The following is a 56,350-nucleotide window of genomic DNA, read 5'->3' on the forward strand; positions in this document are numbered from 1 at the left end:
CGGCCGGCAGCAAGACGGCGGCCACGCCCGCGCCGGTCGTGCCGTGCCCGGCCAACCCGGCGTCCGGCGGCGACGCCGGCGCGACGGGCAAGTCCGGCGCGTAAGCGGGCAGCGCGCAGGCGAGCGCTCGAAGCGGCGCTCGCCTGCGTGGCGTATCCGAGAGCGATCGCCGGCCGTGACAGGCGGCATCGCGCCGCCACGACCTGCACCGCGCCTCATCTTCATCGGCCGGACGGCGACTTTGCATTGTTTGTCAAAGTCGGCCGGAACCGGCGCCACGCCACACGGTCGGCTTGCGTTTTCCGGCCCGATTGACGATCCTACGCACTTTCCGGCTCGCGCCGTTCGTCGTACGCGCCGGCCGGCGACGCCGGGCCGCGTTCGGTCCGACCGCCGTGACGCCCTGCGCCCGCACGCACACCGCGTGCACCGCAGTGGGGCAGCCGCATCGCGGGTCGCCGCGCATCGTCCGGCAACCGCCTCGTCTCATCCGTTCTCCCCGGCGCCGTGCCGTTTCCCCGGCAGGCTTCCCGAACCCGCCCGTCCAGGGCTTTCGCTATTCCGTTTATGTTTCGTTCCCTGACGACCCTGATCAAGAAGTGGCGCGCGTCGCGCAATGCCGGTCACCAGCTCGATGCGCTGCTCGCGCATGCCGACGCCGATGCGTCGTATGCCGAGCGCAGCGAATGGCTGATCGAGCTCGCGCACTGGCTGCACCGCAACGGCACGATGCAGGCCGCGCAGGACACCCCGGCCGATCGCGACGTCGACACGCGCGCGTATCCGGCTCATGCGCGGCTGCGCTACCTGTTCCACGTGCTCGACCGCAACCCCGCCTGGAAAGCGCATGCCGCGCGCATCCTGCGCGGCATCCTGCGCGAGTGCGACGGCATCTCGCTGCTGTGCGACGCCGGCATGCCCGTGCACTCGGGCTTCTTCGGCGCGCTGTTCGAGCGGATCGACTCGTCGCTGATCCCGCCCGCGCCGAACCGCCGCGAGCTGTCGGCGCTGTTCACGCTGATGTTCCCGGCGCCGGAAGACGCGAAGTGGATCGACGCGCTGCCCGACGACCTGCTCGCGCGCCTCGCCGAGCTGATTTCGTTCGACGTCACCGAGGAAGAGCGCCACGAACCCGGCTCGTTCTCGCGCGACCTGCTGGCCGCACTGCATAACCTGACCTGCCAGATCAGCTCGACCGGCCTGTCGCAGACGGTACGCAGCCGGCTGTCCGACGACGACGCGCGCAAGCCGCTCGAATCGCAGCCGTTCTACCGGCTCACGCGCGCGATGCTCGCGGTCGAGACCGCGCACGCGGCCGTCGAGGACGGCGGCGACCCGAGCAAGCTGCTGCACGAGGTGAACTATCTGCGCGTGCTGCTCGACGAATGCCGGATCGCCGTCGACGACGTGTTTTCGCACCTGTACCGCAACGGCGTGTCGGTCGACATCGTGTTCCAGGTCGAGCGGATGCGCATGCGCATCCTGCGTGCGGAAACACTGCTGAACGCGTGGATGGCGCGCGACGACCTGCGCGGGATGGCGCACCTGACGGCCGAACTCGTCGACGCGAACCAGAACAGCCAGAGCGTCACGCACCTCGTGCGCAGCAACTTCTCGCTGTTCGCGCGCAAGCTCGTCGAGACCAACGCGGACACCGGCGAGCACTACATCTCGCGCGGCCGCGCCGAGTACCTGAAGATGCTGCGGATGGCCGCGGGCGGCGGCCTCGTCACCGTCGCGACCGTGTGCGTGAAGTTCGCGATCACGGGCGCGCACCTGCAGTCGATGCTCGAAGGGCTGCTCGCCGGCGTCAACTACGCGGCCAGCTTCATGCTGATGCACTTCCTGCACTTCACGCTCGCGACCAAGCAGCCCGCGATGACCGCGCCGACGCTTGCGCGCGAGCTCGACGACACCGGCCACGAGGAAGGCGTGAAGGCGTTCGTGTCGTCGGTGATCGCGCTGATCCGCACCCAGGCTGCCGCGATTTCCGGCAACGTGCTCGTCGTGCTGCCCGTGTGCCTGCTCGTGCAGCTGTTCGCGGGCAACGTGCTGCACGCGAATCTGATCTCGCCCGACAAGGCGCACGCGACACTCCACTCGTTCTCGCTGCTCGGGCCGACGCCGCTCTACGCTGCGCTGACGGGCGTGCTGCTGTGGGCGTCGAGCCTGCTCGCGGGCTGGGCCGACAACTGGTTCGTGCTGCACCGGGTCGGCGACGCGCTCGCGTACAACCGCCGGCTGCGCCTCACGCTCGGCGCGGCCGGCGCCGCGAAGCTCGCGCACTTCTGCCGCTCGAACGTCGCCGGCGTGGTCGCGAACGTCGGCCTCGGCCTGATGCTCGGCCTCGTGCCGGCGATCGTCACCGTATTCATGTTCCCGTTCGAGGTGCGCCACGTGACGCTGTCGGCCGGCTCGATCGGGATCGCGCTCGGCGTGCTGGGCAAGGATGCGCTCACGACGCCCGAACTGTGGTGGGCCGGCGCCGGCGTGCTCAGCATGGCGATCCTCAACGTGCTGGTGAGCTTCGCGCTCGCGTTCACGATGGCCGTGCGCTCGCGCAGCCTGCGCCGCACCAAGGTGCGCGCGCTCGTCGCCGCGATCGTCCGCACGGTGCTGTCGAATCCGCTCGCGCTGTTCTGGCCGGCCGGCGGCCAGGCCGAACGCGCCGGTCAGACGGGCTCGCACTGAGCCCGCGGCAGTGCGGCGGCGCCCGGCCGGGTGTCGCCGCGCCTGCCTCCCGGCACGCGAAAGCAGCCGCCCTGCGGGCGCTGCCACACCGAAACGCCGGCCCCGGCCGCCCGCGCCGCGTACAATGGTGGACTTTTGCACGTCCTCACCCGCCTTATGTCCTCGCCCACCCTGTTCGAATTCTTCGCCCCCTGCCCGCGCGGCCTCGAAGCGGCGCTTGCCGCCGAGCTGGCCGAAATCGCCGGCCGCCACCTGAACGGCGCGCCGTTCACCGCGGGCGCGCAGGTGCCGGGCGGCGTCCATTTCAGCGGCGGCTGGGCCGCCGGCATGGCCGCGAACCTCCATTCGCGGATCGCGAGCCGGATCCTGCTGAAGATCGCGCACCGCGCGTACCGCAACGAGCAGGACGTCTACGCGCTCGCGCTCGAGCAGCCGTGGGAGCGCTGGTTCGCGGCCACGCAGACGCTGCGCGTCGACATCACCGCGATCAAGTCGCCGCTGAAGAGCCTCGAATTCGCGACGTTGCGCGTGAAGGACGCGATCTGCGACCGGATGCGCGACAAGACCGGCGCGCGCCCGAGCATCGACACCGGTGCGCCGGATGTGCGCGTGTTCGCGTTCCTGACCGCCAACGAGTGCACGCTGTACCTCGATACGTCGGGCGAGCCGCTGTTCAAGCGCGGCTGGCGTCTCGACAAGGGCGCGGCGCCGCTGCGCGAGAACCTCGCGGCCGGCATCCTGCGCCTGACGGGCTGGACGCCCGGCACCGCGCTGTACGACCCGATGTGCGGCAGCGGCACGTTCCTCGCGGAAGCCGCGCAGATCGCACTCGGCGTGGCGCCCGGCTGCGAACGCCGGTTCGGCTTCGAAAAGCTCAAGCAGTACGACATCACCGCGTGGCAGGGGCTGAAGGTCCCGGCGCTGGACGCGAAGCGCGCGGCGCGCGCCAAGCGCAACGACGCGCTCGGCGTGTACGGCAGCGACATTTCCGGCGACATGCTCGAGAAGGCCCGCGCGAACCTCGAGCGCGCGGGCGTGCCGTCGGTGTGGCTCAAGCAGGTCGACGCACGCGGGATGACGCCGCCGTGCGACGCGCCGGGCATCATCCTCGCGAACCCGCCGTACGGGGAGCGGATCGAAGTGCGCGGCCGCAGCGCGCGCGGCGAAGTGCGCGAAACCGGCCGCAACCGCGGCAACGACGACGCGTTCCGCCGCACGCACACCGACGCGCCGGACAGCGAGTTCTTCAACGTGCTCGGCGATGCGCTGAAGCAGCGCTTCACGGGCTGGCAGGCGTTCCTGCTGACGTCCGACCGTTCGCTGCCGGGCCTGCTGCGCCTGCGCGAATCGGCCAAGACGCCGCTGTTCAACGGCGCGCTCGAATGCCGGCTGTTCCGCTTCGACCTGATCGCCGGCAGCGTGAAGGCACGCCCGGCCGCGCCGGAAGGCGACGCATAAGCATCCGTCCGCTTCCACAAGCGACGACGTCTCAGGGGCCGCTATCGCGGCCCCTGTGCCATTTCGCAGCCGGTCAGTGCTTCGATTTCGACCAGCGCCCCATCGTGAACGGCAGCGCGTGCCCCGTCTCGAGCAGCGTCTTCAGGCTCGACAGCACGACCGGCCAGCCGCCGCGAATGCCGCGATCCATCTCCGAACCGGCCAGGAGCCCGTCGTGCGTGACGGTCAGCTTCACGACACCTTCATGCGGCTCGACGAGGTAGGTCACGCGCGATTCCTCGCCCTCCCCCGACGGCGTGCGCCACGTGACCACCAGCCGGTGCGGCGGATCGTTCTCCACCACTTCGCCGACGATGTCGACCCGCGACGGATCGTCGTAGTCCTGATGTTCCCAGCGCGAGCCCGGCCGCCAGTCGGGTGACGCATTGCGATGCCGCACCCAGTAGTCTTTCGTCAGCTCGGCGTTGGTCAACGCATCGAACACGCGCTCGGGCGTCGCTGCGATGAAGGTCACGTACACAAAGGCGGGATTACCCATCGTCGTCTCCTGTTTCGCCGGCCGCTTCGAGCCCGCGCTTGAGATCCGCCAGCGCCTGGAGGCGCTGACGCTCGAACTTGCCGATCCAGCGTTCCGCGATGTCGTGGATCGGCACCGGATTCAGGTAATGCAGCTTCTCCCTGCCGCGCCACGTCGTCGCGACGAGATTCGCGGCCTCGAGCAGCGCGAGATGCTTGCTCACGGCCTGCCGGCTCATCGCGAGCCCGTCGCACAGCTCGGACAGCGTCTGGCCGCTCTTTGCGTGCAGCAGGTCCAGCAACTGACGGCGCGTGGCATCGGCCAGCGCCCTGAAAACGAGATCCATGCCACTCCCGGGTCAATGGCTTCATTATGCAACCAAATGGTTGCATGTCAAGGGTGACAACTCTACTGACAATACGGTGTCAGCAGCCCGCGCTCACACTGCAATCCCGGCGCAATGCAGGCTGGTTTCCGCACCGAACCCGAATAACAACGCAACAAGGAGCTCGTCATGACGACCGCAACTGCCACCGCAACCCTGGAACGCGCAATCGCCTGGTTCGACATTCCGTCCCTCGATTTCGAACGGGCGATCCGCTTTTACGAAACCGTGCTGCAGACCACGTTGCGGCGCGAAATCTTCGGCGGCGTGCCGATGGCCACGTTCGATCGCGAGGCGTCGAGCACGGGCGGCAGCATCGTGTTCGATCCGCAGCAGATGAAGCCGAGCGCGAACGGCGTGCTCGTCTACCTGAACGCAGGCGAATCGGTCGTCGCGGCGCTCGAACGTGCGAAGCGCGCGGGCGGCGTCGTGCAGGGCACGGTCGTCGAGCTGCCGAACAACTACGGCTACGTCGGCTACCTGATCGACACCGAAGGCAACCGCGTCGGTCTGCACGCGCCGAAATGCCACTGAGCGCACCGGTCAGCGGGCGGGCGCGGCGCTATCATCGCGAAGTCCCCGTAACGGAAGGAATCGAGGTGCTGTCATGACCCGCCGTGCCGACCGCCTGTTCCAGATCGCCGAGCTGCTGCGCGGGCGTCGTCTCACGACCGCGCAGCAGCTGGCCGACTGGCTGTCGGTGTCACCGCGCACGGTCTATCGCGACGTGCGCGACCTGCAACTGTCAGGGGTGCCGATCGAAGGCGAGGCCGGCATCGGTTACCGGCTGAACCGCAACGCGAGCTTGCCGCCGCTCACGTTCACGGCCGAGGAGCTCTCGGCGCTCGCCACCGGCGCGCGCATGCTCGAGACCTGGGGCGGCGCGCGCTTCGCGAGTGGCGCGCGCTCGGCGCTCGCGAAGATCGCGTCGGCAATGCCGGCCGACAAGCGCACGGCGCTCGACCGCCTGCCGGTGTTCGCGCCGTCGTTCCACATCGACGAGACGTTCTGCGCAAAGGTCGACGCGATCCACCAGGCCATCGACACGCGCCACATCGTGAGCTTCGACTATCGCGACCGGCTCGGCGCGCATTCGCAACGCCGCGTATGGCCGCTCGGTCTCGTCTACTGGGGCGGGCGCTGGACGATCGGCGCGTGGTGCGAGCTGCGCGGCGATTTCCGCACCTTCGACATCGCGCGAATGGGTGACATCACCGTGCACGAGCAGTTTCCGGACATGGAAGGACGGCGGATCGCCGACTACATGCGGATCGCGGAAGCGCCGATGCGCTGACGCTCTGCGGCGGCGGGCGCGAAGCCGCGCGCCGCCGTCATTCGTTGCCCGACCGCCGTTCGGCGCCCGGCCATTCCCGCGTTATCCGCCGAACACCACCGGCCGCTTCGGCCGCTCGTCGACGTGCAGCGAAAACACGTCCGCCCGCGCGTAGTGGCCGACGACGTCGAAATCGTAGCGCGCCCGCACCAGCTCGTCGGTATCGATGCGCGCGGTCACGAGCCCGGCCTCGCCGATCAGCGGCTCCGTCAGCAGGTCGCCGAGCGGCCCGACGATCACGCTGCCGCCGCGGATCAGCGGCCGCTCGGGATCCCAGCCCGGCACGTCGATGCCGAGCGCACGCGGCGACGGCTGCACCTGGCACGCGCTCACGACGAAGCAACGCCCTTCATGCGCGATGTGGCGCATCGAGCTCTGCCACAGGTCGCGCTCGTCGACAGTCGGCGCACACCAGATCTGCACGCCTTTCGCGTACATCGCGCAGCGCAGCAGCGGCATGTGGTTCTCCCAGCAGATCGCGGCGCCCGCGCGGCCGGCTGCCGTTTCGACGACGGGCAGCGTCGAGCCGTCGCCCTGCCCCCAGATCAGCCGCTCGGTGCCGGTCGGCATCAGCTTGCGGTGCTTCGCGACGAGCCCGTCGCGCGGATCGAAGAACAGCGCCGTGCAGTACAGCGTGCTGCCGCCGCGCTCGATCACGCCGACCACGAGGCTCGCTCCCGTACGCTGCGACAGCGCGGCCAGCTCGTCGGTCTCGGGCCCCGGCACGTCGATCGCCTGCGCGGCATAGCGCGCATACGCGTCGCGGCCTTCGGGCAGCCGGTAGCCGAGCCGCGTGCCGAAGATTTCGCCTTTCGGATAGCCGCCGAGCACGGCCTCGGGCAGCACGACGAGCGACGCGCCGCTGTCGCGAATCGCGGTTTCGTAGCCGAGGATCGTGTCGAGCGTAGCGCGCGTGCCGGCGGGCGACGCGCCGATCTGCAAGGCGGCGATGACTGACGTGGACATGGTGGCGACTCCGGTGAATGGGATGCCGCCATCTTTATCGATAAGATGTCATCGATCAAATCGATAGAAAGATATCTGTCATGAATGTGGATGATATCGCCGGCCTCGACCTGAACCTGCTGAAGGTGTTCGAGGCGCTGTACGAGGAAGGCGGCGCGAGCCGGGCGGCGCTGCGGCTCGGCCTCACGCAGTCGGCCGTCAGCGCGGCACTCGCGCGGCTGCGCGTGATCTACGCCGATCCGCTGTTCGTGCGCACCGGCCGCGGGCTCGCGCCGACGCCGCGCGCGGACGAACTGAAGCCGATCCTGTCCGACGCGCTCGACCGCTGCCGCGAAAGCCTCGCGATCGCGGCCGACAGCGGCGAGCGCGTTGGCCGCACGATCTCGGTCGGGCTGTCCGACGACTTCGAGATCGCGCTCGGTCGCGCGCTGATCGATGCGGTCGCGCGCGAAGCCGCGGGCATCCGGCTGATCTTCCGGCAGACCCACAGCGGCATCGCCGGCGATGCGCTGCTGCGGCACGGTGTCGATCTCGCGATCGCGTCGGGCGGGTTCTCGGCGAACGGGCTCAGCCGGCGCGCGGTCGCGACGGGCGGCTATGCGTGCCTGATCGACCCGGGCGCCCGCGCTCAGCGGCCGCGCACGTTGACGCTCGCCGACTTCCTGCGGCGCGACCACCTGCTCGTGTCGTCGGGCGGCGTGATCGGGATCGTCGACGAGGCGCTGGCCGCGCTCGGCCACAAGCGGCGCGTCGCCGCGTCGACCACGCATTTCGCCGCGCTGCCGTACCTGCTCGCCGGCTCCGACGCGATCGCAACGATTCCCGCGCACGCAGCGCGCACGATCGCGCAATCGACGCCGCTGCGCGCGCTCGCGTGCCCGGTCGACCTGCCGCGCTATCCGGTCGAAATCGGCTGGCGCACGAGTACGCAGCGCGATCCGGCAATCGTGCGCGTGCGCGACACGATCGCCGCGTGCGTCACGCGCCTCGTCGCGCCATGAACGACGGCGCGTCAGCGCTGCCTGCCGCGCCGCCGGCGTGTGCCGAATCCGCACAACCGCATGGACGCCGCTTTTCACCCGGGACGACGGCCGTGCCGCCGTGTTCCGCACGATCGATCGTGCATGAACGCGGCGCGAACCGGACCCGTGCCGCAGCACATCGGCAGGATGCAGCGCTTACGGGGTCGGATTCGTCTAACGAGAGGGCCGGCAGCGTTCGGGCGCAACCGGTAAAATGCCGAACCATGAAACCCGAAATCTGGACCCCGCATGTGACGGTCGCCGCGCTCGTCGAGCACGCCGGCCGCTTTCTCGTGATCGAGGAAGAAACCTCGACGGGCCTGCGCATCAACCAGCCGGCCGGTCATCTCGAGGCCGGCGAAACGCTGGCCGACGCCGTGATCCGCGAAACGCTCGAGGAAACCGCGCACCCGTTCACGCCCGACGCGCTCGTCGGCGTCTATCTCGCGCACTACGACCGCCCCGGCACCGCCGGCGCGACCTACCTGCGCTTCACGTTCTGCGGCAGGGCCGGCGAACCGGTCGCGGGCCATGTGCTCGACGAAGGCATCGTCCGCACGCTGTGGATGACGGCCGACGAACTGCGCGCGTGCAGCGAGCGCCATCGCTCGCCCGCGGTGATGCGCTGCGTCGACGACTATCTCGCCGGGCGGCGCATTCCGCTCGATTTCGTGCATACGCATTCGGTCGCGCCGCGCCCCGAGGCATTCGAACGTCAGGCGGTCAACAAATGAGCAAGCGCCGTGTGGTGGTGGGCATGTCGGGCGGCGTCGATTCGTCGGTGACGGCATGGCTGCTGAAGGAACAGGGCTACGACGTGGTCGGCCTGTTCATGAAGAACTGGGAAGACGATGACGACGGAGAGTACTGCTCGACGCGCCAGGACTGGATCGACGTCGTGTCGGTGGCCGACCTGATCGGCATCGACGTGGAAGCCGTCAACTTCGCCGCGGAATACAAGGACCGCGTGTTCGCCGAGTTCCTGCGCGAATACTCGGCCGGCCGCACGCCGAACCCGGACGTGCTGTGCAACGCCGAGATCAAGTTCAAGGCGTTCCTCGACCACGCGATGTCGCTCGACGCGGAAATGATCGCGACCGGCCACTATGCGCGCGTGCGCGAACGCGACGGGCGTTTCGAACTGCTGAAGGCGTTCGATCATACGAAAGACCAGTCGTACTTCCTGCACCGGCTGAACCAGGCGCAACTGTCGAAGACGATGTTCCCGCTCGGCGAGATCCCGAAGACGAAGGTGCGCGAGATCGCCGCGCAGATCGGGCTGCCGAACGCGAAGAAGAAGGATTCGACCGGCATCTGCTTCATCGGCGAACGGCCGTTCCGCGATTTCCTGAACCGCTACCTGCCGACGAAGCCCGGCCCGATGAAGACGCCCGACGGCAAGGTGGTCGGCGAACACATCGGCCTCGCGTTCTACACGTTCGGCCAGCGCAAGGGCATCGGCCTCGGCGGCAGCAAGAGCGGCAGCGGCGAACCATGGTTCGTCGCCGCGAAGGACATCGCGTCGAACACGCTGTACGTCGTGCAGGGCCACGATCATCCGTGGCTGCTGTCGCGCCAGCTCGTCGCCGGCAACGTCAGCTGGGTCGCCGGCGAGCCGCCGGCCGACGGCTTCGCATGCGGCGCGAAGACGCGATACCGGCAGGCCGATGCGGCATGCGCATTCGGCGCCGCGCCCGCCGGCCCGGAAGGCGAAGCCCGCTTCTCGCTCGCATTCGACGACGCGCAGTGGGCCGTCACGCCCGGCCAGTCGGCCGTGCTGTACGACGGCGAGATCTGTCTCGGCGGCGGCATCATCGAACTCGCGACAACCGGCCAGCCCGGTCAGGCCACGCCCGCGGAAGGCCACGCGCCGGCACTCGCCGACGCACGCTGACACACCGGCGGCGCGCGAGCGCCGCCGCCCCTCGTTCAGCGCATGCTTTGCAACGCCGCATCGTAGCGCTCGCGTGCCGCGTCGAGCGCGGGGAAATGCCGCTCCGCCCACCGGTCGAGCGCCACCAGCGTCTGCACCAGCGATCCTGCCACCGGTGTCAGCCGGTATTCGACATGCACGCGCCGGGCGTCGATCTCGACACGCTCGATCAGCCCGTTGCGCACCAGCTCGCGCAGCGTTTGCGTGAGCACCTTCTGCGAAATCCCGCCGATGCGCCGCAGCAGCTCGCCGTTGCGCAACGGCCGCTCGGCCAGCGCCGGCAGGATCAGCAGCGTCCATTTGCCGGCGATCAGGGCCAGCGCGTCGCGCGCCGAGCAATCCGCCGCATAGACGTTGCCGGGAAATGCCATGGTTACCTCCGGGTACGTGATTGCGCCGCCCCGCCGCTGCGCGCCATCATCGTCTCACACTCACGGAGCCCGTCATGCAGGTGCTGATCGTCGTCGCCCATCCCGAACCGCGCTCGTTCAACGCCGCCCTCGCCTGCGCGGCGGCAAAGACGTGCCGCGCGGCAGGCCACATCGCGACGATCGCGGACCTGTACGCCGACGCGTTCGATCCGGGCGAGGCGCCGCGCCACTACGCGGACCGGCTCGATGCGTCGCGCTTCGATGCGCAACGCGAACAGCGCCATCACTGGGAGCGCGGCACGCTCGCACCGGAGGTCGAGCGTCACGTCGGCCTGCTGCGGCAGGCCGACGCGCTGATCCTGCAGTTCCCGCTCTGGTGGTTCGGCGCGCCCGCGATCCTGAAAGGCTGGATGGACCGCGTGTTCGTCTACGGGGGCCTGTACAGCAGCAGCCGGCGCCATGACCGCGGCGTGCTGCACGGCCGCCGCGCGCTGCTGAGCGTCACGACCGGCTCGTCGGCTGCCGCATGCGCGCCCGACGGCCGGGAGGGCGATACCCGCCTGCTGCTATGGCCGATCATGTACGCGCTACGCTATATCGGCTTCGACGTGCTTGAGCCGCACCTGATCCACGACGTTCGCGGCGATCTGGCCGGCGACGGCGCGCAGCAACGCGACGCGCGCCTCGCGCGGCAGCTTGCGGACTACTGCGCGCGGCTGGTCGAGTGGGATGCGTGGCCGTCGGTACCGTTCAACCGCGACAGGGATTTCGAAGCCGGCGGCAAGCTGAAGCCCGACGCGCCCGCCTACGGCCCGTTCATCCGCCACGCCGGCGCCGACTGCTGAGCGATCGCTCGGCAACGCTGGCTTCACGGGACCCGTAGTAGACTCTCGACCATCGCGGGCGCCGGCAGCGGCCGGGTACGGCACCGGCACCACGCCCGCCGGCCCGGCGCGACGCCGCCCGTGCCGGCCTGCCGGCCGCCGCGCGTCTCGCGCAGCGGCCATCATCCGAATAATGACGATGGAGTCCCCATGTTTTCCCGACGCTACCTGGCGATGTGGTGTGCCGTCCTGCTGCTCGTCGCGGCGGCCGCGCTCGCGTCGGCCCATATGCTTTCCTGGCTGTGGATCATCATCCCCGTCGCCCTCGTCGCGCTCGGCGTGTACGACCTGAAACAGGACCGTCACGCGATCCTGCGCAATTACCCGCTCTGGGGCCACTTCCGCTTCCTGTTCGAATTCATCCGACCTGAAATCCGTCAGTACTTCGTCGAGGACGACACCGACGAGAAGCCGTTCTCGCGTGCGCAGCGCAGCCTCGTCTACCAGCGCGCGAAGAACGTCGCCGACAACCGGCCGTACGGCACCGAGCTGAACGTGAAAGCCGTCGCGCACGAATGGATCAGCCACTCGCTCGCGCCGACGAAACTGCCGAACCACGATTTCCGCATCCGCGTCGGCGCGAATCGCGCGCAACCGTACGACATTTCGATCTTCAACATCTCGGCGATGAGCTTCGGCTCGCTGTCCGCGAACGCGATCCGCTCGCTGAACCTCGGCGCGAAGAAAGGCGGGTTCGCGCACGATACCGGCGAAGGCTCGCTGTCGAAGTACCACCGCGAGAACGGCGGCGACATCATCTGGGAAATCGCGTCCGGCTACTTCGGTTGCCGCAACGACGACGGCACGTTCAACCCCGACAAGTTCGCGAAGCAGGCTGCCGATCCGCAGGTCAAGATGATCGAGGTGAAGCTGTCGCAGGGCGCGAAGCCCGGCCACGGCGGCGTACTGCCGGCCGCGAAGATCACGCCGGAAATCGCCGAAACGCGCGGCGTGCCGATGGGCAAGGACTGCATCTCGCCCGCGACGCACTCGGAATTCTCGACGCCGCGCGGGCTGCTCGAATTCGTCGAGCGGCTGCGCACGCTGTCCGGCGGCAAGCCGACCGGCTTCAAGCTGTGCATCGGCCATCCGTGGGAATTCTTCGGCATTGCGAAGGCGATGATCGAGACCGGCATCGTGCCCGACTTCATCGTCGTCGACGGCGCGGAAGGCGGTACGGGCGCGGCGCCGCTCGAATTCACCGACCACGTCGGCGTGCCGCTGCAGGAAGGGCTGCTGCTCGTGCACAACACGCTCGTCGGGATCGGCGTGCGCGATCGCGTGAAGATCGGCGCGAGCGGCAAGATCATCACCGCGTTCGACATCGCGCGCACGCTCGCGATCGGCGCGGACTGGGTGAACTCGGCGCGCGGCTTCATGTTCGCGGTCGGCTGCATCCAGGCGCAGCACTGCCACACCGACCGCTGCCCGACCGGCGTCGCGACGCAGGACCCGGTGCGCCAGCGCGCACTCGTCGTGCCCGACAAGGCCGAGCGCGTGTTCAACTTCCACCGCAATACGCTGCATGCGCTGCAGGAACTCGTGCAGGCCGCCGGCCTCGGGCATCCGTCCGAGCTGCGCGCGCATCACATCGTGCAGCGGGTCGCGCCGCACGAGGTGCGGCTGATGTCGCAGTTGCTGAAGTACCTGAAGCCCGGTGCGCTGCTCGACGGCCAGACCTGCGGCTTCACGCTGTACGACAAGTGGTGGCCGATCGCGCGCAGCGATTCGTTCACGCTTGGCGAAGCCGTGTACGCGTCGATCGAGTGACGCGCTGCCGCCCCGCTCCGGCGGCGGCCTGCGCGACAAAAAGAAAAGCGCCCCGCGGGGCGCTTTTCTTTCGTCTGCCGAATGCGCGTACGCGCGGCCGGCAACCGCTCAGTTCTGCGGCAGCGTATCGGCGAACGATTGCCGCTGCTGGAGCTTCACGAAATGCTTGTCGAGGTTCGGGTGGCGATCGCGCCAGTTGAGCTCGGGCATCCGGAAGTCGAGATAGCCGAGCGCGCAACCGAGTGCGATGTCGGCGAGCGTGTAATGATTACCGACGCACCACGTCTTGCCGCCGAGACCCTGCGACATCGCGACGAGACCGTCGTCGATCTTGCGCTGCTGGCGCGCGATCCAGCTCGCGCTGCGCTGCGCCTCGTCGCGCATCGTGTGCTCGATGCGAATCGCGACCGCCGCGTCGAGGACGCCGTCGCCCAGCGCTTCCCAGCAACGGACCTCGACACGCTCGCGGCCCGACGGCGGAATCAGTTTGCCGACCGGCGACAGCGTGTCGACGTATTCGCAGATCACGCGGGAATCGAACACCGCGGCACCATCCTCCATCACGAGGCACGGGACCTTGCCGAGCGGATTCGATGCATGAATATCCGTCTCCGGCGCCCACACGTTCTCGAGCTCCAGCTTGTAGTCGATCTTCTTTTCAGCGAGCACGATCCGCGCCTTGCGGACGTACGGGCTGCCGAGCGAACCGATTAATTTCATCATCTGCCTTTTTTGGGGAACCGCCGAGAGTATACGTTGTCGTCGATCATAACCGGCCAGCGTCGCGTGACAGAAAATCGGCCGTCCGGCCTGTGGATGGTTTGCAACAGCCGCCGCGCGGGCCTTCCGGTGCGGCTTCCGGCCCCACTCTCACGCACCGCGTCGCGCGGCGCTACAATCGCACGATGAATGCGCCCCTCGATACCGCCATCGCCGTCGACGTCTACCGCCAGCGCCGTGAACGCGTGCTTGCCGCACTGCGTGCCGCGGGCGGCGGCGTCGCCATCGTCCCCACCGCGCCGGAACTGCTGCGCAACCGCGATACGGCCTACCCGTACCGGTTCGACAGCTACTTCCATTACCTGACGGGCTTCACCGAGCCGGATGCCGTGCTCGTGCTGAACGCGGCCGCACCGCACGGCGCGCCGGAGTCGATCCTGTTCTGCCGCGGCAAGAACGTCGACCGCGAGATCTGGGAAGGCTTTCACTACGGGCCCGACGCCGCGCGCGACGCGTTCGGTTTCGACGCGGCATTCGCGGTCGACGTGATCGATACCGAGATGCCGCGCCTGCTCGCCGACGCGGGCACCGTGCACTACCGGTTCGGCGCATCGGCCGACTTCGAGCGCCAGCTTGCCGGCTGGATCGATGCGGTGCGTGCGTTGGCACGCACGGGCGTCGCCGCGCCGGACGCGCTGCTCGACCTCACGCCGCTGCTCGACGACATGCGGCTCGTGAAGGACGAACACGAACTCGCGATCATGATGCGCGCCGCGCACATCTCCGCGCTCGCGCACCGCCGCGCGATGCAGGTGTGCCGCCCCGGCATCCGCGAATACGAACTCGAGGCCGAACTGCTGTACCTGTTCCGCAAGCACGGCGCGCAATCGCCCGCGTACGGTTCGATCGTCGCGGCCGGCGCGAATGCGTGCGTGCTGCACTACCCGGCCGGCAACGCGGCCGCGCAGGACGGCGACCTGATCCTGATCGACGCCGCATGCGAACTCGACGGCTACGCATCGGACATCACGCGCACGTTCCCGGCCAACGGGCGCTTCTCGCCCGCGCAGCGCACGCTGTACGACATCGTGCTCGCCGCGCAGCAGGCCGCGATCGATGCAACGCGCGCGGGCGTGCCGTTCGAGGCGCCGCACGATGCGGCGGTACGCGTGCTCGCGCAGGGCCTGCTCGACACCGGCATCATCCCGAAAGCGCGCTTCTCGACCGTCGACGACGTGATCGCCGAGCGCGCCTATTCGCGCTTCTACATGCATCGCACCGGCCACTGGCTCGGGATGGACGTGCACGACTGCGGCGACTACCGCGAGCGGCTCGCCGAGCGCGACGACAATGGCGCGCTGCCGTGGCGCACGCTGAAGCCCGGCATGACGCTGACGGTCGAACCCGGCCTGTACGTGCGCGCGGCCGACGACGTGCCGTCCGAATACTGGAACATCGGCATCCGCATCGAGGACGACGCGATCGTGCGCGAGCACGGCTGCGAGTTGATCACGCGCGGCGTGCCCGTCGCGGCCGACGAGATCGAAGCGCTGATGCGCGCGGGCGCATGACCGGCCGCCGACCGTTACCACCGTTTCACGAATCAAGATGACGACCGCTTCCTCCCCGGCCACGCCGGACTACGACCTCGCCATCGTCGGCGCGGGCCCCGTCGGGCTCGCGCTCGCCGGCTGGCTCGCACGCCGCAGCGCGACGCAGCACGCATCGATCGCGCTGATCGACGCGCGCGAACCGGCCGCGAATGCGAACGACCCACGCGCGATCGCCGTGTCGCACGGCAGCCGCGTGCTGCTCGACACGCTCGCGTGGCCCGCCGACGCGACGCCGATCGAACATATCCACGTGTCGCAACGCGGCCATTTCGGCCGCACGCTGATCGACCGCGAAGAGCACGACCTCGCCGCGCTCGGCTATGTGGTGCGCTACGGCTCGATCGTGCAGGCGCTCGCCGGCGCCGTGCGCAGCACGCGCGTCGACTGGCTCACGTCGACCACCGCACGCGCGCCGCAGCAGGACGCCGACGGTGTCACGCTGACGCTCGACGGGCCGCAGGGCGAGCGCACGCTGCGCGCGCGGATCGTCATCAATGCCGAAGGCGGGCTGTTCCATGAACAGCAGGCCGATACGGCCAAGCATCGCCGCGATTACGGGCAGACCGCACTCGTCGGCACGGTCACGGTATCGGCGCCGCGCCCGAACGTCGCATGGGAACGCTTCACGCACGAAGGCCCGCTCGCGCTGCTGCCGCTCGGCGGGCCGCGCCAGGCCGACTACTCGCTCGTCTGGTGCTGTACGCCCGACGAAGCGGCACGCCGCGCGGCGCTGCCCGACGACGCGTTCCTGCGCGAACTCGGCAGCGTATTCGGCGCACGCATGGGCGAGTTCGTCGCGATCGCCGGGCGCGCATCGTTCCCGCTCGGGCTGAACGCCGCGCCGACGCTCGTCAGCGGCCGCGTCGCGATCGTCGGCAATGCCGCGCAAACCCTGCACCCCGTCGCGGGCCAGGGGCTCAACCTCGGGCTGCGCGATGCGCATACGCTCGTCGACGCGCTGTCCGCGCAAGGCTTCGAAGCAACCGCGCTCGCGACCTTCAACGCGCGCCGCGCGCTCGACCGGCGCTTCACGATCGGTGCGACCGACACGCTGGCCCGCCTGTTTACGATCGACTCGGGCCCGCTTCCGCTGCTGCGCGGCGCGGCGCTGACCGCACTCGAATTCGTGCCGCCGCTCAAGAAGGCGATCGCGCGCCAGATGATGTTCGGCCAGCGCAACTGACACGCGGGCGCGCCGCCCGGTTTGCCCGGGCATGCCAGGCAAACCGGGTCAAATCGGCGGGGCATGGGAATACGGTAAAATGCTCGTTTTCCGTCTTCCCTTCCCCTGCCCGCGCCGGTCGCGGGCGGTGCCATTGCGATGCCCGCTATCGGTCCTCACGTATTGCGTAACAACCTGTTCGTCGCCCCGATGGCTGGGGTGACGGATCGTCCGTTCCGCCAGCTCTGCAAGCGGCTGGGGGCCGGTTACGCCGTGTCCGAGATGGTCGCGTCCAACGCGCAGCTGTGGAAAAGCGCAAAGACGATGCGGCGCGCGAACCACGAAGGCGAAGTCGAGCCGATCGCGGTCCAGATCGCCGGCGCCGATCCGGCGATGATGGCCGAAGCGGCCCGCTACAACGTCGACAACGGCGCGCAGATCATCGACATCAACATGGGCTGCCCGGCGAAAAAGGTCTGCAACGTCGCGGCCGGCTCCGCGCTGCTGCAGAACGAGCCGCTCGTGCAGCGGATCGTCGAGGCCGTCGTCGCGGCGGTCGGTACGGGGCCCGATGCGGTGCCCGTCACGCTGAAGATCCGCACCGGCTGGGACCGCGAGCACAAGAACGCGATCACGGTCGCGCGCCTGGCCGAAGCCGCCGGCATCTCGATGCTCACCGTGCACGGCCGCACGCGCGCCGACCTGTACCGCGGCGACGCCGAGTACGACACCATCGCGGCCGTGAAGGCAGCCGTTCGGATTCCGGTCGTCGCGAACGGCGACATCACGTCGCCCGCGAAAGCGAAGGCCGTGCTCGACGCAACCGGCGCCGACGCGCTGATGATCGGTCGTGCCGCGCAAGGCCGGCCGTGGCTGTTCCGCGAAATCGATCATTTCCTGCAAACCGGTGAACTGCTGCCCCCGCCGCTGATCGACGAGATCCAGCACGTGATGAACGAACACCTGGAAGACCACTACGCTTTCTACGGTGAATTCACGGGTGTCCGTACTGCGCGCAAGCACATCGGCTGGTACACTCGCGGCCTTTCCGGTGCCAACGGGTTCCGGCACAGGATGAACACGCTCGATTCCTCCCGCGAGCAGCTCGCCGCCGTCAATGCATTCTTCGAGGCGCAAAAAGCGCTGTCGGACCACCTCGTCTACGTCGATGACGAAGAGGAAAACGGCCAGGGCGAGTCGGACGACCATAACCAGTTAGCAGCATGAGCAAGCACAACATCGAACAATGTGTCCGCGAGAGCCTGGACGTGTATTTCCGGGATCTAGACGGCTCCAATCCGCACGACGTCTATGAAATGGTGATGTCCTGCGTCGAAAAGCCGATGCTCGAGGTCGTGCTCGTACAGGCAGGCGGCAACCAGTCGCTCGCCGCGGAGTACCTCGGCATCAACCGCAATACGCTGCGCAAGAAGCTGCAGCAGCACGGCCTGCTGTAAGCCGGCCGTCCCGTCCCCGTTTCCCTGGCTATTGGTGGTTCCATCATGATCAAGCAAGCGCTCATTTCCGTTTCCGACAAGACCGGCATCGTCGACTTCGCGAAGTCGCTGTCCGACCTCGGCGTCAAGCTGCTGTCGACCGGCGGCACTGCGAAACTCCTCGCCGACGCGGGCCTGCCCGTGACCGAAGTGGCCGACTACACGGGCTTCCCGGAAATGCTCGATGGGCGCGTGAAGACGCTCCACCCGAAGGTGCACGGCGGCATCCTCGCGCGCCGCGACCTGCCCGAGCACATGCAGGCGCTGGAACAGCACGGCATCCCGACGATCGACCTGCTCGTCGTGAACCTGTACCCGTTCGTCGCGACGATCGCGAAGGACGACTGCACGCTCGCCGACGCGATCGAGAACATCGACATCGGCGGCCCGACGATGCTGCGCTCCGCTGCGAAGAACCACCGCGACGTGACGGTCGTCGTCGACCCGGCCGACTATGCGGTCGTGCTCGATGAAATGAAGGCGAACGGCAACACGGTCGGCTACCCGACCAACTTCCGCCTCGCGACGAAGGTGTTCGCGCACACCGCGCAATACGACGGCGCGATCACGAACTACCTGACGAGCCTGACCGACGAGCTGAAGCACGCGTCGCGCAGCGCGTACCCGGCCACGCTGAACATGGCGTTCGACAAGGTGCAGGACCTGCGCTACGGCGAGAACCCGCACCAGAGCGCGGCGTTCTACCGCGACCTCGCGACGCCGGCCGGCGCACTGGCGAACTACCGCCAGCTGCAGGGCAAGGAACTGTCGTACAACAACATCGCGGATTCGGACGCGGCGTGGGAATGCGTGAAGACGTTCGACGCGCCGGCCTGCGTGATCATCAAGCACGCGAACCCGTGCGGCGTCGCGGTCGGCAACGACTCGGCCGACGCGTACGCAAAGGCATTCCAGACGGATCCGACTTCCGCGTTCGGCGGCATCATCGCGTTCAACCGCGAAGTCGACGAAGCGGCCGCGCAGGCTGTCGCGAAGCAGTTCGTCGAAGTGCTGATCGCCCCGTCGTTCTCCGACGCCGCGAAGCAGGTGTTCGCCGCGAAGCAGAACGTGCGCCTGCTCGAAATCGCACTGGGCGACGGCCATAACGCATTCGACCTGAAGCGCGTGGGCGGCGGCCTGCTCGTGCAGTCGCTCGACTCGCGGAACGTGCAGCCGAGCGAGCTGCGCGTCGTCACGAAGCGCCAGCCGACCGCGAAGGAAATGGACGACCTGCTGTTCGCATGGCGCGTCGCGAAGTACGTGAAGTCGAACGCGATCGTGTTCTGCGGCAGCGGCATGACGCTCGGCGTCGGCGCCGGCCAGATGAGCCGCGTCGATTCCGCGCGCATCGCGAGCATCAAGGCGCAGAACGCGGGCCTGACGCTGGCCGGCTCGGCCGTCGCGTCGGATGCGTTCTTCCCGTTCCGCGACGGCCTCGACGTCGTCGTGGCGGCAGGCGCGACCTGCGTGATCCAGCCGGGCGGCTCGATGCGCGACGACGAAGTGATCGCGGCAGCCGATGAGCACGGCATCGCGATGGTCCTGACGGGCGTGCGCCACTTCCGTCACTGATCGCGTGCGGCCCGCGTGGCTGCAACATGAAAGCCCGGCGGCGTTGCACCCGCCGGGTTTTTTATTGCGCGGCGCCTCCGCATGCAACCGTGCGGCCGGCGCGACGCACCATTCGTTGTAGTATCGCTGCATCAGGCAATTCTCCTCACTCATGCGAATTCTCGGCATCGACCCCGGCCTGCGCGTCACCGGCTTCGGCGTCATCGACGTCAGCGGCCACCGGCTCGCCTATGTCACGAGCGGCGTGATCCGCACGCCGACGGCCGACCTGGCCACCCGGCTCGGCACGATCTTCCAGGGCGTCTCGACGATCGTGCGCGAACATGCGCCCGACCAGGCCGCGATCGAAAAGGTGTTCGTCAACGTGAACCCGCAGTCGACGCTGCTGCTCGGCCAGGCACGCGGCGCCGCGATCTGCGGCCTCGTTGCGGGCGGCCTGCCGGTTGCCGAATACACGGCGCTGCAACTGAAGCAGGCGGTGGTCGGCTACGGCCGCGCGACCAAGACGCAGATGCAGGAAATGGTCACGCGCCTGCTCAACCTGTCCGGCCAACCGGGCTCGGACGCGGCCGACGCGCTCGGCATGGCGATCTGCCATGCGCACGGCGGCGACACGCTCAGCACCCTCGGCGGCCTCGCGCCGGCGCTCGCGAAGAAGGGGCTGCGCGTGCGGCGCGGGCGGCTGGTCGGCTGACGCCGGCGTATGCAGTCGCCCGGCACGCCGGGCCGGTCGCCGTGAGCGTTTCCACCGCGCGCGGCGCACCCGCGACACGCATCGTTTCGGCCTGATGTCCCGCCCCATCGGCATTGCGCCGCACGTGCGCTACACTCGCGCTTTATTCCTCGCATCCCGCCCTCCATGATCGGTCGCATCGCCGGCATCCTGCTCGAAAAGAACCCGCCTCATCTGCTCGTCGACTGCAACGGCGTCGGCTACGAAATCGACGTGCCGATGAGCACCTTCTACAACCTGCCGCACACGGGCGAGCGCATCGTGCTGCTCACGCAGCAGATCGTCCGCGAGGACGCGCACCTGCTGTACGGCTTCCTGACACCGCAGGAGCGCACGACCTTCCGCGAACTGCTGAAGATCACCGGCATCGGCGCGCGCATGGCGCTCGCCGTGCTGTCCGGCATGAGCGTGCAGGAGCTCGCGCAGGCCGTGACGATGCAGGACGCCGCGCGCCTCACGCGCCTGCCCGGCATCGGCAAGAAAACCGCCGAGCGCCTGCTGCTCGAACTGAAGGGCAAGCTCGGCGCCGACCTCGGTGCGCTTGCCGGGGCCGCATCGCCGTCCGATCACGCGACCGACATCCTCAACGCGCTGCTCGCGCTCGGCTACTCCGAGAAGGAAGGCCTGGCCGCGATCAAGAACGTGCCGGCCGGCACCGGCGTGTCCGAAGGCATCAAGCTCGCGCTGAAGGCGCTGTCGAAGGTGTAACGCACGTTCGGCAATCCGGCCGTCGAAGCCAGTGTCGCGCCGCGGCGCGGCACCCGCCAGTCGGCCGTTCGGCCAGGTAGGCCGGACGTCGGCGCGCGGTACAATGGCCGCATGATTGAAACCGACAAACTCGCCACCGAGCAGCGGATCATCGCCGCCACGCCCACCTCGTCGCACGAGGAGGTGTTCGAACGTGCGCTGCGGCCGCGCCAGCTCGACGACTACGTCGGCCAGGAAAAGGTGCGCGGCCAGCTCGAGATCTTCATCGAAGCCGCGAAGCGCCGCTCCGAGCCGCTCGACCACGTGCTGCTGTTCGGGCCGCCGGGTCTCGGCAAGACGACGCTCGCGCACATCATCGCGCGCGAGATGGGCGTGAACCTGCGCCAGACCTCGGGCCCCGTGCTCGAGCGCGCAGGCGATCTCGCCGCGCTGCTGACGAACCTCGAAGCCAACGACGTGCTGTTCATCGACGAGATCCACCGGCTGTCGCCGGTCGTCGAGGAAATCCTGTATCCGGCACTCGAGGATTACCAGATCGACATCATGATCGGCGAAGGCCCGGCCGCGCGCAGCGTGAAGCTCGACCTGCAGCCGTTCACGCTGGTCGGCGCGACCACCCGCGCGGGGATGCTGACCAACCCGCTGCGCGACCGTTTCGGGATCGTCGCGCGGCTTGAGTTCTACGATGCCGATCAGCTGTCGCGCATCGTGCGGCGCTCGGCGTCGCTGCTGAACGCGCAGATCGATCCGAACGGCGCGCTGGAAATCGCGAAGCGCTCGCGCGGCACGCCGCGGATCGCGAACCGGCTGCTGCGCCGCGTGCGCGATTTCGCGGAAGTGAAGGCCGACGGCCAGATCACCTCGGCCGTGGCCGATGCCGCGCTCGCGATGCTCGACGTCGATCCGGTCGGCTTCGACCTGATGGACCGCAAGCTGCTCGAAGCGATCCTGTACAAGTTCGACGGCGGCCCGGTCGGCATCGACAACCTCGCGGCGGCGATCGGCGAGGAGCGCGACACGATCGAAGACGTGCTCGAACCGTACCTGATCCAGCAGGGCTTCCTGCAGCGCACGCCGCGCGGGCGCGTCGCGACGCTGCTCACGTATCGGCACTTCGGGCTTTCGGTGCCCGACGCCCGCCGCCCCGAACGCGACGAGTGGAATACCCCGGACGGGAAGTAACCCGTCGCCCGCGCCGCCCCCGCCATGACCACGCCGCCTGCCCGCCACCCCGCCGCACCCACACCGGGCCCGCGCTGGGCCGAGCCGATTCGCAAGCGGCTCGTGGCCGGCATCACGCACCTGACGGTGGGCGGCGGCGGCCCGTCGATCGATCTTTCGTCGCCACCTGGCGACCCGGGGCTGTTCGGCCCCGACGCCGTCTGCTGGCGCGTCCATGCCGACTTCACGTCGATGATGACGGGCGGCATCGCCGCGCTGCTGCTGCAGGCGCTCCATCCGCTCGCACTCGCGGGCGTCTGGGATCACTCTTCCTTTCGCACCGACATCCTCGGCCGCTTGCGGCGCACCGCCACGTTCATCACGGGCACGACGTTCGGCAGCCGCGCAGACGCGCTCGCGCTGATCGAGCGCGTGAAGACGATCCATGCGCGCATCTCGGGCGCCGCGCCCGACGGGCGGCCGTACCGCGCCGACGATCCGGCGCTGCTGACCTGGGTGCATGTCGCGGAAGTGTCGAGTTTCCTCGTCGCGCATCTGCGTTATGTGAATCCGGCGCTGTCGGGCGAGCAGCAAGATCGCTACTACGCCGAAACGGCATTGATCGCCGAGCTGCTCGGCGCACACGAGGTGCCCCGTTCGCGCGCCGAGGTAGCCGCGTATTTCGCGCGCATGCAGCCCGAACTCGAAGCCGGGCCGCACACGTTCGACGTGATGTCGATCCTGCTGAACGTACCGGTCGCGAAGCCTGCGCTGCGGCCGGCCGCGTCGCTGATGGTGCATGCGGGGATCGACCTGCTGCCGCCTTGGGCGCAGCGCATGCTCGGCGTGTCGACGTTCGCGCCGTTGCGGCGCGCGGTGGTCCGGCCCGGCATACGCGCCGTCGCCCCCGTGCTGCGCTGGGCGCTCGTCAACGGCGCGTCGAAGCGCGCGCGCCGCCGTGCCACCGCACTCCCTTCCGACGGCACGCCGCCCGCCTGACGATCGGCTTCCTCCGATCATTTCAATTTACTGTCAAATACCTGTGACAAGCTGACGGGCTTGCACCCGCGCGCGGTCGCACGTGCTGCACGTCCCGTGCGCCCCGTCCGATACCCGCGCAGTGCCCCGCCCACCCGACCGACACCCGATACCCGCGATGCCACGCCTGCCGATCCGTCTCGCCCTTGCCGCCAGCCTGTCCACCTTGCTCGCCCTGTCTGCGTGCGGGGGCGACGATGTCGCCGCCGTTGCGCGCACGGACGCGCAGACGCCTGCCGGCGGCACGACGACCGCGCCGCCCGCCACGCCACCCGCGACCACCACGCCGCAACCGGGCAAGTGGAAGGCCGCCCGCGCAGGCGACCTGATCGACGTCACGCTCGGCGATCTCCATCCGACGCAGGGCGCGATCGGCTACGACCAGATCTACTACAAGCTTGGTCGCTACGAACTGCAGCCCGACAAGAAATTCGACGACTTCTGCGCGGACGAAGGGCTCGGCGGCGTCGCATCGAGCGGCTACACGGCCAAATCGTCGCTGCGCGAGCCCGCAAGCTACACGTGCACGACGACCGACGCGAACGCCCGCGACCGCTCGGTGCTGAATCCCGTCGTGATCGGCCCGAACGGCGATGCGCTGTACCTGACCGACGGCCACCACGGCCTGTCGACCTACTACGAGACGCCCGACGGTGGCCCGGCGCTGCACGTGCACGTCGTCGTCAAGGACAACCTCAGCAACTACTCGGGCGACGCGTTCTGGCAACAGATGCAAAGCCGCGGCTACCTGCGCCTGAAGAACGGCGAAGGCAAGCCGATCACGACCGCGCAACTGCCGGCCGGGCTTGGCCTGAAACTCGGGATGACGAACGACCGCTACCGGTCGCTCGTCTATTTCACGCGCGACATCGGCTACAGCAAGCCCGCGCAAGCCACCGACTATCTCGAGTTCTACTGGGCCGACTGGCTGCGCGCGCAGCCGGGCACGTTCGCGCTGGCGAACTACGACCTCACGCGCGGCGGCACGACCGATCCCGATCCGGCGAAAGCCGACACGGGCTACGTGAATGCAGTCTGGAATGCGTCGACGCGCATGGTCGCGGCGACGGACCCGGTGATCGACGGCAAGACGGGCGCCGACCTCGGGCGTGCCGACGCGATCAACGGCGGGAAGAAGTACAACAAGGGGGAATTCGACAAGCTGCGCCAGCCGGTCACGGCCGACAAGCCCGGCAAGATCGCGTACGCGCTCGACTACAAGACGCGCCACGCGTTGCCGCAATAAGCGTCACGCAGTCGCAGAAACCCCGGCCGGCGGGGCCGGCCGGGGCGCAGGGGTTCAGAGGACCTTGCGGTACCCGTCGTCGTCGCTCGCGGCTTCCAGATGCGACACGTCGGCCCACTGCACGACCTGCGCGCGGCCGTCCACGTAATCGACGACGTTGATGCTCGTGTTGAGCAGCTGATAAGTGCGCGGCGCCGACAGCTCGATCCCGTTCGCAAAGCGGTACACGCAGTCGAGCACGCCGCCGTGCGCGACGCACGCGATCCGGCCGCCCGGATGCGCGGCGACGATCGGCTCGAGCGCATGCAGCACGCGGTGATAGAACGCGCGCTGCGACTCGCCGCCTTCCGGCGCGAAGCCCGGGTCGCGCGTCTGCCAGGCCGCATATGCGTCCGGAAACAGCGTCTCGATCTCGGGGCTGTCGTGTCCCTGGAACGCGCCGTACGAGCGTTCGCGCAACCCTTCGCGGAGCTGCAGCGGCAGACCGAGCGCATCGGCAAAGGGTTGTGCGGTCTGCTGCGCGCGCATCAGGTCGCTCGAATACACGGCATCGATCCGCGCGCCCTCGCGCGCCTCTCGCTCGAGCCGGACAGCCAGCCGCTTTGCCTGCGCGAGCCCCGTGTCGGCCAGCGGAATGTCGATATGGCCCTGGATGCGCTTGATGCGGTTCCAGGCGGTCTCGCCATGGCGGATGAAAAGAATCTGCGTGGTGGCCATCGCGGCGCGTCTCCGGGAAAGAATCAGGGCCGCACTTGCAGCCAGAACGTCACGGGGCCGTCGTTGACGAGTGACACCTGCATGTCGGCGCCGAACTCGCCCGTCTCGACGACCGGATGACGCGCCCGCGCGGCCGCGACGAAATAGTCGAACAGCCGCGCGCCTTCGTCGGGCGGCGCGGCCGGCGTGAAGCTCGGACGCAGCCCGCTGTTGGTATCGGCCGCCAGCGTGAACTGCGACACGAGCAGCAGGCCACCTGCGCGGCCCTCGCCGTCGATGTTCGACACCGGCAGGTTCATCTTGCCGGCCGCATCGCTGAACACCCGGTAGCCGAGCAGCTTCGCAAGCAGTTTGTCGGCCGCGGCCTCGGTGTCGCCGCGCTCCGCGCAGACCAGCGCGAGCAGGCCCGCACCGATCTCGCCCGTCGTGCGGTCGCCGACGCGCACGTCGGCGCGCCTGACGCGCTGGATCAGCGCGATCATGCGGTCAGCGTAATGCGTGCGAAGCGGCGCTTGCCGACCTGCACGACGAATTCGCCGGCTTCGACCTTGAGCCCCTTGTCCGACACCGTCGCGCCGTCGATCTTCACGCCGCCCTGCTCGATATTGCGCAGCGCTTCGCTGGTCGACGGCACGAGGCCCGCCTGCTTCAGCAGCTGGCCGATCGCGAGCGGCGCACCGGCGAGCGTGACCGACGGAATGTCGTCCGGCACACCACCCTTCGCGCGGTGGTTGAAGTCTTCGAGCGCGCGCTCGGCGTCGGGCTGCGAATGGAACCGCGCGACGATTTCCTGCGCGAGCAGCACCTTGAAGTCGCGCGGGTTGCGACCGCCTTCGGCCTCACGCTTGAAGCCGGCGATCTCGTCGAGGCTGCGGAACGACAGCAGCTCGAAGTAACGCCACATCAGCGTGTCCGAGATGCTCATCAGCTTGCCGAACATGTCGGTCGGCTTCTCGCTGATGCCGACGTAATTGCCCTTCGACTTCGACATCTTCTCGACGCCGTCGAGGCCTTCGAGCAGCGGCATCGTCAGGATGCACTGCTGTTCCTGGCCGTACTGCTTCTGCAGTTCGCGGCCCACCAGCAGGTTGAACTTCTGGTCGGTACCGCCAAGTTCGAGATCGGCGTTTAGCGCGACCGAATCGTAGCCCTGCATCAGCGGGTACAGGAATTCGTGGATCGAGATCGGCACGCCGCCCTGGAAGCGCTTCGTGAAGTCTTCGCGCTCAAGGATCCGCGCGACCGTGTAGCGCGACGCCAGCTTGATCATCCCGTCCGCGCCGAGCGGCATCGACCATTCGCTGTTGTAGCGGATTTCGGTCTTGTCGCGATCGAGCACGAGCGCAGCCTGCTCGAAGTAGGTCTTCGCGTTCGATTCGATCTGCTCGCGCGTGAGCGGCGGGCGCGTCGCATTGCGGCCCGACGGATCGCCGATCAGCGACGTGAAATCGCCGATCAGGAAGATCACCGTGTGGCCGAGGTCCTGCAGCTGGCGCATCTTGTTCAGCACGACCGTGTGGCCGATGTGGATGTCCGGCGCGGTCGGGTCGAGGCCGAGCTTGATGCGAAGCGGCGTGTTCGTGGCCGCGCTGCGCGCGAGCTTCTGCGCGAACTCTTCCTCGATCAGCAGCTCGTCGACGCCGCGCTTCGTGACGGCGAGCGCATGCCGGACTTCGTCGGTGATCGGGAAAACAGGCTTGGAACTGGGTTCGGTGCTCATCGGTGCCAGGAAGAATGTCGCAAAAACAGGGATTTTCCCATAACTTGCGCGCGCATCGCTTAACGACACGTCAGGTTGCGCGGATAATCGGGCGCAAGGCGCGCGGCACCGGCCCGCGCCGCACGATCCAGGAGAACCCAACGTGCCGCAACGACAGCCGCAACACGCCCATCCGGCCGACGGCATCTACTTCGGGCTGATGTCGGGAACCAGCATGGACGGCGTCGACGGCGTCGCCGTGCGTTTCGAGGCCGGCAAGGCGCCGGTCGTCCTCGCGGAAGCGTTCGTCGGCTTCGCTCAATCGCTGCGCGACGCGCTGTTCGCGCTGCAGCAGCCGGGCGACAACGAAATCGACCGCGAATCGCTCGCGGCGAATGCGCTCGTCGCGCGCTATGCGGTGTGCTGCCATGAGCTGCAGCGCACGGCCGGGCTGTCGCGCGACGAGATCCGCGCGATCGGCGTGCACGGCCAGACGGTGCGCCATCGCCCCGAGCGCGGCTATACGCGGCAGCTCAACAACCCGGCGCTGCTCGCCGAGCTGGCCCAGGTCGACGTGATCGCCGATTTCCGCAGCCGCGACGTCGCCGCCGGCGGCCACGGCGCACCGCTCGCGCCGGCGTTCCATGCGACGGTGTTCGGTGCGCCCGGCGAAACTCGCGTCGTCTGCAATCTCGGCGGGATCAGCAACATCACGATCCTGCCCGGCGAAGGCGGCGACGTGCGCGGCTTCGACTGCGGCCCCGCGAATGCGCTGATCGACGAATGGGCGACCCGCCATCTGGGCAAGCCGTACGACGACGGCGGCAAGTTCGCCGCGCGCGGCACCGTGCATGCGCCGCTGCTCGACGCGCTGCTCGACGAACCGTATTTCGCCGCGCCGCCGCCGAAAAGCACCGGACGCGACCTGTTCAACCCTGCGTGGCTCGACGCAAAGCTCGCCGCGTTCGCGCAGATCGCGCCGGAGGACGTGCAGGCGACGCTCACGGCGCTCACCGCCGTGTCGGTTGCGCGCGAGATCGCCACGCATGCTCCGGGCTGCAAGGCCGTCTTCGTCTGCGGCGGCGGTGCACGCAATCCGGTGCTGCTCGACGCGATCAGGCACGCGCTGCGCGAGGCAGGCGTACCGGCCACCGTCGATACGACGGCCGCGCTCGGCGTGCCGCCGCAGCAGGTCGAGGCACTCGCGTTCGCGTGGCTCGCCTACCGCTTCACCGCGCGCCAGCCCGGCAATCTCGCGACGGTCACCGGCGCGGACGGCAACCGCGTGCTCGGCGCACTCTATCCGCGCTGATGCGACGCCCGCCGCATGGCGGGTGCCGCATGGCAGACGGACGTAAAAAAACGGGGCATGAAGCCCCGTTTTTCATTCCGGCGAACCGGCGCGAAACTGTCGTGCGCTCAGACCGAGAACGACGAACCGCACCCGCAGGTGGTGGTCGCGTTCGGGTTCTTGATCACGAACTGGGCGCCGTTGAGGTCGTCCTTGTAGTCGATCTCGGCGCCGACCAGGTACTGGTAGCTCATCGAGTCGATCAGGAGCTGGACGCCGTTCTTGTTCATCACGGTGTCGTCCTCGTTGACTTCCTCGTCGAACGTGAAGCCATACTGGAAGCCCGAGCAGCCGCCACCCTGCACGAACACGCGCAGCTTCAGGTCGGGGTTGCCCTCTTCGTCGATCAGTTGCTTGACCTTGTCGGCCGCGGCGTCGGTGAAGACGAACGGCAGCGGCATATCGGTCGTCGTTGCTGCGGATTCGGTAACAGCGTTCATTCGAACTCTCCAAGAAGCTTTAGCCGCTATTGTAGGGCCGATCAGAAGATCGTGCTGAAGTCCATGAAATCAATAGGTTCTTGTCGATTTCATCAAACGTGCCCGCGCGGGCTGCCGCAGCGGCGGCCTGGGCGCGGGCAAACAAGCGGCCATAAAAAAACCGCCAGCATGAAAGCTGGCGGTTTTTCCGGCGGACGCCACCCGAAGGCGGCGAGGCCATGAAGCGGAATTAACGCTTCGAGAACTGCTTTGCGCGGCGTGCCTTGCGCAGACCGACCTTCTTACGCTCGACTTCACGCGCATCGCGCGTGACGAAGCCTGCGCTCGACAGCGACGGCTTCAGCGTCGCGTCGTAGTCGATCAGTGCACGGGTGATGCCGTGGCGAACTGCGCCTGCCTGACCCGTTTCGCCGCCGCCGTTGACGTTGACCTTGATGTCGAACGTCTGGCCGTGGTTCGTGAGTTCCAGCGGTTGACGCACGATCATCAGCGACGTTTCGCGCGAGAAGTAGTCAGCGATGGGCTTGCCGTTGACGATGATGTCGCCCTTGCCAGCCTTGATGAAGACACGTGCGACTGCGCTTTTGCGGCGGCCCGTACCGTAGTTCCAGTTACCGATCATGTGGGCTCCCCTTAGATCTCGAGCGCCTTCGGCTGTTGAGCCGAATGCGGATGCGTAGCTTCAGCGTAGACCTTCAGCTTCTTGATCATCGCGTAGCCGAGCGGGCCCTTCGGCAGCATGCCCTTGACCGCCTTCTCGAGCGCACGGCCCGGGAAGCGTTCTTGCATCTTGCCGAACGTCGTTTCATAGATACCGCCCGGGTAGCCCGAGTGACGGTAGTACTTCTTGTCCAGAGTCTTGTTGCCCGTGACCTTCAACTTGCTCGCGTTGATGATGATGATGAAATCACCAGTGTCGACGTGCGGGGTGAACTCAGGCTTGTGCTTGCCGCGCAGACGGCGTGCCACTTCGCTGGCAACACGGCCGAGAACCTTATCCGTCGCGTCAATCACGTACCATTCGCGCGTCACCTCATGGGCTTTTGCGGAAAACGTCTTCATGATCGATCCAAAAAAAATGCTTTGCCCGATGTGTTCTTCCTGCTTGTCTATGTGCGCTTCAAGGCGCGGTGCAGGCTCTCCCTGTTCTTTTTCCGTGGGCATGAATGCGGAAAAGCCCTGAATTATAAAGGAAATACGGCAACGCGGTCAAAGGGAATCCACGTCCCGTGCCCGTGGCGGCCGAAATGGGCCAAAATCCGGTCGTGCCCCAACTGACCAGGCGATCCGAGCGCCCGGGGAGGCACCCATCGACACGCGGCACCTGACCTTGCCGCGCCCGACCGGCCGAACACGGAAAACAACAAACCAGCATGAAGAAACAACGACTTACGCCCTTCCTCGCGGCCGCGCTGCTGGCCGCCGCGGCGCCCGCCGTCGCCGCCCACGCCGGCTGCGAATCCAAGCTCGACGCGCTCGATGCGCGCATCGCCGAAGCCCGGAACGCCCATGCGGAGGATCGCGTCGCCCGCCTGCGCGCGGTGCGCGAACGCGTCCGCCATTTCTGCGCTCGCGGCCACGGCCATGCGTCGGCCGCCCACGCACCGGCGCCTGACGCACGCTCGCGCGCCACGGCGCCCGATGCGACATCGCAACCGGCCGCACGGCAGCCCGCGTGACGCTGCCAGCGTGCGCAAACCGCGCGCCGATGTTTGCATGGGACGAAAAAAAGCCCGAACGGCTGGTTCGGGCTTAATCCACCTTAGGAGGAGGGTGGAGGAGACATTCGGAGGTTGCCGCAGCGCGACAACCAATGACGCTCATTATACGAATGCACTGCCGACTTCACAAGAAAATCTGCATTACGAAATCAAAAACCATAATGCGAAATTTCGAGCGGAGCACGCTAGAAACCATCTTCTTCTTTAAAATCAATTACATGCCACTGCAAGGCATGAGCGGAAATCGTCCTCGTCTAGAGCAAAACCCCTAAAAGACGCGAGGAAATTGCCGTCCGGCGCCCTGCCCGAGCGGCGCCGGCATTGCACGTCGTGCAGCGCATCAGCCGGCCGTTGCGCAGCGGGCTACAATGCCGGATCGAATCCGAATCAGGCAACGCTGGAGTGCAAGCATGGAATGCAAAGTAAGCTGGATGGGCCAGGACGGCATGGCGTTTTCCGCCGAGACCGGCAGCGGGCATCTCGTCACGATGGATGGCGCCCCCGAAGGCGGCGGCCACAACCTCGCGCCGCGCCCGATGGAAATGGTGCTGCTCGGCACCGGTGGCTGCACGGCCTATGACGTCGTGCTGATCCTGAAGAAGAGCCGCCAGGAAGTGACCGGCTGCTCGGTCACGCTGAAGGCCGAGCGCGCCAGCGAAGATCCGAAGGTGTTCACGAAGGTGCACTTCCACTTCACCGTCACCGGCCGCAACCTGAACCCGGCCACGGTCGAGCGCGCGATCAACCTGTCGCACGACAAGTACTGCTCCGCGTCGATCATGATCGCGAAAACGGCCGAACTCACGCATTCGTTCGACATCGTCGCCGTCTGATCGCACGGCGCGCGCATGAAAAAAGGGCCGGCGCTCCGCAAGGAGACGCCGGCCCTTTCGCATTCGAACGGCAAAGCAGGCCGATAAGCCGGATTCTGTGCACGCTGCGCGCCGAAGCGCACAGCGCGTGGCAGCCATTCCTCTAGGCGCGCCATTGCTGACGCGCTCAAGCTTCCTACCCGCAGACGAGACGGGGGCCCCGTCCTGCATCCGAAAATGCGCGCCTGCCTACTTGGAATTGCTCCGGGTGGAGGTTACCGTGCCGGCGAACGTCGCCGTCGCCGCGGTGCGCTCTTACCGCACCGTTTCACCCTTACCTGATCCCGGCTTGCGCCGGGCCATCGGCGGTTTGCTTTCTGTTGCCCTGTTCCGCGTGTCGCCACGGATGGCCGTTAGCCATCACCCTGCCCTGTGGAGTCCGGACTTTCCTCGCCCCCGCGCGCCCGAAGGCGGCGAGGCCGCGACTGCCTGGCCTGCTTTGCGACGCGCATTCTAGCACTGCGCGCCGCCGCCGGCAGCGCGCATGCGGCGGCCGCTGCGAAATTCGGCCGGACCGTCGTAGAACGCGGCATCGGCATCCGAGGCGCACCCGCCCGGTACCCCAAGCGCCGGGAGCGGCGCGAAATCGCGGCTCGTCAGCGCGCGTCGCGCGTTCGGCCGCGACCGCTGACACGCGCACCGTCGCGCAACGCGCCGTTCAGCGCATCGCACCGGGCGTCACCCGCCAATGCGGCCGCCTGGCCGGTCCGGCACCGCATAGGGCGCGAACCACGGCGCGGCCCCGTCGATCCGCGCGAAATCCGCCGCCGCGCGGCCGGCCGCATGGCCGGGCTCGCGCGGCGGCGCATCGATCACGCCAGTTTCCAGCCGATCGTCTCGCCGCCGCGCAGCGGCACGACCGGCGTGTCGCCCGCGAAGATCTCGCGCGGCAGTTCCCACGCCTCGCGGCGCAGCGTGACCGTCTCGGCGCTGCGCGGCAGCCCGTAGAAATCGGCGCCGAAGAAGCTCGCGAACCCTTCCAGCCTGTCGAGCGCGCCGGCCGTGTCGAACGCTTCCGCGTACAGCTCCAGCGCGTGCAGCGCCGTGTAGCAGCCCGCGCAGCCGCATGCGGTTTCCTTCGCGTCGCGCGCATGCGGCGCGCTGTCGGTGCCGAGGAAGAAGCGCGGGTTGCCCGACGTCGCGGCCTCGACCAGCGCCACGCGATGCGTCTCGCGCTTCAGCACCGGCAGGCAGTAGTAATGCGGGCGAATCCCGCCGACGAACAGCGCGTTGCGGTTGTACAGCAGGTGATGCGCGGTGATCGTCGCGCCGAGCAGGCCGGGCGCCGCATCGGCGTCGCGCACGTAGTCGGCCGCGTCCTTCGTCGTGATGTGCTCGAACACGACCTTCAGGCCCGGGAAATCGCGGCGCAGCGGCGTCATCACGCGGTCGATGAACACTTTCTCGCGGTCGAACAGGTCGATCGACGCATCGGTCACCTCGCCGTGCACGAGCAGCGGCATGCCGGTTTCCTGCATCGCCTCGAGCGTCTTCGCGCATTTCGCGAGATCGGTGACGCCGTGGTCGGAGTTCGTCGTCGCGCCGGCCGGATACAGCTTCACGCCGTGCACGAAGCCGCTTTCGCGCGCGCGGCGGATCTCGTCGGGCGGCGTGTTGTCGGTCAGATACAGCGTCATCAGCGGTTCGAACGTCATCCCGGCCGGCAGCGCGGCAAGGATGCGCTCGCGGTAGGCCTGCGCCTGCGCGGTGGTCGTGACCGGCGGCTTCAGGTTCGGCATGACAATTGCGCGGCCGAACTGGCGGGCGGTGTGCGGCAGCACGGCGGCCAGCATGTCGCCGTCTCGCAGGTGCAGGTGCCAGTCGTCGGGACGGGCGAGCGAGAGCGTCGCCGGGGAAGAAGCGTTCGAGGCAGTCATAGGAGGCGTCGTGAGGAACAGGCTTGCCATCGGCGGGGCCGGAACGCGCGTGCGCGGGCCGACTGACGGCAAACCGCAACACGGGACCTTTGGCCAGCGGAATCCGCTTTTTACCGCTCAGGGCTCGGTGATATGCTAGAAGCCGCATTGTACCGGGGTTCGCCCGGTTCGTTACCCCCCCGCTTCAGCCTGCCGCCCCAAGTAAAATGTGCCAACTCCTAGGAATGAACTGCGCCGCACCGACGGACGTCACATTCTCCTTCACAGGTTTCGCGGCCCGGGGCGGGCTCACCGATCACCATGCCGACGGCTGGGGCATCGCATTCTTCGAGGACAAGGCCTGCCGCCTGTTCATCGATCACCAGGCATCGGCCACGTCGCCGATCGCCGAAATGGTGAAGCGTTACCCGATCAAGTCCAAGAACACGATCGCGCACATCCGCAAGGCGACGCAAGGGCACATCCTGCTCGAGAACAGCCATCCGTTCATGCGCGAGCTGTGGGGCCGGCACTGGATCTTCGCGCATAACGGCGACCTGCAGGACTACGCGCCGAACATGGACGGCAGCGTCTACCACCCGGTCGGCACGACCGACAGCGAACAGGCGTTCTGCGTGCTGATGCAGGGGTTGCGCGAGGCATTTCCCGGCGCGCAGCCGCCGCTGCCCGAGCTGTTCGAGCGCGTCGGCGAGCTCACGCGCGGGATCACCGATCACGGGGTGTTCAATTTCCTGATGTCGAACGGCCAGGCGCTGTTCGCGCATTGCTCGACGCGGCTGCACTATCTCGTGCGCCGCTGGCCGTTTTCGACCGCGCATCTGGTCGACGAAGACCTGTCGATCGATTTCGCGAAATACACGACGCCCGAGGATCGCGTCGCGGTGATCGCGACGCAGCCGCTCACCGACGACGAAGTCTGGACCGCGTTCGAGCCGGGCGAGCTGATCATGTTCCAGTGCGGCGACGTCGCCGCGCGGATGCAGATCCCGGTGCCCGAGCGCGTGCTCGAGAAGCTGCGCAATCCGTCGCTCGACGCGTCGGCGTCCGCGCCGCGCACGGCCCGCGAAGCGCTCGCCACCGCGGCCGACGGCGATTCCGACGACGCAATCGACTTCTGAGCCCGGCGCGGCACCGGCCGCGGCCGCTTCCTGCCCGCTTCCTGCCCGCTTCCTGCCCGCTTCCTGCCCGCTTCCTGCCCGCTTCCCGCCCGCTTCCCGCCCGCTTCCCGCCCGCTTCTGCCCGCTTCTGCCCGCTTGCGCGAACCTCGCGCGAGACGCACGACGATGCCCGTCACCGGCGGAAATCGCCCCGCTCCGGCCGATACGGGTTCACGTTGGCCACGCCATCGGCGCAACGCTTCGATGCCACCCAACATTCGCTTGATTTTATTCATTCACAAGCGAAAATAAATCGCAGGCGAAACAAAAAATATCATCCGCCTAAATCAAAAAATCCCGGATTCTCATTTTAGCGCGCCGCCTTCACCTGAACCGTGCGCTATCCCACCTACCCCGACAGCCATTCAAGATTTTTCACAAAACCCGTCAAACCCTTCTCCAGCATAGCTTTCGGTTCGATTAGCCACACAAATCAAAAATACCGGCCGTTACGGTTCGCATCATTACAGTTTCCATTTTCTTGATAATCGGCAGCCACCCGAGTCAGTAGACTCCGCCCATCCTCGGTGTAACGAAACACGATTGGCGCGCTACGCAGCCATAGCCGCCGCACGCCCTTTCGATTGATTGCAGCACCGCGGAATGCGAATTCGCCGAATGGCGGCGAATGCCACTTCAAAAAGAAGAAAGAGGGGTATGTCGTGAATCACTCATTTCGATCGATATGGAGCGAAACCGCCGGCTGCTGGGTCGCGGTTGCGGAAACGGCACGGGCGCGCGGCAAACGCTCGCGCGGCGAATCGGGCACCGGCCACCGTGCGGCACGCGCGACCGCGCGCCGGTCGCCGCTTCGCGTCGCGGCGCTCGGTGCCGCGCTGGCCGTGCTGTCGACCGGCGCCGCGCATGCTTCGACGTGCGGCAGCGGCGCGGCAGTCGCGAACGGCGGCGCCTGCGCACTCGACAGTTTCAGCCCGACCGTCAACGACAACCTGGCCGGCGCCACGACCGTGTCGGGCGGCGACCGGGTCGGACTGACGGGCGCATGGACCGGCGCGACCGGCGATATGGGCTACACGCTGACGCCGCTCGGCAGCACGTCCGTCGTGTCGGGCAACCCCGACCAGCCGCTGCTGTCGATCGGCGGCAAGACCCAAAGCGTCAGCACGCCCGACTCGATCACCGGCAGCCACAGCTCGGTCGCGACCTACGATTCGGCCGCGTTCGCCGCCTCGAATGCGGGCTCGACCAGCGTGCCCGTCTATCACGACGTGAACGGCAACCAGTACGTGAACACGCGGATCGGCACCGTCGAGCGCTCCGGCGGCACGCTCGACGTGTCGATCGGCAGTCCGGCAGGGTCGCCCGCGGCGGCCGGCAACGCGATCACGATGGCGCCGAAGCAGACCGACCTGTTCGTCGCGGACGGCACGGGCACGGCGCAAAGCGTCGTCAACTGGAACTCGCGCAACCAGGTGTGGCTCGGCACCGGCGACTATCTGGCGAGCGGCGGCCCCGTCAGCCATGTGCTGCTCGACGTGCCGGCGTATGCGGGCACCTTCACCGCCTTCGACGGTAGCGCGTGGACGGTCACCGACGCCGCGTCGCTCGCCGCGTACAACACCTTTCTCGTGCGCTCGGTCCAGAGCGGCGCGCTCGGCTCGCAGGCCGCGTACGACCACGCTTTCAGCCAGGCCGTCACGTTCTCCACGCAATCGTTCGAGTATGCGAACAACGTGTCGCCGGGCGACAAGAACACGCTGCAGATGGACTACCTGACGGTCATGCACGGCACCGGCGCCAACGCGACGCTGCACATCGGCAAGGACGGCCAGATCGACTTCCGCGGCACCAATACGATCGACTCGAGCTCGGCCGTCCTCGCGGAGAACGGCGCGCACTTCGTCAACGACGGGCGCCTGTCGGGCGACTTCACGCTCGTGCGCCTGCTGACCGGCGCGAGCGGCGTGAACAACGGCGTGATCTCGTCCGGCTACGCGGCCGGCGACAACTTCGACACGGGCGGCACCGCGCTGCCCTACAACTTCAGCCTCAACGCGTACACCGAGGGCAGCGGCATCTACGCGAACGGCGCCGGCACGCGCTTCGTCAACAACGGCGTGATGAACGTCGGCGCATGGACCTTCAACAACAGCACGCGCCCCGACCTGCAGAACTACGCGGTGGCCGCGACGGACGGCGCGTACGCCTCGAACGCCGGCACGATCAACGTCGGCGTCAATGCGACGACGCTCGACAGCCAGGTGATCGGCGGCCTCGTCGCCGGCGGCAGCTTCACGAACGAAGCCGGCGGCACGATCTATCTCGGGCGCGCGGCCCAGTACGACGCCGCGTCGCCCGAAGCCGCGAACGACGTTGCGCTGTCCGCGCATGCGTACGGCATCCTGCTCGGCGCGTCGGGCACCGCAAGCAACCTCGGCACGATCGTGATCGGCTCGCAGACGCAGAACGGCGCCGCACTGGCGAGCATCGGCTCGACCTCCGGCTCGCTGACCAATGCGGGCTCGATCGTCGTCAACGGCGCGGCGACCGGCACGCCACTCGCCAACGTCGGCATGCTCGCGGCCGATACCGCCGCGACCGTGACCAACACCGGCACCATCACGCTGAACGGTGTCAACGGCATCGGCATCATGGTCGTCGGGACCGGCACGCACGCGACGGCCGCGACGTCGACCGGCACGATCAACGTGGCCGGCGGCCTCGATCCCGCCTCGGGCACGCGCAACTACGGCGTCTGGGCCGAGGGGCCGCTCGCGAAAGCCACGCTCGACGGCGCGCTCAACCTGACGGGCACCGGCGCAATCGGCGTGCACGCACGCGCGGGCGCGACGATCGACGTCGGCGCCAACGCGGTGCCGGCCTTCATGTCCGGCACGAACCAGATCGGCTTCTACGCGTACGGCGCGGGCTCGAAAATCAACGTCGCCGCGCAGCACCTCAGCGTCGACACCGACGATTCGACGCTGTTCCGCGTCGCAGGCGGCGCGGCCTATACGGGCACGTCGACGGCCGGCACGCTGACAACCGACGTCAACGGCCAGCGTGCGCGCGGCGTGCTCGCGACCGACGCCGGCACCACGCTGTCGACCGGCAACGCGATCTACAACGTCAACGGCGCGAACGGCATCGCGATCGCGGTAGAAGGCGGCGCGACAGGCACGATCGACGCGGGTGCGACGATCAACCTGACCGCGGCCGGCGCGACCGCGGGCATCGTCGACGGCCAGGCGCACGACCTCGCCGGTGCGAATGCGGGTGCGCCGGTCGCGACGACGCTGACCAACCACGCCGCCGTCACGTCGTCGACCGCCGGCGTGACGGGCTTCGTCGCGCAAAACCTCGGCACGCTCGACAACCGCAGCACGGTGCTGCTGACCGGCGCCGGCTCGACGGGCGTCGTCGTCGGCACGCAAGGCACGGTGAACAACGCGTCGACGATCCGCGTGTCCAACGGTACGGGGGCACTCGTGCAGGGTGCGGCGGCAACGCTCGCCAACGCGGGCTCGATCGAAGCCGACGACGGCGTCGCGGGCGTGCGCCTCACGGGCGCCGGTGCATCGGTCGCGCTGTCGGGCGCCGGCACCGTGATCGCGAACGGCAGCGCCGACGGCGTGCTGATCGATTCGACCGTCACGGGCGGCGGCATCGCGGCCGGCGCGACGTCGATCGCGGTCGGCGGATCGGGCAGCGGGATCCGCAACCTCGGGGCGAACGCCACGATCGCGCTGGCCGGCACGCAGATCGCCACGACGGGCAGCGGCGCCGACGGCCTCGCGTCGACCGGTGCGGGCGCGCGCATCGCGGCCGATGCGGCAGCGCTCGTGCGCACCGCCGGCGCCAACGCGCGCGGCCTGTTCGTATCGGGCGCGGATTCGACACTCTCGGCCAGCGGCACGACCGTCGCGACGACGGGCGCCGGCGCGCATGCGGTCTTCATGGACGGCGGGGCGACGGCCATGCTGTCGGGCGCGAAAGTCACCGCATCGGGTGCCGCGGCCGATGGCATGGTCGCGCAGAACGGCGGCCGCATCGCCGATGCGGGTTCGTCGATCGCCAGCGCGGCCGGCAACGGCGCGACCGCGAACAGCGGCGGCGTGCTTGCGTTGACCGGCACGACGCTCGCAGGCGCGACGGCCGGCGTGCTGACGTCGGACACGCTCGCGAACGGCGCGACGAGTTCCGTGCTCGTCGACGGCGGCAGCGTGGCCTCCACCGCCGGGCCGGCCTTCGCCGCGCGCGGCGGCACCGCCGACATCGCCGTGCGCAACGGCACGGTCGTCACGGCCGGCAACGGCACGCTGCTGAACCTCGCGAACGGCAGCAACGTGACGTTCAATGCATCGGCGGTCAACCTCGCGGGCGACATCGTCTCCGACGCATCGAGCACCGGCACCGTGCTCCTCGCGAACGGCACGACGCTGACCGGCAGGATCGATCCGGTCGCGCTGACCATCGACGGCACGAGCACGTGGCGCATGACGGGCAGCTCGGTTCTGAGCAGCCTGAACAACGCGGGCCTCGTGGCATTCGCCGCACCGACCGGCTCGCCGACGCTCACCGGCAGCTACAAGACGCTGACGACCGGCAGCTACGTCGGTAACGGCGGCACGATCGCGCTGAACACGTACCTCGGCGCCGATGCGTCGCCGACCGACCGGCTGATCGTGAACGGCGGCACCGCGAGCGGCACGACCGGCCTGAAGATCGCCAACACGGCCGGGACCGGCGCGCAGACGACCGGCGACGGGATTCCCGTGGTCGTCACGGCCAACGGCGGCACGACCGCCCCATCGGCATTCCATCTCGCGGGCCCGGTACAGGCCGGCGCGTACGAATACCGGCTCTATCGCGGCGGCCAAGGCGACGCGAACGGCTGGTACCTGCGTTCGCAGCTCGACCAGACCGACCCCGGCGATCCGATCCACCCGTCCGGCGGCGGCGACGGCGGCGGGAACGGGAACGGCGGCACGCTCGCGTATCGCCCGGGCGTCGCCGGCTACGCGCTGACGCCGCTGCTGAACGCCGACTACGGCTTCTCGACACTCGGCAAGCTGCACGAGCGCGTCGGCGACATCTACAACCTCGAGAAGCAGCAACCCGGCAACCGCGACGGCGTGTGGGGGCGCATCGGCGGCCAGAGCCTCGACGCAAACGCGGGCCGCTTCTCGGCCGACGAACGCACGTTCTTCGCACAGTTCGGCAAGGACTGGACGCTCGAGCAGGCGCCGAACGGCGCCGGCAGCACGCATGCGGGCGTGACGGCGAGCATCGGCGTGTCGAATGCGAGCTTCAGCGACATGGCGCGCGCCGGCACGCCGGGCCTGTCGACGTCGACGGGCTCGGTCGAGATGCACGCGCAGAGCGTCGGCGGCTACTGGACCCGCTACCTGTCCGACGGCACCTACTTCGACAGCGTCGGGCAGGTCACGCACTACGGCAACCGCTATCGCGACAGCTACGGCAACGAGGCGTCGCAGAACGGCTTCGGCGTCGCGCTGTCGCAGGAAGTCGGCAAGCCGTTCGCGATCGGCAGCCTGCCCGTCGCGGTCGAGCCCCAGGCACAGCTGATGTATCAGTACCTGAAGCTCAACGGGTTCAACGACAACGTATCGGCCGTCTCGGGCACGGCGACGAACGCGCTGCGCGGCCGCGTCGGCGTGCGCATCTTCCGGCCGAACCTCCAGTCGGACGCAGGCGGCGGCGCCGCGACGCCGTACTTCACGGCCGACGTGCTGCACGACTTCCTGTCGCCGGCCCAGACCGTCGTCGGCGGCACGCCGTTCGCGACGCACCTCGGCCGCACCTGGTACGAGCTCGGCGTCGGCGTGACCGCGGGCTTCGGCAAGTCGGGCGAGCTGTACGCGAACGCGAAGATCGCGCGCAACATCGGCGGCGACTACCGGCGCGGGATCGTCGGGCAGGTCGGCTACCGGTACAGCTGGTAACGCGCCGGTAACGCCGTCGCACGCGGACGAAAAAAAACCGCCCGGCGGTCAGCCGGGCGGTTTTCGAATGGGCGCGCGTAAAACGCGCACACGCTCAGTGCAGGATCTTCGCGAGGAAGTCCTTCGCGCGTTCCGATTTCGGATTCGAGAAGAAATCGTCCTTGCGGTCGTCCTCGACGATCGCGCCCTTGTCCATGAAGATCACGCGATGCGCGACCTTCTTCGCGAAGCCCATCTCGTGCGTGACGACCATCATCGTCATCCCTTCCTGCGCGAGTTCGACCATCACGTCGAGCACTTCGTTGATCATCTCGGGATCGAGCGCGGACGTCGGCTCGTCGAACAGCATCGCGATCGGGTCCATCGACAGCGCGCGCGCGATCGCGACACGCTGCTGCTGACCGCCCGACAGCTGGCCCGGAAACTTGTGCGCGTGCGCCTTCAAGCCGACGCGATCGAGCAGCTTCATGCCCTTCTCGTTCGCTTCGTCCTTGCCGCGACCGAGCACCTTGACCTGCGCAAGCGTCAGGTTCTCGGTGATCGACAGGTGCGGGAACAGCTCGAAATGCTGGAACACCATCCCGACCTTCGAGCGCAGCTTCGACAGGTTCGTCTTCTTGTCGCCGACCGACTGGCCGTTCACGAGGATCTCGCCCTGCTGGAACGGCTCGAGGCCGTTCACGGTCTTGATCAGCGTCGACTTGCCCGAGCCCGACGGGCCGCACACGACGACCACTTCACCCTTCTTGACCTCGGTCGTGCATTCGGTGAGGACCTGAAACTGGCCGTACCACTTCGAAACGTTCTTGATGGAAATCATCTTGTGACCTTTTTCTGGAGACCCTTGACGAGAGCAGACGCCAACGAGCAAATCACGAAATAGCATGCGCCGGCGAACAGGACCATCTCGACGGTCGTGCCGTCGCGATCGCCGATGTTGGCCGCCGTGCGGAAGAAGTCCGCGAGACTGATCACGTACACGAGCGACGTATCCTGGAACAGGACGATCGCCTGCGTGAGCAGCAGCGGCACCATCGCCCGGAACGCCTGCGGCAGGATCACGAGGCGCATCGCCTGCGCGTAGTTCATGCCGAGCGCGAACGCGGCGTTCGCCTGCCCGCGCGGCACCGCCTGGATGCCGGCGCGGATGATCTCGGAATAATACGCGGCTTCGAACAGCGAGAACGCGACCATCGCCGAGGCGAGGCGGATGTCGATCGTCGGCGACAGCCCGAGCACGCCCTGCAGCAGCTGCGGCACGATCAGGAAGAACCACAGCAGCACCATCACGAGCGGAATCGAGCGGAACACCGTCACGTAGCCCTGCGCGAACCACGCGAGCGGCTTGACGCCCGACAGCCGCATCAGCGCCAGCAGCGTGCCCCAGACGATCCCGACCACGATCGCGATCAGCGTGATCTGGAACGTGACGACCGCCCCCGTCCACAGCGTCGGCAGCGCGCCGGGAATACTACTCCAGTCGAACTGATGCATCACTTGCCTCCGATATAGCCGGGCAGCCGCGTGCGGCCTTCGATCCAGCGCATGAACGACATCACGACGAGGTTGATGATCACGTACGCGAGCGTGACCGCGATGAACGACTCATAGGTCTGCGCGGTGTAGTCGACGAGCTGGCGCGCCTGCGCGGACAGGTCGAGCAGGCCGATCGTCGACGCGACGGCGGAGTTCTTGAAGATGTTCAGGAATTCCGACGTGAGCGGCGGCACGATGATCCGGTACGCAACCGGCAGCAGCACGTAGCGATACGTCTGCCATTGCGTGAAGCCCATCGCGAGGCCGGCCGCGCGCTGGCCCTTCGGCAGCGCGTTGATCCCCGAGCGCACCTGTTCGCACACGCGCGCGCCCGTGAACAGGCCGAGACAGATGATCGACGCGGTGAAGAACTGCGTGGTCGGCGGCAACTGCTTGATCCAGGTGCCGATCGATGCGGGCAGCAGCTCGGGTATCACGAGATACCAGACGAAGAACTGCACGATCAGCGGAATGTTCCGGAAGATCGACACGTACAAGGTGCCGAGCGCGGACAGCCATTTGTTCGGCACCGTGCGCAGCACGCCGAACAGCGATCCGACGATCAGCGCGATGACCCAGGCGACGAGCGACACTTCGATCGTCACCCAGAAGCCGGACATCAGCCATCCGAAATAAGTCGTCGGCTCGCCGGTCGACACGGGGCTCAGGAAGATGCCCCAGTTCCAGTGGTAAGACATGGGCAAGACTCCAGCAAAAAGAGACGGAAGAAGCGTGGCCTCTTCCGTCTCATTAGCGTCATTTCTGCATCAACGGCCGTGTGGTCAGTCGAGCGCCTTGTCGTTCGGGTTCGCGTACAGCTTCTTCATCGAATCGGACAGCGGGAAGTTCAGGTTCAGCCCCTTCGGCGGGATCGGGTTCTCGAACCACTTCGCGTAGATCTTCGCGGCTTCGCCCGACTTCTCGACTTGCGAGATCGCGTCGTCGACGAGCTTCTTGAAGTCGGTGTCGCCCTTGCGCATCATGCAGCCGTAGGCCTCTTCCGATTGCGGCGTGCCGACGATCACCCATTCGCCCGGCTGCTTCGCCTTCGCGCGCTCGCCCGCGAGCAGCGCGTCATCCATCATGAACGCGACCGCGCGGCCCGATTCCAGCGTGTTGAAGGAATCGCCGTGATCCTTCGCGCTGATGATGTTCATGCCCAGTTGCTTCTCGTTGTTCATCTTGCGAAGCAGGCGCTCCGACGTCGTGCCGGCAGTCGTCACGACCGTCTTGCCCTTGAGGTCGGCGAAATCCTTGACGCCCGAATCCTTCTTCGTCATCAGGCGCGTGCCGATCACGAAGATCGTGTCGGAGAACGCAGCCTGCTGCTGGCGCTCGGCGTTGTTGGTCGTCGAGCCGCACTCAATGTCGACCGTGCCGTTCTGCACCAGCGGAATGCGGTTTTGCGACGTGACGGGGATGTTCTTCACCTGCAGGTTCGGCAGGTTCAGCTTCTTCTTCACCGCGTCGACCACCTTCATCTGGAATTCGCGCGAATAGCCAACCACCTGCTGCTTTTCGTCATAGTAGGAGAACGGAATCGACGATTCGCGGTGGCCCAGCGCGATCACGCCCGTGTCCTTGATCTTCTTCAGCGTGCCCGTCTCCTGAGCATGCGCGCCGCTTGCGAACGCGCAAAGCGCCGCGACCATCAGGACTGCCTTGTGGTATTTCATTTTGGTCATCTCCTTGGCTAAAACCCGCGCCAGTGTATCAAAGTAATATTTTTGAAAGTACTGGTTGTTTACCGCACTACGAATCGCCCTGCACGAAGCCTTCCTCCCGGCTCCGGGCGCCCCGAATGCGCGCGCGGGCGATGCCGGATCCGGCACCGCCCGCGAGGGTTCATATCCGCAATCGGGTGGATTGCGTCATGAATTGATCATAGTCAACGATCAGGGGTAGAGGCCACGCATTTCGCGCGCCATCAGGATGCGTTTGCACGCAACGATGAACGCCGCCGTACGCACCGTCACCTTGTGCTCTTCCGCGACCGCCCACACACCGGCGAAGGCTTCGCGCATCACGCGCTCGAGACGGTGGTTGATCTCGTCTTCCGTCCAGAAGAAGCTCGAGAAATCCTGCACCCACTCGAAGTACGACACGGTCACGCCACCTGCGTTCGCGATCACGTCGGGGATCACGAGCACGCCGTTCGCGCTCAGGATGTCGTCCGCCGCCGTCGTCGTCGGGCCGTTCGCGCCTTCGACGATGATCTTCGTGCGGATCTTCGCTGCGTTCTTCTCGGTGATCTGGTTTTCCAGTGCCGCCGGGATCAGGATGTCGGTCTCGACCGTCCAGAACTCGTCGTTCGGCATCGGTTCAGCGCCTTCGAAGCCCGCGACGCCGCCCGTGCGTGCCACGTGGTCGAGCAGCTGGTTCGAATCGAGGCCGGCCGGCTGGTAGATCGTGCCCGTGTGATCCTGCACCGCGATCACCTTCGCGCCCGCTTCCTGGAACAGCTTCGCCGCGATGCCGCCGACGTTGCCGAAGCCCTGCACCGCGATGCGCGCGCCTTCGATTTCCAGGCCCTTCTTCTTCGCCGCTTCGGAGCCGACGACGAACACGCCGCGGCCCGTTGCTTCCTTGCGGCCGAGCGAACCGCCGAGCGCGATCGGCTTGCCGGTCACGACGCCGGTCGACGTCTGGCCCTGGTTCATCGAGTACGTGTCCATCATCCACGCCATCACCTGTTCGTTGGTGTTGACGTCCGGCGCCGGAATGTCGGTGTTCGGGCCGATGATGATGCCGATTTCGCTGGTGTAGCGGCGCGTCACGCGCTCGAGCTCACCACGCGACAGCTTGCGCGGGTCGACGCGGATGCCGCCCTTCGCACCGCCGTACGGCACGTTCACTGCTGCGTTCTTCACGGACATCCAGGCCGACAGCGCCATCACTTCCGACAGCGTCACGTCCTGGTGGTAGCGCACGCCGCCCTTGCCCGGGCCGCGCGACACGTTGTGCTGCACGCGATAGCCCTCGAAGTGCGCGACGGTACCGTTGTCGAGCTCGATGGGGCAGTCGACGATCAGGATGCGCTTCGGACGCTTCAGCGTTTCGAGCCAGCGCGACAGCGAACCGAGGTACGGCGCGACGCGATCGACCTGCTGAAGGTAGTTGCCCCACGGGCCGAGATCGTCGGCGTGCAGGTAGGACGGGATGGACTGCTGTTGCGAAGACATGGATGCTCCAACGTTCAACGAAGTGCGCACATTGTCGAAAAACCCGTTTTTTTTATCCAATGCCGTTTGCTTATTCGATTATGCGTTTCTTGCATGATCGCGATTTTTCGCAAATCTGCGGTCGATTTGCGCAAGAACGCCCGCGATCGGCCGTGCATCGCGCCCGGGAAAAATCGCACGGAATGGGCGCGGGCAGGCCGCCGGACAGGCGTCCGACAGGCGCTGCAAGCCCGCCGTCAGCCGGCCGGGCCCGACCGGCCGCGGTAAATTAACCGCCGGCGGTTAATTCGCGGGGTCGCGCAGTTCGTCGCGCACCACGTCCCACAGCGCACGCACGAGCTTCTGGCGCGGATCGTCGCCCTGCAGCGCGAGCTTGTCGCAGTACAGCCGGATTTCCATCGTCAGCGTGAACGGATGCGCGCCGCCGCGCACCGACCGGTCGAGCCGGATCAGCCGGCCGCCCGCAACCGCGTCCTCGACCGCGCTGTGCGGCAGGAACGCGACGCCGTGGCCCGCGAGCGCCATCGCCTTCAGCCCTTCGGCCATGTCGGTTTCGTAGACGCGATCGAGGAACAGCCGCGTCGGCGCGTTCGCGATGATGACTTCGGTCATCCGGCCGAGATACGCGTTCGGCGTGTACGACAGGTACGGCACGCGCGCGTCGGCCGCGCCCGGCAGCGTATAGCGCGGGCGGCCCGCACGGCCGGGCGCCGAGAACGGGCTGATCGGCTCGCTGCCGAGGATCAGCATGTCGTAGCGCGCCGGGTCGAGCGCGACGGGGTGGCTCGGGTGGTGATAGCCCATCACGAGATCGCAGCCGCCCTCGACGAGCGACAGCACCGCGTCGTGCACGTTCAGCGCGCGCAGCCGCGTGTGGACCGGGCCCATCTTCGCCTCGATCCGCTGCAGCCAGCGCGGAAAATACGTGAGCGACAGCGTGTGCGGCACCGCGAACTCGATCGTCGGCACCGGCGCGCCGACGTGGCCGCGCAGCAGCGTGCGTGCCTCGTGCGCCTGCGACAGCATCGTCAGCGCCTGTTCGTAGAAGATCTGGCCGGCCTGCGTGAGCCGCGTCGGATAGACCGAACGATCGATCAGTTCGGTCGCGAGCCATGCCTCGAGCGCCTGGATCCGCCGCGAAAACGCGGGCTGCGACACGTGCCGCAGCTCGGCGGACCGGCTAAAGCTGCGCGTTTCCGCGAGCGAGACGAAGTCTTCGAGCCATTTCAGTTCCATGCAGGCGGGCGCGGCGGGCGGCGGTCGGGAAGAAGCCTGCATTCTACCGGCGGGCGGGCCCGGCCGGCGGCAGCGCGCACGGCCCGGCAAGCCCGCGGCGAACCCGCGCCGGCGCGGCGGCGGCACGCGGCAACGGCGGCCGGCCGCCGGTCCCCGGGATCGTCGCGCGCCAATGGTAAAATGCCGGATTCTCCTCCCCTCGCTCGACCCGGCCCCAAGGCCCGCCCGATCATGTCCGACACTCGTCCCGATACGCTTTTCGCCCTCACCGCGCTCTCGCCCATCGACGGCCGCTACGCCAGCAAGACCGAAGCGCTGCGCGACTGGCTCTCCGAAGCCGCCTTCATGCGCCACCGCGTCACCGTCGAGGTGCACTGGCTGATCGCGCTGTCGCGCGCCGGCTTCGCGGAAGTCCCGCGCTTCTCCGATGCGTCCGAGCAGTTCCTGCTGCAGCTCGCCGAGCGCTTCACCGCGCACGACGCCGCCCGCATCAAGGAAATCGAGCGCGTGACGAACCACGACGTGAAGGCCGTCGAATACTGGCTGAAGGAATCGGTGAAGGGCCAGGCCGAACTCGAGAAGGCCAGCGAATTCATCCACTTCGCGTGCACGTCCGAGGACATCAACAACACGTCGCACGGGATGATGCTCGCCGGCGCGCGCGAACACGTGATCCTGCCGGCGCTGCGCACGGTCTACCAGCGCCTCGTCGCCCTCGCGCACGCGCACGCCGAGCAGCCGATGCTGTCGCGCACGCACGGCCAGCCGGCCAGCCCGACGACGCTCGGCAAGGAACTCGCGAACGTCGCCGCACGTCTCGCGCGTGCGATCACCCGTATCGAGAAGGTCGAGATCCTCGGCAAGATGAACGGCGCGGTCGGCAACTTCAACGCGCACCTGTCCGCGTATCCGGAATTCGACTGGGAAGCGTTCTCGCGCGACGTGATCGAAAACCGCCTGAAGCTCGCGTTCAACCCGTACACGATCCAGATCGAGCCGCACGACTACATGGCCGAGCTGTTCGATGCCGTGGCGCGTGCGAACACGATCCTGCTCGACCTCGACCGCGACGTGTGGGGCTACATCTCGGTCGGCTACTTCAAGCAGAAGACGAAGGCCGGCGAAATCGGCTCGTCGACGATGCCGCACAAGGTCAATCCGATCGACTTCGAGAACTCGGAAGGCAACCTGGGCCTCGCAAACGCGACGCTGCGCCACCTCGCCGACAAGCTGCCGGTGTCGCGCTGGCAGCGTGACCTGACCGACTCGACGGTGCTGCGCAACATGGGCGTCGCGCTCGGCTACTCGCTGCTCGCGTACGACTCGCTGATCCGCGGCCTCGACAAGCTCGAAGTGAACCCGCAGCGCCTGAACGAAGATCTCGACAACTGCTGGGAAGTGCTGGCCGAGCCGGTGCAGACGGTGATGCGCCGGTTCGGCATCGAGAATCCGTACGAGCAGCTGAAGGAACTGACGCGCGGCAAGGGCATCACGCGCGAAGCGCTGCAGGAATTCGTCGGCACGCTCGCGATCCCGCAGGACGCGAAGGATCTGCTGCTCGCGATGACGCCCGCGTCGTACATCGGCAAGGCCGTCGAACTCGCGAAGCGGATCGCGTAAGCGCCGCCGTCTCCAGACGAGAAAAAGCCCGATGCGAGCAATCGCATCGGGCTTTTTTGTTGGCTGCCGCAGGCCGCAGCCAGTCAGAACGAGATCATCCGCCCCGGGTTCAGCGCGCTCATCACGCTCATCGCGGCCTTCGCGGCGGGAATCGCGATCGGCGACAACTGCCGGCCGAGCGGAATCGCACGGTGATCGATGCCCGTGAGCATCGAGAAATCGTCGTTGCGGCCGACGAAATCGTCGCAGATCGCCTTGCCGATCCGCACCGTCTGCGCGACGCCGTGGCCGCTCCAGCCCTGCACCATGTACATCGGCACGCGGCCGTCGGTCTTGCGGCTATCGGTGGCGCCGTTCAGCGTGAAATCGCTGACGCCGCTCCAGCAGTAGTCGAGCGCGAAGCTGCCGTCGGCCTGCGGAAACACCGTGTTCAGCCGCGTCAGCAGATACGCGTTGACGTCGGGCTGCGCCCAGCAGGTACCGGTGCCCTGCCCGCCGAACAGCAGCCGGTTGCCGCGCACCGGCCGGTAGTAGTCGATCTGGAACTGCGTGTCGTACACGGGCATGCCGGCCGGCATCAGCGTTGCGACATCGACGTCGAGCGGCGCCGTCACGCTCACGTACGTGAAGAACGGCACGGTCGTCGCCGCGCCGTCGTCGAGCAGCCGGAACGTCGCGTTGTGCAGCGCGAGCACGACACCCTTGCGCGCGGTGATCGTGCCGCCCGGCGTCGTCGCGACGACGCCCGCCGGCGTCTCGTCGAGCTCGAGCACCTCGGTGCCCTCGAACAGCGCGCCGCCATTCAGCCGGAAGCCGTGCACGAGGCCGCGCACCAGCGCGAGCGGATGGATCTGCCCGCCGATCGCGTCGATCGCCGCACCGTGGTAAAGCCCCGAGCGCACGTATTCGTCGTGCAGCTGGTGGCGGCCGACGAGCGTCACGCCCGCGTCGCCGAGATGGCGGCGCGCATCCGCGCCGTCGAGCAGCGCACTCATGTGGCCCGGGTGAACGGCCGCCGTGACGTGGCCGCGCTTGCGGTCGAGTTCGAGCGCGTAGCGCGCGCCGATCGCATCGATCAGGTCCATCGACTCGGCCGATGCGAAGCGCCACAGCCGCTTCGCATCGTCGTGCGACAGGTGGTCGATCATGTCGGCCGCTTCCCAGCGCGCGAGGCCGGGCGTCAGTTGCCCGCCGTTGCGGCCGGACGCGGCCGAGCCGACGTGATGCTTGTCGACGAGAATCGTGTCGACGCCCGCTTCCGCGAGATGCAGCGCGGCCGATGCGCCAAGCAGCCCCGCGCCGATCACGAGCACGTCGCATACGGCGTCGTGCGCGAGCGGCGCGCCGTTCGCGTGGCGCGACAGCGACGCCTCGTACCAGTTCGCCGGGCGCTCGCCGTCGTAGCGGGCCGGGTCGCACCAGTTCCAGTTGTCTTTTTCGATGTTCAGTTGCGTTTGCTCGAAACGCGATTCGCCCTGGATCAGGGGTTGATGGTTGAAAGTCATGATTGCACTTGCATGGTCTTGGGCCGCCTGTCGAAGAGCCATCTGGCTTCGCGGGTGGGGCAGCCGGTTCCACATGGGTGTCAACGAGATAAAGGGCGCAATGGCCCGTGTTGACGGCGGGCACGCTCGTGCCGCCTGGATCCCGGACTGTGCGAAAGCACGTATTGAAAGGTGCCGGGACACCCAATTTCTACACCGCAGAAATAATTCTACAGTGTAGAATAAGCTTTCGTCAAGTTTACAGCCGGCGCCGCGCCGGCATGCCAGCCCGCCTCGATGAAAGACAAACCCGCCCAGGGCCCGCGCGGCCTCGACAAGGACGCGATCGTCGCGGCCGCGCTCGCGCTGCTCGAAGACGTCGGCGAAGCCGCGTTCAGCGTGCGCAAGCTCGCGCAATCGGTCGGCTGCGACCCGATGAGCGTGCTGTATCACTTCAAGTCGAAGGAAGGCCTGAGCCGCGCGATCGCGAACGCGCTGTCGCGCTCGCTCGTGCCGGTCGATCCCGCACAGCCGTGGCGCGAGCGGCTGCGCGATCTCGCGCGCCAGTACCGCGCGCTCGCGCTGCGCTACCCTGCCGCGTTTGCGCTGTTGCAGCGACACATGAGCACGGGGCCGGCCGATCTCGCGCATATCGAGGCCGTGCATCGCGCGCTGACCGATGCCGGCATCCCGCGCGCGGCGCTGCCGTCGGTGTGCGTCGGCTGGTATGCGAGCGTGATCGGCCTGGCCGCCGCCGAGGCCGGCGGTCTTACGCGCGCGGCCAACGACGTCGAGCTCGCGGAGATGAACGCGCTGTCCGACGCCGAGCATCCGCTCGTCAAGTCGGCCGCCCTGCTCTATGCGCAGCTCGACCCGGCGGCCGTGCACGACACGATGCTCGACGTGCTGCTCGACGGCATCGCACGGCGCGCGCACGCGGCCTGACCGACGCGCTCGCCGCCAATGAAAAAGGCGCCCCGAGGGGCGCCTTTTTCATGACGATTGCCGCGAACCGCAGCTCAGGGCTGCTGCGCGATGCCGATCTTCAGCATGACCTGATCGACGATCTGCTCGGGCGTCAGCTCGATGCTGACCTCGATCGCTTCGTCCGGGCCCGGCTCCTCGAGCGTGTCGAGCTGGCTCTTCAGCAGCGACGGATCGAAGAAATGGCCGGTGCGGCTCTTCAGGCGCTCGTGCAACACCTCGAACGAACCCTTCAGATACACGAACCGCACGTCGGTGTCGGTGCCGCGCAGCACGTCGCGGTACGACCGCTTCAGCGACGAGCACGTGAACACGGCCGTCTCGCCGGCACGCTGCTTTTCCTCGATGGCCGCGCGGATCGTGCGCAGCCACGGCCAGCGGTCGTCGTCGGTCAGCGGAATGCCTTGATGCATCTTTTCCTTGTTCGCCGCGCTGTGAAACGCGTCGCCGTCGGTATAGGTGCATGACAGGCGTTCCGCCAGCATTTCGCCGATTCGCGACTTGCCCGCGCCCGACACGCCCATTGCGATCAGAATCATTGACTACCCCTTGTTACAGAACCATGCTCAGCAGCAACGTGAAACTGAGACCGAGCACCGAGATGATGGTTTCAAGCAGCGACCAGGTCTTGAACGTCTGACCGACCGTCATCCCGAAGTATTCCTTGATCAGCCAGAAGCCGCCGTCGTTCACGTGCGAGAAGATCAGCGAGCCCGAGCCCGTGGCGAGCACCAGCAGCTCCGGGCTGACCGTCGTGCCGGCCGCCGCCGCGATCGGTGCGACGATGCCGCAGGCCGTCGTCATCGCGACCGTCGCCGAACCCGTCGCGAGACGCATCAGCGCCGCGACGAACCAGCCGAGCAGCAGCGGCGACAGGTGCGCGTGCTTCGCGGTCTCGACGATCTGCTGCGAGATCCCGCTGTCGCGCAGGACGCCGCCGAAGCCGCCGCCCGCGCCGACGATCAGCGTGATCCCGGCGATCGGTGCCAGGCACTCGCTGCAGAACTTCTGGATCTGGTCGCGGTTGAAGCCCTGCAGCTTGCCGAACGTGAAGAAGCTCACGAGCACGGCGATCAGCAGCGCGACGTCCGAGTTGCCGGCGAAGCGCAGCAGGTTGTTCGGCAGCGACTTCGGCGTGAACAGCAGGTCGGCCCAGCTGCCGACGAGCATCAGCACGACGGGCAGCAGGATCGTGAACAGCGTGATGCCGAAGCTCGGCAGTTCGCGCTTGCGGCCGTCCGCGTGCGAATCGACGAATTGCGACGCCAGCGGGTTGTTTTCCGGCAGCTTCACGAACTTCGAGATCGTCAGCGCGAACAGCGGGCCCGCGATGATCGCGGTCGGCACGCCGACGAGCAGGCCGAACGCGATCGTCTTGCCGATATCGGCGCCGTATTGCTGAACGGCGAGCAGCGCGGCCGGGTGCGGCGGGATCAGCCCGTGCACGACGGACAGGCCGGCCACCATCGGCAGGCCGACGACGAGCAGCGACTTGCCGGTGCGCTTCGCGACGTTGAACGCGATCGGGATCAGCAGCACGAAGCCGACTTCGAAGAACACCGGCAGGCCGACGATGATCGCGACGAACATCATCGCCCAGTGGATGTTCTTTTCACCGAACCAGTCGATCAGCGTGGTCGCGATCCGTTCGGCGCCGCCCGATTCGGCCATCATCTTGCCGAGCATCGTGCCGAGGCCGACGACGATCGCAATGTGGCCGAGCGTGCCACCGGTGCCCGCCTCGAACGACTTGACGATCTTGTCCATCGGCATGCCGACGACGAGACCGAGGCCGAGCGACACGATGATCAGCACCAGGAACGGGTAGATCTTGTAGCGCGCGATCATCAGGATCAGCGCGGCAATCGCGATCAGCGTGAATACGAGCAGCATGCTGCCTTGAACAGCCCCCATGTGGCACTCCTCCTAGAATTGTTCGAACCGGGCGAGTTGTTGCGAGTATGCCCGGCTATGCAGGTCTCCGAAACACGGGGGGTACCCACCCCGTCAGGACGCTGAATTTTACTTATCTTTGCGGCCTGCGGATAGAACCGGTTCCATCAGCAAAAACCCTCGGTAAAACAAGCACTAAGCGCTTGTCACCGAGGGTCGATCCTTCATTTCATACAAGCATCAGCGGGGCAACTGGCTCGCGGCTTGCGCGAGGCGCGTGACTTCGGCCCAGTCCTGCGCGGCGAGCGCGGCCTTCGGCGTGAGCCACGAGCCGCCAACGCACACGACGTTCGGCAGTTTCAGGAAGTTCGGCGCGGTTTCGACGGTGATGCCGCCCGTCGGGCAGAACTTCAGCGCCGGGAACGGGCCGTGGAACGCCTGCAGCATCGGCACGCCGCCCGCCTGCTGCGCGGGGAAGAACTTCACGATCTCGTAGCCGAATTCGAGCGCCTGGATGATGTCGCTCGGCGTCATCACGCCCGGCAGCAGCGGCAGGCCCGCGTCGAGCGACGCGAGGTGCAGCTCCTTCGTCAGGCCCGGCGACACGCCGAACTTCGCGCCCGCGCGCTTCGCCTGCGCGCAGTGCTCGGGCTTCGTGATCGTGCCGACGCCGACGACGATGTCGTCCGCGAGCTGGCTCGCGCGCTGGATCGCTTCCAGGCCGGCCGGCGTGCGCAGCGTGATCTCGAGTACCTTCACGCCGCCCGCGTGCAACGCGCGCGACACGTTTTCACCCTGCTCGACCGAGTCGAATGCGAGCACCGGAATGACCGGGCCCAGCTTCACGATTTCAGCAATCGTCTTCATTGAATTGGCTCCTTGAAATTCATGCGGCGACGTGGGCGGCCGTTTCGCCGACCAGCGTCCCGAAAACCGATGCGCCCTGCTCGGCCGGCGCCGCGGCCGCGCGGAACACGCCGAACAGTTCGCGCCCGAAACCGACTTCGTTCTCGGCCTGGTGCAGCGGCTGCGCGACCGGGCGCGCGTGCCACTCGGCGTCGTCGACCTCGATGTCGAGCACGCCGGCTTCCGCGTCGATCACGAGCGTGTCGCCCGTCTTCACCTTGCCGAGCGGGCCGGCCAGCAGCGCCTCCGGCGACACGTGGATCACGGCCGGCACCTTGCCCGACGCGCCGGACATGCGGCCGTCGGTGACCAACGCGACGTGGAAGCCCTGATCCTGCAGCACGCCGAGCAGCGGCGTCAAACGGTGCAGCTCGGGCATCCCGTTCGCGCGCGCGCCCTGGAAGCGCACGACCGCGACGAAATCGCGCTTCAGCTCGCCGCGATCGAAGGCTTCCTGCACGGCTTCCTGCGAATCGAACACGATCGCGGGCGCCGTCACCTTGCGGTGCTCGGGTGCGACCGCCGAAATCTTGATCACGCCGCGGCCGAGCCGGCCCTGCATCAGGCGCAGGCCGCCGTCCGGCTGGAACGGGTCGCGGATGCCGCGCAGCACTTTCGTGTCGTGGCTCTCGGCCGTGCCGTCGACCCACGTCAGCTTGCCGTCGATCAGCTTCGGCTCCTTCGTGTAGTGCGTGAGACCCTTGCCGGCAACCGTCGTCACGTCCTCGTGCAGCAACCCGCCCTCGAGCAGGTTGCGCACCAGGAACGCGACGCCGCCCGCCGCGTGGAAGTGGTTCACGTCGGCCTTGCCGTTCGGGTAGATCTTCGCGAGCAGCGGCACGACGGCCGACAGTTCGTCGAAGTCGTTCCAGTCGATCAGGATGCCGGCCGCGCGCGCGATCGCGACAAGGTGCAGCGTGTGGTTGGTCGAGCCGCCCGTCGCGAGCAGCGCGACGATCCCGTTGACGATCGCCTTCTCGTCGATCACATGGCCGATCGGCGTGTAGTGGCCGCGCTCGACGGTCAGGTCGAGCACGCGGCGCGCGGCCTCGGCGGTCAGCGCGGTACGCAGCGGCGTGTGCGGATGAACGAATGCGGAGCCCGGCAGGTGCAGCCCCATCAGCTCCATCAGCATCTGGTTGCTGTTCGCGGTGCCGTAGAACGTGCAGGTGCCGTGGCCGTGATATGCGGCCGATTCGGCTTCGAGCAGCGCGTCGCGGCCGACCTGGCCGGTCGCGAACTGCTGGCGGATCTTCGCCTTGTCGTCGTTCGACAGGCCGCTCGTCATCGGGCCGGCCGGCACGAAGATGGTCGGCAAATGGCCGAACTGCAGCGCGCCGATCAGGAGGCCCGGCACGATCTTGTCGCAGATGCCGAGGCAGAGCGCCGCGTCGAACATGTTGTGTGTGAGCGCAATCGCCGTGCCCATCGCGATCGCTTCGCGCGAGAACAGCGACAGCTCCATCCCCGGGTTGCCCTGCGTGACACCGTCGCACATCGCCGGCACGCCGCCCGCGAACTGCGCGACGCCGCCGTTCTCGCGCGCGGCCGCCTTGATGATCTCGGGGAAATCCTTGTACGGCGCATGCGCGGACAGCATCTCGTTGTACGAGGACACGATGCCGATGTTCGGCTCGCGGATTGCCTTGATCGAGAACTTGTCGTTACCCTCGAGGCCCGCGAAGCCATGCGCGAGGTTCGCGCACGACAGCGCGCCGCGTGCCGGGAACTTGCCCTGTGCGCCGTCGATGCGCTGCAGATAGGCGGAACGGGTCGATTGGCTGCGGGCGATCACGCGTTCGGTGACCTTCGCCAGAGTGGGGTGCAGCGACGTCATGCTGGGCGCTCCTGTATGCCGGCCGACACCGGCGGTTGGAATCGTGGGGACCGTCGAGTGCTTCGACTGAACGAAGCCAGTCTAGTAGAAAAACTACAAGCGCGCAATGCGGGTTGATGGGCGCGCAACCCTTATTCCCGCCACCAGCAAGGCTTTACCTAGTGAAAACCCTAATCACCCACCCCGCCTTGACGTCGAACACCTCGAAACAACGCTAGTATTTTCATGTAGATTTTCTACAATTCGATTGCGATACACTCGCTCATCCGAACCCGATTTCCACATGCCGTCCCATGCTGCCTCGCATTGAAGCGATCCGCGCCGACCTGCGCCCGTCCGAGCGCAAGCTCGCCGACTACATCCTCGCCGCACCGCGCGAGGTGCTCGACCTCGCCATGACCGAGCTGTCGACGCGCGCGGGCGTCAGCCAGCCGACGATCGCGCGCTTCTGCCAGGCGCTCGGCTGCAGCGGCTTTCGCGAATTCAAGATCCGGCTCGCGCAGAGCGTCGCGCCGGGCGTGTCGTCGGTGTACCGCGACGTCGAGCCCGACGAGCCGGCGCCCGGCATCATCGGCAAGGTGTTCGACCGCACGATCGGCGCGCTGATCGAAGTGCGCAACAGCCTGTCCGCGGGCAGCGTCGCCGACGCGATCGCGCTGCTGTCGAATGCGTCGCGGATCGAGTTCTACGGCGCCGGCGGCTCGGGTATCGCCGCGCAGGACATCCAGCACAAGTTCTTCCGGCTCGGCGTGCCGAGCGTCGCGTACTCGGATCCGCACACGTTCTCGATGTCGTCGGCGCTGCTCGGGCCGCACGACGTCGTCGTCGCAATCTCGAACACGGGCCGCACGCGCGACATCGTCGACGCCGCGCGCTCCGCGCTCGCGTGCGGCGCGAAAGTCGTCGCGATCACGCAAAGCCATTCGCCGCTCGCGAAGCTCGCGACCGTCAGCCTCGCGTCGAACGTCGCCGAGGAAACGGACGTGTTCTCGCCGATGACGTCACGCATGTCGCATCTCGCGATCGGCGACATCCTCGCGGTCGGCGTCGCGCTGTCGCGCGGCCCCGCGCTGATGGAGCGGGTCGGCCGTGCGAAGGAAGCGATCACGCGGCGCCGGATCGACGACGGCAC

The 56,350-nt window shown here is 67.6% G+C and carries 51 protein-coding genes, 1 other RNA gene and 1 pseudogene (1 of these 53 cut by a window edge); 27 read left to right on the forward strand and 26 right to left on the reverse strand.

The genetic code is table 11. The features are described from left to right. The first annotated feature begins 567 nt into the window (after positions 1 to 567). Together BLA15945_RS20635 and BLA15945_RS20640 are read left to right on the forward strand one after the other, a co-directional pair. Complete coding sequence (locus BLA15945_RS20635) at positions 568 to 2,691, forward strand: site-specific recombinase (protein ID WP_059236073.1); 2,124 nt, start codon at positions 568 to 570, stop codon at positions 2,689 to 2,691. Positions 2,692 to 2,847: 156 nt separating this feature from the next. Then, a complete protein-coding gene (locus BLA15945_RS20640; protein ID WP_059236074.1) occupies positions 2,848 to 4,149 on the forward strand; it encodes a THUMP domain-containing class I SAM-dependent RNA methyltransferase in 1,302 nt (433 codons plus the stop codon). Positions 4,150 to 4,222: 73 nt separating this feature from the next. Here BLA15945_RS20640 and BLA15945_RS20645 read toward each other — a convergent pair whose 3' ends face one another. Both BLA15945_RS20645 and BLA15945_RS20650 read right to left on the reverse strand, forming a co-directional pair. Continuing rightward, complete coding sequence (locus BLA15945_RS20645; protein WP_174993258.1) at positions 4,223 to 4,687, reverse strand: SRPBCC family protein; 465 nt, start codon at positions 4,685 to 4,687, stop codon at positions 4,223 to 4,225. Continuing rightward, a complete protein-coding gene (locus BLA15945_RS20650) occupies positions 4,680 to 5,012 on the reverse strand; it encodes an ArsR/SmtB family transcription factor (protein WP_059236076.1) in 333 nt (110 codons plus the stop codon). The genes BLA15945_RS20645 and BLA15945_RS20650 overlap by 8 nt, the downstream gene beginning before the upstream one ends. Positions 5,013 to 5,180: 168 nt before the next feature. Here BLA15945_RS20650 and BLA15945_RS20655 point away from each other — a divergent pair, with 168 nt between their 5' ends. Continuing rightward, on the forward strand, positions 5,181 to 5,585 hold the full coding sequence (locus BLA15945_RS20655) for a VOC family protein (protein WP_059236078.1): 405 nt from the start codon (positions 5,181 to 5,183) through the stop codon (positions 5,583 to 5,585). Between the two features lie 73 nt (positions 5,586 to 5,658). Beyond that, the gene (locus tag BLA15945_RS20660; protein ID WP_059236080.1) at positions 5,659 to 6,345 is read left to right on the forward strand and encodes a helix-turn-helix transcriptional regulator; all 687 of its coding nucleotides are present in this window, start codon (positions 5,659 to 5,661) and stop codon (positions 6,343 to 6,345) included. 81 nt (positions 6,346 to 6,426) lie between these two features. Here BLA15945_RS20660 and BLA15945_RS20665 read toward each other — a convergent pair whose 3' ends face one another. Next, complete coding sequence (locus BLA15945_RS20665; RefSeq protein WP_059236082.1) at positions 6,427 to 7,350, reverse strand: carbon-nitrogen hydrolase family protein; 924 nt, start codon at positions 7,348 to 7,350, stop codon at positions 6,427 to 6,429. 80 nt (positions 7,351 to 7,430) lie between these two features. Between BLA15945_RS20665 and BLA15945_RS20670 the strand changes: the two genes are divergently transcribed. From BLA15945_RS20670 to mnmA, 3 genes are all read left to right on the forward strand, one after another. Continuing rightward, positions 7,431 to 8,351: a LysR family transcriptional regulator gene (locus BLA15945_RS20670; protein WP_059236085.1), complete on the forward strand. Its 921-nt coding sequence runs from the start codon at positions 7,431 to 7,433 to the stop codon at positions 8,349 to 8,351. A gap of 245 nt (positions 8,352 to 8,596) precedes the next feature. Then, a complete protein-coding gene (locus BLA15945_RS20675) occupies positions 8,597 to 9,106 on the forward strand; it encodes an NUDIX hydrolase (RefSeq protein WP_059236087.1) in 510 nt (169 codons plus the stop codon). Further along, on the forward strand, positions 9,103 to 10,266 hold the full coding sequence (gene mnmA, locus BLA15945_RS20680; RefSeq protein WP_059236089.1) for a tRNA 2-thiouridine(34) synthase MnmA: 1,164 nt from the start codon (positions 9,103 to 9,105) through the stop codon (positions 10,264 to 10,266). The genes BLA15945_RS20675 and mnmA overlap by 4 nt, the downstream gene beginning before the upstream one ends. Before the next feature lie 35 nt (positions 10,267 to 10,301). Here mnmA and BLA15945_RS20685 read toward each other — a convergent pair whose 3' ends face one another. After that, positions 10,302 to 10,676, reverse strand: coding sequence for a winged helix-turn-helix transcriptional regulator (locus BLA15945_RS20685; RefSeq protein ID WP_059236090.1), 375 nt, complete (start codon positions 10,674 to 10,676; stop codon positions 10,302 to 10,304). Positions 10,677 to 10,750: 74 nt separating this feature from the next. On the opposite strand from BLA15945_RS20685, the gene BLA15945_RS20690 reads away from it, so the two are divergent. Next, the gene (locus BLA15945_RS20690) at positions 10,751 to 11,521 is read left to right on the forward strand and encodes an NAD(P)H-dependent oxidoreductase (RefSeq protein ID WP_174993259.1); all 771 of its coding nucleotides are present in this window, start codon (positions 10,751 to 10,753) and stop codon (positions 11,519 to 11,521) included. A 189-nt stretch (positions 11,522 to 11,710) separates the two neighbouring features. Next, entirely contained in the window at positions 11,711 to 13,330 is a 1,620-nt protein-coding gene (locus BLA15945_RS20695; protein ID WP_059236094.1) for an FMN-binding glutamate synthase family protein, read from the forward strand. Between the two features lie 108 nt (positions 13,331 to 13,438). On the opposite strand, the gene BLA15945_RS20700 is transcribed toward BLA15945_RS20695, so the two are convergent. Next, the gene (locus tag BLA15945_RS20700) at positions 13,439 to 14,053 is read right to left on the reverse strand and encodes a glutathione S-transferase family protein (protein ID WP_059236096.1); all 615 of its coding nucleotides are present in this window, start codon (positions 14,051 to 14,053) and stop codon (positions 13,439 to 13,441) included. A gap of 182 nt (positions 14,054 to 14,235) precedes the next feature. Between BLA15945_RS20700 and BLA15945_RS20705 the strand changes: the two genes are divergently transcribed. The 10 genes from BLA15945_RS20705 (at position 14,236) to BLA15945_RS20750 (ending at position 24,779) form a co-directional block, all read left to right on the forward strand. Beyond that, positions 14,236 to 15,621: an aminopeptidase P N-terminal domain-containing protein gene (locus BLA15945_RS20705; RefSeq protein ID WP_174993260.1), complete on the forward strand. Its 1,386-nt coding sequence runs from the start codon at positions 14,236 to 14,238 to the stop codon at positions 15,619 to 15,621. Positions 15,622 to 15,658: 37 nt separating this feature from the next. Next, on the forward strand, positions 15,659 to 16,846 hold the full coding sequence (locus BLA15945_RS20710) for a UbiH/UbiF/VisC/COQ6 family ubiquinone biosynthesis hydroxylase (RefSeq protein WP_059236100.1): 1,188 nt from the start codon (positions 15,659 to 15,661) through the stop codon (positions 16,844 to 16,846). 138 nt (positions 16,847 to 16,984) lie between these two features. Next, complete coding sequence (dusB, locus tag BLA15945_RS20715; RefSeq protein ID WP_059236102.1) at positions 16,985 to 18,052, forward strand: tRNA dihydrouridine synthase DusB; 1,068 nt, start codon at positions 16,985 to 16,987, stop codon at positions 18,050 to 18,052. Next, a complete protein-coding gene (locus BLA15945_RS20720; RefSeq protein WP_006476892.1) occupies positions 18,049 to 18,282 on the forward strand; it encodes a Fis family transcriptional regulator in 234 nt (77 codons plus the stop codon). The genes dusB and BLA15945_RS20720 overlap by 4 nt, the downstream gene beginning before the upstream one ends. Before the next feature lie 45 nt (positions 18,283 to 18,327). Further along, positions 18,328 to 19,893, forward strand: coding sequence for a bifunctional phosphoribosylaminoimidazolecarboxamide formyltransferase/IMP cyclohydrolase (gene purH, locus BLA15945_RS20725; RefSeq protein WP_059236104.1), 1,566 nt, complete (start codon positions 18,328 to 18,330; stop codon positions 19,891 to 19,893). Between the two features lie 151 nt (positions 19,894 to 20,044). Next, entirely contained in the window at positions 20,045 to 20,587 is a 543-nt protein-coding gene (ruvC, locus tag BLA15945_RS20730) for a crossover junction endodeoxyribonuclease RuvC (protein WP_039361444.1), read from the forward strand. Positions 20,588 to 20,752: 165 nt separating this feature from the next. After that, positions 20,753 to 21,334, forward strand: coding sequence for a Holliday junction branch migration protein RuvA (gene ruvA / locus BLA15945_RS20735; RefSeq protein ID WP_059236106.1), 582 nt, complete (start codon positions 20,753 to 20,755; stop codon positions 21,332 to 21,334). 111 nt (positions 21,335 to 21,445) lie between these two features. Beyond that, the gene (gene ruvB, locus BLA15945_RS20740; protein ID WP_059236108.1) at positions 21,446 to 22,516 is read left to right on the forward strand and encodes a Holliday junction branch migration DNA helicase RuvB; all 1,071 of its coding nucleotides are present in this window, start codon (positions 21,446 to 21,448) and stop codon (positions 22,514 to 22,516) included. A 24-nt stretch (positions 22,517 to 22,540) separates the two neighbouring features. Next, entirely contained in the window at positions 22,541 to 23,494 is a 954-nt protein-coding gene (locus tag BLA15945_RS20745) for an oxygenase MpaB family protein (protein ID WP_174993261.1), read from the forward strand. 157 nt (positions 23,495 to 23,651) lie between these two features. Then, a complete protein-coding gene (locus BLA15945_RS20750; RefSeq protein ID WP_174993262.1) occupies positions 23,652 to 24,779 on the forward strand; it encodes a ParB/Srx family N-terminal domain-containing protein in 1,128 nt (375 codons plus the stop codon). Between the two features lie 54 nt (positions 24,780 to 24,833). Here the strand turns inward: BLA15945_RS20750 and BLA15945_RS20755 are convergent, their stop codons facing one another. From BLA15945_RS20755 to tyrS, 3 genes are read right to left on the reverse strand one after another with little or no spacing between them, the layout of a single operon-like run. Beyond that, complete coding sequence (locus BLA15945_RS20755; protein ID WP_059236114.1) at positions 24,834 to 25,496, reverse strand: histidine phosphatase family protein; 663 nt, start codon at positions 25,494 to 25,496, stop codon at positions 24,834 to 24,836. Positions 25,497 to 25,519: 23 nt separating this feature from the next. Continuing rightward, complete coding sequence (dtd, locus tag BLA15945_RS20760) at positions 25,520 to 25,978, reverse strand: D-aminoacyl-tRNA deacylase (protein WP_059236116.1); 459 nt, start codon at positions 25,976 to 25,978, stop codon at positions 25,520 to 25,522. Then, the gene (gene tyrS / locus BLA15945_RS20765) at positions 25,975 to 27,216 is read right to left on the reverse strand and encodes a tyrosine--tRNA ligase (protein ID WP_059236118.1); all 1,242 of its coding nucleotides are present in this window, start codon (positions 27,214 to 27,216) and stop codon (positions 25,975 to 25,977) included. The genes dtd and tyrS overlap by 4 nt, the downstream gene beginning before the upstream one ends. Positions 27,217 to 27,358: 142 nt before the next feature. Here tyrS and BLA15945_RS20770 point away from each other — a divergent pair, with 142 nt between their 5' ends. Next, positions 27,359 to 28,507, forward strand: coding sequence for an anhydro-N-acetylmuramic acid kinase (locus BLA15945_RS20770; RefSeq protein ID WP_059236120.1), 1,149 nt, complete (start codon positions 27,359 to 27,361; stop codon positions 28,505 to 28,507). A 107-nt stretch (positions 28,508 to 28,614) separates the two neighbouring features. On the opposite strand, the gene erpA is transcribed toward BLA15945_RS20770, so the two are convergent. The 3 genes from erpA to rplM form a co-directional block, all read right to left on the reverse strand. Further along, positions 28,615 to 28,986 (reverse strand): iron-sulfur cluster insertion protein ErpA, encoded by a 372-nt coding sequence (erpA, locus tag BLA15945_RS20775; RefSeq protein ID WP_006759918.1) that lies wholly within the window; start codon positions 28,984 to 28,986, stop codon positions 28,615 to 28,617. A gap of 229 nt (positions 28,987 to 29,215) precedes the next feature. Continuing rightward, entirely contained in the window at positions 29,216 to 29,608 is a 393-nt protein-coding gene (gene rpsI, locus BLA15945_RS20780) for a 30S ribosomal protein S9 (protein WP_006476904.1), read from the reverse strand. Positions 29,609 to 29,619: 11 nt separating this feature from the next. Continuing rightward, the gene (gene rplM, locus BLA15945_RS20785) at positions 29,620 to 30,048 is read right to left on the reverse strand and encodes a 50S ribosomal protein L13 (protein WP_009687896.1); all 429 of its coding nucleotides are present in this window, start codon (positions 30,046 to 30,048) and stop codon (positions 29,620 to 29,622) included. Between the two features lie 311 nt (positions 30,049 to 30,359). On the opposite strand from rplM, the gene BLA15945_RS20790 reads away from it, so the two are divergent. Beyond that, positions 30,360 to 30,665 (forward strand): DUF1090 family protein, encoded by a 306-nt coding sequence (locus tag BLA15945_RS20790; protein WP_174993263.1) that lies wholly within the window; start codon positions 30,360 to 30,362, stop codon positions 30,663 to 30,665. A gap of 410 nt (positions 30,666 to 31,075) precedes the next feature. Further along, complete coding sequence (locus tag BLA15945_RS20795) at positions 31,076 to 31,540, forward strand: OsmC family protein (protein ID WP_081051880.1); 465 nt, start codon at positions 31,076 to 31,078, stop codon at positions 31,538 to 31,540. A 68-nt stretch (positions 31,541 to 31,608) separates the two neighbouring features. On the opposite strand, the gene rnpB is transcribed toward BLA15945_RS20795, so the two are convergent. The 4 genes and pseudogenes from rnpB to pyrC all read right to left on the reverse strand — a co-directional run bounded on the left by rnpB (position 31,609) and on the right by pyrC (position 33,456). After that, an RNA gene (rnpB, locus tag BLA15945_RS20800) (RNase P RNA component class A) lies at positions 31,609 to 32,020 on the reverse strand. A gap of 12 nt (positions 32,021 to 32,032) precedes the next feature. Further along, a pseudogene (locus BLA15945_RS37875) lies at positions 32,033 to 32,191 on the reverse strand (DUF3025 domain-containing protein); the annotation flags it as partial. Between the two features lie 66 nt (positions 32,192 to 32,257). Then, entirely contained in the window at positions 32,258 to 32,395 is a 138-nt protein-coding gene (locus BLA15945_RS20810) for a hypothetical protein (RefSeq protein WP_174993266.1), read from the reverse strand. Further along, positions 32,392 to 33,456 (reverse strand): dihydroorotase, encoded by a 1,065-nt coding sequence (gene pyrC, locus BLA15945_RS20815; protein WP_059236125.1) that lies wholly within the window; start codon positions 33,454 to 33,456, stop codon positions 32,392 to 32,394. The genes BLA15945_RS20810 and pyrC overlap by 4 nt, the downstream gene beginning before the upstream one ends. Before the next feature lie 206 nt (positions 33,457 to 33,662). On the opposite strand from pyrC, the gene BLA15945_RS20820 reads away from it, so the two are divergent. Continuing rightward, positions 33,663 to 34,574, forward strand: a complete 912-nt coding sequence (locus BLA15945_RS20820; RefSeq protein WP_174993267.1) for a class II glutamine amidotransferase — start codon at positions 33,663 to 33,665, stop codon at positions 34,572 to 34,574. Between the two features lie 701 nt (positions 34,575 to 35,275). After that, complete coding sequence (locus tag BLA15945_RS20825) at positions 35,276 to 40,540, forward strand: autotransporter outer membrane beta-barrel domain-containing protein (protein WP_174993268.1); 5,265 nt, start codon at positions 35,276 to 35,278, stop codon at positions 40,538 to 40,540. 94 nt (positions 40,541 to 40,634) lie between these two features. On the opposite strand, the gene BLA15945_RS20830 is transcribed toward BLA15945_RS20825, so the two are convergent. The 6 genes from BLA15945_RS20830 to BLA15945_RS20855 all read right to left on the reverse strand — a co-directional run bounded on the left by BLA15945_RS20830 (position 40,635) and on the right by BLA15945_RS20855 (position 46,494). Next, positions 40,635 to 41,360, reverse strand: a complete 726-nt coding sequence (locus BLA15945_RS20830; protein ID WP_059236129.1) for an amino acid ABC transporter ATP-binding protein — start codon at positions 41,358 to 41,360, stop codon at positions 40,635 to 40,637. Next, positions 41,357 to 42,034: a glutamate/aspartate ABC transporter permease GltK gene (gltK, locus tag BLA15945_RS20835; RefSeq protein WP_011350948.1), complete on the reverse strand. Its 678-nt coding sequence runs from the start codon at positions 42,032 to 42,034 to the stop codon at positions 41,357 to 41,359. Before gltK ends, BLA15945_RS20830 begins: the two co-directional genes overlap by 4 nt. Next, positions 42,034 to 42,774: an amino acid ABC transporter permease gene (locus BLA15945_RS20840; RefSeq protein ID WP_059236131.1), complete on the reverse strand. Its 741-nt coding sequence runs from the start codon at positions 42,772 to 42,774 to the stop codon at positions 42,034 to 42,036. The genes gltK and BLA15945_RS20840 overlap by 1 nt, the downstream gene beginning before the upstream one ends. A gap of 84 nt (positions 42,775 to 42,858) precedes the next feature. Further along, positions 42,859 to 43,752 (reverse strand): glutamate/aspartate ABC transporter substrate-binding protein, encoded by an 894-nt coding sequence (locus tag BLA15945_RS20845; protein ID WP_059236133.1) that lies wholly within the window; start codon positions 43,750 to 43,752, stop codon positions 42,859 to 42,861. 219 nt (positions 43,753 to 43,971) lie between these two features. After that, entirely contained in the window at positions 43,972 to 45,258 is a 1,287-nt protein-coding gene (locus BLA15945_RS20850) for a Glu/Leu/Phe/Val family dehydrogenase (protein WP_059236135.1), read from the reverse strand. A 282-nt stretch (positions 45,259 to 45,540) separates the two neighbouring features. Then, on the reverse strand, positions 45,541 to 46,494 hold the full coding sequence (locus tag BLA15945_RS20855; RefSeq protein WP_059236137.1) for a LysR substrate-binding domain-containing protein: 954 nt from the start codon (positions 46,492 to 46,494) through the stop codon (positions 45,541 to 45,543). 231 nt (positions 46,495 to 46,725) lie between these two features. Here BLA15945_RS20855 and purB point away from each other — a divergent pair, with 231 nt between their 5' ends. Beyond that, on the forward strand, positions 46,726 to 48,114 hold the full coding sequence (purB, locus tag BLA15945_RS20860; protein WP_059236139.1) for an adenylosuccinate lyase: 1,389 nt from the start codon (positions 46,726 to 46,728) through the stop codon (positions 48,112 to 48,114). A gap of 83 nt (positions 48,115 to 48,197) precedes the next feature. Here purB and BLA15945_RS20865 read toward each other — a convergent pair whose 3' ends face one another. Beyond that, complete coding sequence (locus BLA15945_RS20865) at positions 48,198 to 49,619, reverse strand: NAD(P)/FAD-dependent oxidoreductase (protein ID WP_174993269.1); 1,422 nt, start codon at positions 49,617 to 49,619, stop codon at positions 48,198 to 48,200. Between the two features lie 276 nt (positions 49,620 to 49,895). On the opposite strand from BLA15945_RS20865, the gene BLA15945_RS20870 reads away from it, so the two are divergent. Further along, the gene (locus BLA15945_RS20870; RefSeq protein WP_174993270.1) at positions 49,896 to 50,543 is read left to right on the forward strand and encodes a TetR/AcrR family transcriptional regulator; all 648 of its coding nucleotides are present in this window, start codon (positions 49,896 to 49,898) and stop codon (positions 50,541 to 50,543) included. 74 nt (positions 50,544 to 50,617) lie between these two features. On the opposite strand, the gene BLA15945_RS20875 is transcribed toward BLA15945_RS20870, so the two are convergent. The 4 genes from BLA15945_RS20875 to edd all read right to left on the reverse strand — a co-directional run bounded on the left by BLA15945_RS20875 (position 50,618) and on the right by edd (position 55,218). Next, positions 50,618 to 51,121 (reverse strand): gluconokinase, encoded by a 504-nt coding sequence (locus BLA15945_RS20875; protein WP_059236145.1) that lies wholly within the window; start codon positions 51,119 to 51,121, stop codon positions 50,618 to 50,620. A 13-nt stretch (positions 51,122 to 51,134) separates the two neighbouring features. After that, complete coding sequence (locus tag BLA15945_RS20880) at positions 51,135 to 52,496, reverse strand: GntP family permease (RefSeq protein WP_059236147.1); 1,362 nt, start codon at positions 52,494 to 52,496, stop codon at positions 51,135 to 51,137. Positions 52,497 to 52,715: 219 nt separating this feature from the next. Continuing rightward, positions 52,716 to 53,342, reverse strand: a complete 627-nt coding sequence (eda, locus tag BLA15945_RS20885) for a bifunctional 4-hydroxy-2-oxoglutarate aldolase/2-dehydro-3-deoxy-phosphogluconate aldolase (protein WP_059236150.1) — start codon at positions 53,340 to 53,342, stop codon at positions 52,716 to 52,718. 19 nt (positions 53,343 to 53,361) lie between these two features. Next, the gene (edd, locus tag BLA15945_RS20890; protein ID WP_059236152.1) at positions 53,362 to 55,218 is read right to left on the reverse strand and encodes a phosphogluconate dehydratase; all 1,857 of its coding nucleotides are present in this window, start codon (positions 55,216 to 55,218) and stop codon (positions 53,362 to 53,364) included. 293 nt (positions 55,219 to 55,511) lie between these two features. Between edd and BLA15945_RS20895 the strand changes: the two genes are divergently transcribed. Further along, positions 55,512 to 56,350, forward strand: the 5' portion of a protein-coding gene (locus BLA15945_RS20895; RefSeq protein WP_059236154.1) for a MurR/RpiR family transcriptional regulator. 10 nt of this gene lie beyond the right edge of the window; only the first 839 of its 849 coding nucleotides appear in the window; the start codon lies at positions 55,512 to 55,514; its stop codon lies beyond the right edge, outside the window.

It is taken from the genome of Burkholderia arboris (genome assembly GCF_902499125.1).
GTDB classification, from domain to species: Bacteria; Pseudomonadota; Gammaproteobacteria; order Burkholderiales; family Burkholderiaceae; genus Burkholderia; species Burkholderia arboris.

Coding starts and splice junctions, on each gene's coding strand:
- BLA15945_RS20635 (WP_059236073.1), top strand. CDS start 568: ATGTTTCGTTCCCTGACGACCCTGATCAAGAAGTGGCGCGCGTCGCGC.
- BLA15945_RS20640 (WP_059236074.1), top strand. CDS start 2,848: ATGTCCTCGCCCACCCTGTTCGAATTCTTCGCCCCCTGCCCGCGCGGC.
- BLA15945_RS20645 (WP_174993258.1), bottom strand. CDS start 4,687: ATGGGTAATCCCGCCTTTGTGTACGTGACCTTCATCGCAGCGACGCCC.
- BLA15945_RS20650 (WP_059236076.1), bottom strand. CDS start 5,012: ATGGATCTCGTTTTCAGGGCGCTGGCCGATGCCACGCGCCGTCAGTTG.
- BLA15945_RS20655 (WP_059236078.1), top strand. CDS start 5,181: ATGACGACCGCAACTGCCACCGCAACCCTGGAACGCGCAATCGCCTGG.
- BLA15945_RS20660 (WP_059236080.1), top strand. CDS start 5,659: ATGACCCGCCGTGCCGACCGCCTGTTCCAGATCGCCGAGCTGCTGCGC.
- BLA15945_RS20665 (WP_059236082.1), bottom strand. CDS start 7,350: ATGTCCACGTCAGTCATCGCCGCCTTGCAGATCGGCGCGTCGCCCGCC.
- BLA15945_RS20670 (WP_059236085.1), top strand. CDS start 7,431: ATGAATGTGGATGATATCGCCGGCCTCGACCTGAACCTGCTGAAGGTG.
- BLA15945_RS20675 (WP_059236087.1), top strand. CDS start 8,597: ATGAAACCCGAAATCTGGACCCCGCATGTGACGGTCGCCGCGCTCGTC.
- mnmA (WP_059236089.1), top strand. CDS start 9,103: ATGAGCAAGCGCCGTGTGGTGGTGGGCATGTCGGGCGGCGTCGATTCG.
- BLA15945_RS20685 (WP_059236090.1), bottom strand. CDS start 10,676: ATGGCATTTCCCGGCAACGTCTATGCGGCGGATTGCTCGGCGCGCGAC.
- BLA15945_RS20690 (WP_174993259.1), top strand. CDS start 10,751: ATGCAGGTGCTGATCGTCGTCGCCCATCCCGAACCGCGCTCGTTCAAC.
- BLA15945_RS20695 (WP_059236094.1), top strand. CDS start 11,711: ATGTTTTCCCGACGCTACCTGGCGATGTGGTGTGCCGTCCTGCTGCTC.
- BLA15945_RS20700 (WP_059236096.1), bottom strand. CDS start 14,053: ATGATGAAATTAATCGGTTCGCTCGGCAGCCCGTACGTCCGCAAGGCG.
- BLA15945_RS20705 (WP_174993260.1), top strand. CDS start 14,236: ATGAATGCGCCCCTCGATACCGCCATCGCCGTCGACGTCTACCGCCAG.
- BLA15945_RS20710 (WP_059236100.1), top strand. CDS start 15,659: ATGACGACCGCTTCCTCCCCGGCCACGCCGGACTACGACCTCGCCATC.
- dusB (WP_059236102.1), top strand. CDS start 16,985: ATGCCCGCTATCGGTCCTCACGTATTGCGTAACAACCTGTTCGTCGCC.
- BLA15945_RS20720 (WP_006476892.1), top strand. CDS start 18,049: ATGAGCAAGCACAACATCGAACAATGTGTCCGCGAGAGCCTGGACGTG.
- purH (WP_059236104.1), top strand. CDS start 18,328: ATGATCAAGCAAGCGCTCATTTCCGTTTCCGACAAGACCGGCATCGTC.
- ruvC (WP_039361444.1), top strand. CDS start 20,045: ATGCGAATTCTCGGCATCGACCCCGGCCTGCGCGTCACCGGCTTCGGC.
- ruvA (WP_059236106.1), top strand. CDS start 20,753: ATGATCGGTCGCATCGCCGGCATCCTGCTCGAAAAGAACCCGCCTCAT.
- ruvB (WP_059236108.1), top strand. CDS start 21,446: ATGATTGAAACCGACAAACTCGCCACCGAGCAGCGGATCATCGCCGCC.
- BLA15945_RS20745 (WP_174993261.1), top strand. CDS start 22,541: ATGACCACGCCGCCTGCCCGCCACCCCGCCGCACCCACACCGGGCCCG.
- BLA15945_RS20750 (WP_174993262.1), top strand. CDS start 23,652: ATGCCACGCCTGCCGATCCGTCTCGCCCTTGCCGCCAGCCTGTCCACC.
- BLA15945_RS20755 (WP_059236114.1), bottom strand. CDS start 25,496: ATGGCCACCACGCAGATTCTTTTCATCCGCCATGGCGAGACCGCCTGG.
- dtd (WP_059236116.1), bottom strand. CDS start 25,978: ATGATCGCGCTGATCCAGCGCGTCAGGCGCGCCGACGTGCGCGTCGGC.
- tyrS (WP_059236118.1), bottom strand. CDS start 27,216: ATGAGCACCGAACCCAGTTCCAAGCCTGTTTTCCCGATCACCGACGAA.
- erpA (WP_006759918.1), bottom strand. CDS start 28,986: ATGAACGCTGTTACCGAATCCGCAGCAACGACGACCGATATGCCGCTG.
- rpsI (WP_006476904.1), bottom strand. CDS start 29,608: ATGATCGGTAACTGGAACTACGGTACGGGCCGCCGCAAAAGCGCAGTC.
- rplM (WP_009687896.1), bottom strand. CDS start 30,048: ATGAAGACGTTTTCCGCAAAAGCCCATGAGGTGACGCGCGAATGGTAC.
- BLA15945_RS20790 (WP_174993263.1), top strand. CDS start 30,360: ATGAAGAAACAACGACTTACGCCCTTCCTCGCGGCCGCGCTGCTGGCC.
- BLA15945_RS20795 (WP_081051880.1), top strand. CDS start 31,076: ATGCCGGATCGAATCCGAATCAGGCAACGCTGGAGTGCAAGCATGGAA.
- pyrC (WP_059236125.1), bottom strand. CDS start 33,456: ATGACTGCCTCGAACGCTTCTTCCCCGGCGACGCTCTCGCTCGCCCGT.
- BLA15945_RS20820 (WP_174993267.1), top strand. CDS start 33,663: ATGTGCCAACTCCTAGGAATGAACTGCGCCGCACCGACGGACGTCACA.
- BLA15945_RS20830 (WP_059236129.1), bottom strand. CDS start 41,360: ATGATTTCCATCAAGAACGTTTCGAAGTGGTACGGCCAGTTTCAGGTC.
- gltK (WP_011350948.1), bottom strand. CDS start 42,034: ATGCATCAGTTCGACTGGAGTAGTATTCCCGGCGCGCTGCCGACGCTG.
- BLA15945_RS20840 (WP_059236131.1), bottom strand. CDS start 42,774: ATGTCTTACCACTGGAACTGGGGCATCTTCCTGAGCCCCGTGTCGACC.
- BLA15945_RS20845 (WP_059236133.1), bottom strand. CDS start 43,752: ATGAAATACCACAAGGCAGTCCTGATGGTCGCGGCGCTTTGCGCGTTC.
- BLA15945_RS20850 (WP_059236135.1), bottom strand. CDS start 45,258: ATGTCTTCGCAACAGCAGTCCATCCCGTCCTACCTGCACGCCGACGAT.
- BLA15945_RS20855 (WP_059236137.1), bottom strand. CDS start 46,494: ATGGAACTGAAATGGCTCGAAGACTTCGTCTCGCTCGCGGAAACGCGC.
- purB (WP_059236139.1), top strand. CDS start 46,726: ATGTCCGACACTCGTCCCGATACGCTTTTCGCCCTCACCGCGCTCTCG.
- BLA15945_RS20865 (WP_174993269.1), bottom strand. CDS start 49,619: ATGACTTTCAACCATCAACCCCTGATCCAGGGCGAATCGCGTTTCGAG.
- BLA15945_RS20870 (WP_174993270.1), top strand. CDS start 49,896: ATGAAAGACAAACCCGCCCAGGGCCCGCGCGGCCTCGACAAGGACGCG.
- BLA15945_RS20875 (WP_059236145.1), bottom strand. CDS start 51,121: ATGATTCTGATCGCAATGGGCGTGTCGGGCGCGGGCAAGTCGCGAATC.
- BLA15945_RS20880 (WP_059236147.1), bottom strand. CDS start 52,496: ATGGGGGCTGTTCAAGGCAGCATGCTGCTCGTATTCACGCTGATCGCG.
- eda (WP_059236150.1), bottom strand. CDS start 53,342: ATGAAGACGATTGCTGAAATCGTGAAGCTGGGCCCGGTCATTCCGGTG.
- edd (WP_059236152.1), bottom strand. CDS start 55,218: ATGACGTCGCTGCACCCCACTCTGGCGAAGGTCACCGAACGCGTGATC.